The organism is Microbacterium sp. A20 (assembly GCF_004794515.1).
Lineage (GTDB): Bacteria > Actinomycetota > Actinomycetes > Actinomycetales > Microbacteriaceae > Microbacterium.
The window spans coordinates 55,402-109,649 of the sequence record NZ_SSDF01000071.1; the positions used below are offsets into that span (position 1 = coordinate 55,402).

The 54,248-nt window shown below is 68.2% G+C and carries 65 protein-coding genes (2 of these 65 only partly in view); 39 read left to right on the forward strand and 26 right to left on the reverse strand.

Annotation, left to right across the window (positions count from 1 at the left end; all coding sequences use genetic code 11):
- The 14 genes from DW298_RS07980 to DW298_RS19625 form a co-directional block, all read left to right on the forward strand.
- Nucleotides 1–184, forward strand: partial view of a carbohydrate ABC transporter permease gene (locus DW298_RS07980; protein WP_136041918.1) — the final stretch only. The gene continues 695 nt to the left of window position 1, outside the view; 184 of the gene's 879 nt are visible here — the last part of the coding sequence; its start codon lies beyond the left edge, outside the window; the stop codon is at nt 182–184.
- A gap of 53 nt (nt 185–237) precedes the next feature.
- Nucleotides 238–1,929 (forward strand): glycoside hydrolase family 13 protein, encoded by a 1,692-nt coding sequence (locus DW298_RS07985; RefSeq protein ID WP_136041919.1) that lies wholly within the window; start codon nt 238–240, stop codon nt 1,927–1,929.
- Nucleotides 1,930–1,980: 51 nt separating this feature from the next.
- A complete protein-coding gene (locus DW298_RS07990; protein ID WP_136041920.1) occupies nt 1,981–2,982 on the forward strand; it encodes a zinc ABC transporter substrate-binding protein in 1,002 nt (333 codons plus the stop codon).
- The gene (locus DW298_RS07995) at nt 2,979–3,803 is read left to right on the forward strand and encodes an ABC transporter ATP-binding protein (RefSeq protein ID WP_136041921.1); all 825 of its coding nucleotides are present in this window, start codon (nt 2,979–2,981) and stop codon (nt 3,801–3,803) included. The genes DW298_RS07990 and DW298_RS07995 overlap by 4 nt, the downstream gene beginning before the upstream one ends.
- A gap of 23 nt (nt 3,804–3,826) precedes the next feature.
- Nucleotides 3,827–4,678 (forward strand): metal ABC transporter permease, encoded by an 852-nt coding sequence (locus tag DW298_RS08000; RefSeq protein ID WP_136041981.1) that lies wholly within the window; start codon nt 3,827–3,829, stop codon nt 4,676–4,678.
- A 46-nt stretch (nt 4,679–4,724) separates the two neighbouring features.
- On the forward strand, nt 4,725–5,141 hold the full coding sequence (locus DW298_RS08005; protein ID WP_136041922.1) for a transcriptional repressor: 417 nt from the start codon (nt 4,725–4,727) through the stop codon (nt 5,139–5,141).
- A complete protein-coding gene (locus DW298_RS08010; protein ID WP_205820305.1) occupies nt 5,138–6,178 on the forward strand; it encodes a permease in 1,041 nt (346 codons plus the stop codon). Before DW298_RS08005 ends, DW298_RS08010 begins: the two co-directional genes overlap by 4 nt.
- Nucleotides 6,171–6,983 carry a TIGR03943 family protein gene (locus DW298_RS08015; protein ID WP_136041923.1) on the forward strand — a complete coding sequence of 271 codons (813 nt, stop codon included), beginning with the start codon at nt 6,171–6,173 and terminating at the stop codon, nt 6,981–6,983. Before DW298_RS08010 ends, DW298_RS08015 begins: the two co-directional genes overlap by 8 nt.
- Entirely contained in the window at nt 6,973–8,871 is a 1,899-nt protein-coding gene (locus DW298_RS08020) for an Ig-like domain-containing protein (protein ID WP_240745058.1), read from the forward strand. The genes DW298_RS08015 and DW298_RS08020 overlap by 11 nt, the downstream gene beginning before the upstream one ends.
- 1 nt (nt 8,872) lies before the next feature.
- Complete coding sequence (locus DW298_RS08025; protein WP_136041924.1) at nt 8,873–9,604, forward strand: DNA-3-methyladenine glycosylase; 732 nt, start codon at nt 8,873–8,875, stop codon at nt 9,602–9,604.
- A 153-nt stretch (nt 9,605–9,757) separates the two neighbouring features.
- Nucleotides 9,758–9,994, forward strand: coding sequence for a 50S ribosomal protein L28 (rpmB, locus tag DW298_RS08030; protein ID WP_017203559.1), 237 nt, complete (start codon nt 9,758–9,760; stop codon nt 9,992–9,994).
- Nucleotides 9,994–10,164, forward strand: a complete 171-nt coding sequence (gene rpmG, locus DW298_RS08035; RefSeq protein WP_017203558.1) for a 50S ribosomal protein L33 — start codon at nt 9,994–9,996, stop codon at nt 10,162–10,164. Before rpmB ends, rpmG begins: the two co-directional genes overlap by 1 nt.
- A 3-nt stretch (nt 10,165–10,167) precedes the next feature.
- Nucleotides 10,168–10,473 (forward strand): 30S ribosomal protein S14, encoded by a 306-nt coding sequence (gene rpsN / locus DW298_RS08040; protein WP_017829734.1) that lies wholly within the window; start codon nt 10,168–10,170, stop codon nt 10,471–10,473.
- A gap of 387 nt (nt 10,474–10,860) precedes the next feature.
- Nucleotides 10,861–11,685 carry a DUF559 domain-containing protein gene (locus DW298_RS19625; RefSeq protein WP_240745059.1) on the forward strand — a complete coding sequence of 275 codons (825 nt, stop codon included), beginning with the start codon at nt 10,861–10,863 and terminating at the stop codon, nt 11,683–11,685.
- A gap of 266 nt (nt 11,686–11,951) precedes the next feature.
- On the opposite strand, the gene msrA is transcribed toward DW298_RS19625, so the two are convergent.
- Together msrA and msrB are read right to left on the reverse strand one after the other, a co-directional pair.
- Nucleotides 11,952–12,497 carry a peptide-methionine (S)-S-oxide reductase MsrA gene (gene msrA / locus DW298_RS08050; protein ID WP_136041925.1) on the reverse strand — a complete coding sequence of 182 codons (546 nt, stop codon included), beginning with the start codon at nt 12,495–12,497 and terminating at the stop codon, nt 11,952–11,954.
- A complete protein-coding gene (gene msrB, locus DW298_RS08055) occupies nt 12,494–12,982 on the reverse strand; it encodes a peptide-methionine (R)-S-oxide reductase MsrB (RefSeq protein WP_136041926.1) in 489 nt (162 codons plus the stop codon). Before msrB ends, msrA begins: the two co-directional genes overlap by 4 nt.
- A gap of 154 nt (nt 12,983–13,136) precedes the next feature.
- Between msrB and DW298_RS08060 the strand changes: the two genes are divergently transcribed.
- The 7 genes from DW298_RS08060 (at nt 13,137) to DW298_RS08090 (ending at nt 18,189) form a co-directional block, all read left to right on the forward strand.
- Nucleotides 13,137–14,054: a DUF808 domain-containing protein gene (locus tag DW298_RS08060; RefSeq protein WP_136041927.1), complete on the forward strand. Its 918-nt coding sequence runs from the start codon at nt 13,137–13,139 to the stop codon at nt 14,052–14,054.
- 26 nt (nt 14,055–14,080) lie between these two features.
- Complete coding sequence (locus DW298_RS08065) at nt 14,081–14,608, forward strand: GNAT family N-acetyltransferase (RefSeq protein ID WP_136041928.1); 528 nt, start codon at nt 14,081–14,083, stop codon at nt 14,606–14,608.
- 2 nt (nt 14,609–14,610) lie between these two features.
- Nucleotides 14,611–15,324, forward strand: a complete 714-nt coding sequence (gene pnuC, locus DW298_RS08070) for a nicotinamide riboside transporter PnuC (protein ID WP_136041929.1) — start codon at nt 14,611–14,613, stop codon at nt 15,322–15,324.
- A gap of 245 nt (nt 15,325–15,569) precedes the next feature.
- Nucleotides 15,570–15,818: a type II toxin-antitoxin system Phd/YefM family antitoxin gene (locus DW298_RS08075; protein ID WP_029264316.1), complete on the forward strand. Its 249-nt coding sequence runs from the start codon at nt 15,570–15,572 to the stop codon at nt 15,816–15,818.
- On the forward strand, nt 15,815–16,075 hold the full coding sequence (locus DW298_RS08080; protein WP_136041930.1) for a type II toxin-antitoxin system RelE/ParE family toxin: 261 nt from the start codon (nt 15,815–15,817) through the stop codon (nt 16,073–16,075). The genes DW298_RS08075 and DW298_RS08080 overlap by 4 nt, the downstream gene beginning before the upstream one ends.
- 87 nt (nt 16,076–16,162) lie before the next feature.
- Nucleotides 16,163–17,548: an LLM class flavin-dependent oxidoreductase gene (locus tag DW298_RS08085; RefSeq protein ID WP_136041931.1), complete on the forward strand. Its 1,386-nt coding sequence runs from the start codon at nt 16,163–16,165 to the stop codon at nt 17,546–17,548.
- Nucleotides 17,549–17,646: 98 nt separating this feature from the next.
- Nucleotides 17,647–18,189, forward strand: a complete 543-nt coding sequence (locus tag DW298_RS08090; RefSeq protein WP_136041932.1) for a dihydrofolate reductase family protein — start codon at nt 17,647–17,649, stop codon at nt 18,187–18,189.
- Between the two features lie 39 nt (nt 18,190–18,228).
- Here the strand turns inward: DW298_RS08090 and DW298_RS19305 are convergent, their stop codons facing one another.
- Nucleotides 18,229–18,405: a hypothetical protein gene (locus tag DW298_RS19305; RefSeq protein ID WP_166804669.1), complete on the reverse strand. Its 177-nt coding sequence runs from the start codon at nt 18,403–18,405 to the stop codon at nt 18,229–18,231.
- Nucleotides 18,406–18,422: 17 nt separating this feature from the next.
- The gene (locus DW298_RS08095; protein ID WP_136041933.1) at nt 18,423–18,779 is read right to left on the reverse strand and encodes a DUF4406 domain-containing protein; all 357 of its coding nucleotides are present in this window, start codon (nt 18,777–18,779) and stop codon (nt 18,423–18,425) included.
- A 54-nt stretch (nt 18,780–18,833) separates the two neighbouring features.
- On the opposite strand from DW298_RS08095, the gene DW298_RS08100 reads away from it, so the two are divergent.
- The 3 genes from DW298_RS08100 (at nt 18,834) to DW298_RS08110 (ending at nt 21,298) form a co-directional block, all read left to right on the forward strand.
- Nucleotides 18,834–19,580, forward strand: coding sequence for a DeoR/GlpR family DNA-binding transcription regulator (locus DW298_RS08100; protein ID WP_136041934.1), 747 nt, complete (start codon nt 18,834–18,836; stop codon nt 19,578–19,580).
- Between the two features lie 144 nt (nt 19,581–19,724).
- Nucleotides 19,725–20,009: a helix-turn-helix transcriptional regulator gene (locus DW298_RS08105; RefSeq protein ID WP_136041985.1), complete on the forward strand. Its 285-nt coding sequence runs from the start codon at nt 19,725–19,727 to the stop codon at nt 20,007–20,009.
- On the forward strand, nt 20,006–21,298 hold the full coding sequence (locus DW298_RS08110; protein WP_136041935.1) for a type II toxin-antitoxin system HipA family toxin: 1,293 nt from the start codon (nt 20,006–20,008) through the stop codon (nt 21,296–21,298). The genes DW298_RS08105 and DW298_RS08110 overlap by 4 nt, the downstream gene beginning before the upstream one ends.
- Before the next feature lie 27 nt (nt 21,299–21,325).
- Here DW298_RS08110 and DW298_RS08115 read toward each other — a convergent pair whose 3' ends face one another.
- Both DW298_RS08115 and DW298_RS08120 read right to left on the reverse strand, forming a co-directional pair.
- Nucleotides 21,326–22,498, reverse strand: a complete 1,173-nt coding sequence (locus DW298_RS08115) for a DUF1343 domain-containing protein (RefSeq protein ID WP_136041936.1) — start codon at nt 22,496–22,498, stop codon at nt 21,326–21,328.
- Between the two features lie 4 nt (nt 22,499–22,502).
- The gene (locus DW298_RS08120) at nt 22,503–23,369 is read right to left on the reverse strand and encodes a MurR/RpiR family transcriptional regulator (protein ID WP_240745060.1); all 867 of its coding nucleotides are present in this window, start codon (nt 23,367–23,369) and stop codon (nt 22,503–22,505) included.
- Between the two features lie 149 nt (nt 23,370–23,518).
- On the opposite strand from DW298_RS08120, the gene DW298_RS08125 reads away from it, so the two are divergent.
- Genes DW298_RS08125 through DW298_RS08140 form a run of 4 tightly spaced genes read left to right on the forward strand, consistent with a single transcriptional unit; the run spans nt 23,519 to nt 27,721 of the window.
- Complete coding sequence (locus tag DW298_RS08125; protein WP_136041937.1) at nt 23,519–24,805, forward strand: extracellular solute-binding protein; 1,287 nt, start codon at nt 23,519–23,521, stop codon at nt 24,803–24,805.
- Nucleotides 24,806–24,859: 54 nt separating this feature from the next.
- Nucleotides 24,860–25,816: a sugar ABC transporter permease gene (locus tag DW298_RS08130; RefSeq protein WP_091030601.1), complete on the forward strand. Its 957-nt coding sequence runs from the start codon at nt 24,860–24,862 to the stop codon at nt 25,814–25,816.
- Nucleotides 25,816–26,733: a carbohydrate ABC transporter permease gene (locus DW298_RS08135; protein ID WP_136041938.1), complete on the forward strand. Its 918-nt coding sequence runs from the start codon at nt 25,816–25,818 to the stop codon at nt 26,731–26,733. The genes DW298_RS08130 and DW298_RS08135 overlap by 1 nt, the downstream gene beginning before the upstream one ends.
- Nucleotides 26,734–26,743: 10 nt before the next feature.
- Nucleotides 26,744–27,721, forward strand: coding sequence for a beta-lactamase family protein (locus DW298_RS08140; protein ID WP_240745061.1), 978 nt, complete (start codon nt 26,744–26,746; stop codon nt 27,719–27,721).
- 59 nt (nt 27,722–27,780) lie between these two features.
- Here the strand turns inward: DW298_RS08140 and DW298_RS08145 are convergent, their stop codons facing one another.
- Nucleotides 27,781–28,503 carry a MerR family transcriptional regulator gene (locus tag DW298_RS08145; protein ID WP_240745062.1) on the reverse strand — a complete coding sequence of 241 codons (723 nt, stop codon included), beginning with the start codon at nt 28,501–28,503 and terminating at the stop codon, nt 27,781–27,783.
- A 61-nt stretch (nt 28,504–28,564) separates the two neighbouring features.
- Here DW298_RS08145 and DW298_RS08150 point away from each other — a divergent pair, with 61 nt between their 5' ends.
- The 6 genes from DW298_RS08150 (at nt 28,565) to DW298_RS08175 (ending at nt 33,009) form a co-directional block, all read left to right on the forward strand.
- The gene (locus DW298_RS08150) at nt 28,565–29,005 is read left to right on the forward strand and encodes a DUF6194 family protein (RefSeq protein WP_136041940.1); all 441 of its coding nucleotides are present in this window, start codon (nt 28,565–28,567) and stop codon (nt 29,003–29,005) included.
- 2 nt (nt 29,006–29,007) lie between these two features.
- Nucleotides 29,008–29,547, forward strand: coding sequence for a putative immunity protein (locus DW298_RS08155; protein ID WP_136041941.1), 540 nt, complete (start codon nt 29,008–29,010; stop codon nt 29,545–29,547).
- Between the two features lie 55 nt (nt 29,548–29,602).
- Nucleotides 29,603–30,280 (forward strand): response regulator transcription factor, encoded by a 678-nt coding sequence (locus DW298_RS08160; protein WP_091030577.1) that lies wholly within the window; start codon nt 29,603–29,605, stop codon nt 30,278–30,280.
- Nucleotides 30,273–31,586 carry a HAMP domain-containing sensor histidine kinase gene (locus DW298_RS08165; RefSeq protein WP_240745063.1) on the forward strand — a complete coding sequence of 438 codons (1,314 nt, stop codon included), beginning with the start codon at nt 30,273–30,275 and terminating at the stop codon, nt 31,584–31,586. The genes DW298_RS08160 and DW298_RS08165 overlap by 8 nt, the downstream gene beginning before the upstream one ends.
- Before the next feature lie 256 nt (nt 31,587–31,842).
- The gene (locus DW298_RS08170; protein WP_136041942.1) at nt 31,843–32,661 is read left to right on the forward strand and encodes a PepSY domain-containing protein; all 819 of its coding nucleotides are present in this window, start codon (nt 31,843–31,845) and stop codon (nt 32,659–32,661) included.
- Nucleotides 32,662–32,781: 120 nt separating this feature from the next.
- Nucleotides 32,782–33,009 carry an RNA-binding S4 domain-containing protein gene (locus tag DW298_RS08175; protein WP_136041943.1) on the forward strand — a complete coding sequence of 76 codons (228 nt, stop codon included), beginning with the start codon at nt 32,782–32,784 and terminating at the stop codon, nt 33,007–33,009.
- 9 nt (nt 33,010–33,018) lie between these two features.
- Here DW298_RS08175 and DW298_RS08180 read toward each other — a convergent pair whose 3' ends face one another.
- Together DW298_RS08180 and DW298_RS08185 are read right to left on the reverse strand one after the other, a co-directional pair.
- Entirely contained in the window at nt 33,019–33,471 is a 453-nt protein-coding gene (locus DW298_RS08180) for a hypothetical protein (RefSeq protein WP_205820307.1), read from the reverse strand.
- A gap of 99 nt (nt 33,472–33,570) precedes the next feature.
- The gene (locus DW298_RS08185; RefSeq protein WP_136041945.1) at nt 33,571–34,194 is read right to left on the reverse strand and encodes a LysE family translocator; all 624 of its coding nucleotides are present in this window, start codon (nt 34,192–34,194) and stop codon (nt 33,571–33,573) included.
- Nucleotides 34,195–34,292: 98 nt separating this feature from the next.
- On the opposite strand from DW298_RS08185, the gene DW298_RS08190 reads away from it, so the two are divergent.
- Nucleotides 34,293–34,748: an Lrp/AsnC family transcriptional regulator gene (locus DW298_RS08190; RefSeq protein WP_136041946.1), complete on the forward strand. Its 456-nt coding sequence runs from the start codon at nt 34,293–34,295 to the stop codon at nt 34,746–34,748.
- Nucleotides 34,749–34,762: 14 nt separating this feature from the next.
- Here the strand turns inward: DW298_RS08190 and DW298_RS08195 are convergent, their stop codons facing one another.
- From DW298_RS08195 to DW298_RS08210, 4 genes are all read right to left on the reverse strand, one after another.
- Complete coding sequence (locus DW298_RS08195) at nt 34,763–35,161, reverse strand: hypothetical protein (RefSeq protein WP_136041947.1); 399 nt, start codon at nt 35,159–35,161, stop codon at nt 34,763–34,765.
- Nucleotides 35,158–36,120, reverse strand: coding sequence for an RNA polymerase sigma-70 factor (locus DW298_RS08200; RefSeq protein ID WP_240745064.1), 963 nt, complete (start codon nt 36,118–36,120; stop codon nt 35,158–35,160). The genes DW298_RS08195 and DW298_RS08200 overlap by 4 nt, the downstream gene beginning before the upstream one ends.
- On the reverse strand, nt 36,083–36,853 hold the full coding sequence (locus tag DW298_RS08205; protein WP_136041948.1) for an SDR family oxidoreductase: 771 nt from the start codon (nt 36,851–36,853) through the stop codon (nt 36,083–36,085). Before DW298_RS08205 ends, DW298_RS08200 begins: the two co-directional genes overlap by 38 nt.
- Before the next feature lie 100 nt (nt 36,854–36,953).
- On the reverse strand, nt 36,954–37,544 hold the full coding sequence (locus tag DW298_RS08210) for a hypothetical protein (RefSeq protein WP_136041949.1): 591 nt from the start codon (nt 37,542–37,544) through the stop codon (nt 36,954–36,956).
- 248 nt (nt 37,545–37,792) lie between these two features.
- Here DW298_RS08210 and DW298_RS08215 point away from each other — a divergent pair, with 248 nt between their 5' ends.
- The gene (locus DW298_RS08215; protein WP_240745065.1) at nt 37,793–38,503 is read left to right on the forward strand and encodes an SDR family NAD(P)-dependent oxidoreductase; all 711 of its coding nucleotides are present in this window, start codon (nt 37,793–37,795) and stop codon (nt 38,501–38,503) included.
- Between the two features lie 65 nt (nt 38,504–38,568).
- On the opposite strand, the gene DW298_RS08220 is transcribed toward DW298_RS08215, so the two are convergent.
- The 3 genes from DW298_RS08220 to DW298_RS08230 all read right to left on the reverse strand — a co-directional run bounded on the left by DW298_RS08220 (nt 38,569) and on the right by DW298_RS08230 (nt 41,308).
- Nucleotides 38,569–39,507: an alpha/beta hydrolase gene (locus DW298_RS08220; RefSeq protein ID WP_240745066.1), complete on the reverse strand. Its 939-nt coding sequence runs from the start codon at nt 39,505–39,507 to the stop codon at nt 38,569–38,571.
- A gap of 70 nt (nt 39,508–39,577) precedes the next feature.
- The gene (locus DW298_RS08225) at nt 39,578–40,321 is read right to left on the reverse strand and encodes an alpha/beta hydrolase (RefSeq protein WP_136041952.1); all 744 of its coding nucleotides are present in this window, start codon (nt 40,319–40,321) and stop codon (nt 39,578–39,580) included.
- 36 nt (nt 40,322–40,357) lie between these two features.
- Complete coding sequence (locus DW298_RS08230; RefSeq protein WP_136041953.1) at nt 40,358–41,308, reverse strand: alpha/beta hydrolase; 951 nt, start codon at nt 41,306–41,308, stop codon at nt 40,358–40,360.
- Between the two features lie 209 nt (nt 41,309–41,517).
- Between DW298_RS08230 and DW298_RS08235 the strand changes: the two genes are divergently transcribed.
- Together DW298_RS08235 and DW298_RS08240 are read left to right on the forward strand one after the other, a co-directional pair.
- Nucleotides 41,518–42,273: an NAD(P)H-binding protein gene (locus DW298_RS08235; RefSeq protein ID WP_136041954.1), complete on the forward strand. Its 756-nt coding sequence runs from the start codon at nt 41,518–41,520 to the stop codon at nt 42,271–42,273.
- Between the two features lie 97 nt (nt 42,274–42,370).
- On the forward strand, nt 42,371–43,126 hold the full coding sequence (locus tag DW298_RS08240; RefSeq protein WP_136041955.1) for an SDR family oxidoreductase: 756 nt from the start codon (nt 42,371–42,373) through the stop codon (nt 43,124–43,126).
- Nucleotides 43,127–43,213: 87 nt separating this feature from the next.
- On the opposite strand, the gene DW298_RS08245 is transcribed toward DW298_RS08240, so the two are convergent.
- The 10 genes from DW298_RS08245 to DW298_RS08290 form a co-directional block, all read right to left on the reverse strand.
- Entirely contained in the window at nt 43,214–44,008 is a 795-nt protein-coding gene (locus DW298_RS08245) for an SDR family oxidoreductase (protein ID WP_136041956.1), read from the reverse strand.
- A gap of 175 nt (nt 44,009–44,183) precedes the next feature.
- Nucleotides 44,184–45,215 (reverse strand): hypothetical protein, encoded by a 1,032-nt coding sequence (locus DW298_RS08250; RefSeq protein WP_136041957.1) that lies wholly within the window; start codon nt 45,213–45,215, stop codon nt 44,184–44,186.
- Nucleotides 45,199–45,786 carry a sigma-70 family RNA polymerase sigma factor gene (locus DW298_RS08255; protein ID WP_136041958.1) on the reverse strand — a complete coding sequence of 196 codons (588 nt, stop codon included), beginning with the start codon at nt 45,784–45,786 and terminating at the stop codon, nt 45,199–45,201. Before DW298_RS08255 ends, DW298_RS08250 begins: the two co-directional genes overlap by 17 nt.
- A 48-nt stretch (nt 45,787–45,834) precedes the next feature.
- Entirely contained in the window at nt 45,835–46,449 is a 615-nt protein-coding gene (locus DW298_RS08260) for a class I SAM-dependent methyltransferase (protein WP_240745067.1), read from the reverse strand.
- A gap of 42 nt (nt 46,450–46,491) precedes the next feature.
- A complete protein-coding gene (locus tag DW298_RS08265) occupies nt 46,492–47,529 on the reverse strand; it encodes a LacI family DNA-binding transcriptional regulator (protein ID WP_136041959.1) in 1,038 nt (345 codons plus the stop codon).
- A gap of 63 nt (nt 47,530–47,592) precedes the next feature.
- Nucleotides 47,593–48,111 carry a hypothetical protein gene (locus DW298_RS08270; RefSeq protein ID WP_136041960.1) on the reverse strand — a complete coding sequence of 173 codons (519 nt, stop codon included), beginning with the start codon at nt 48,109–48,111 and terminating at the stop codon, nt 47,593–47,595.
- A 316-nt stretch (nt 48,112–48,427) separates the two neighbouring features.
- Nucleotides 48,428–50,008, reverse strand: coding sequence for a right-handed parallel beta-helix repeat-containing protein (locus DW298_RS08275; protein ID WP_136057602.1), 1,581 nt, complete (start codon nt 50,006–50,008; stop codon nt 48,428–48,430).
- Between the two features lie 47 nt (nt 50,009–50,055).
- Nucleotides 50,056–50,925, reverse strand: a complete 870-nt coding sequence (locus tag DW298_RS08280; RefSeq protein ID WP_136041962.1) for a carbohydrate ABC transporter permease — start codon at nt 50,923–50,925, stop codon at nt 50,056–50,058.
- 4 nt (nt 50,926–50,929) lie between these two features.
- Nucleotides 50,930–51,805: a sugar ABC transporter permease gene (locus DW298_RS08285; protein WP_136041963.1), complete on the reverse strand. Its 876-nt coding sequence runs from the start codon at nt 51,803–51,805 to the stop codon at nt 50,930–50,932.
- A gap of 62 nt (nt 51,806–51,867) precedes the next feature.
- A complete protein-coding gene (locus tag DW298_RS08290; RefSeq protein WP_136041964.1) occupies nt 51,868–53,139 on the reverse strand; it encodes an ABC transporter substrate-binding protein in 1,272 nt (423 codons plus the stop codon).
- Between the two features lie 181 nt (nt 53,140–53,320).
- Here DW298_RS08290 and DW298_RS08295 point away from each other — a divergent pair, with 181 nt between their 5' ends.
- Nucleotides 53,321–54,248, forward strand: the 5' portion of a protein-coding gene (locus tag DW298_RS08295) for an alpha-L-fucosidase (RefSeq protein WP_136041965.1). The gene runs 407 nt beyond the window's last position; only the first 928 of its 1,335 coding nucleotides appear in the window; the start codon lies at nt 53,321–53,323; its stop codon lies beyond the right edge, outside the window.

Below are 54,248 nucleotides of genomic sequence, written 5' to 3' on the forward strand. Positions count from 1 at the left end.
CATCTCCGACCCGGCGATGCAGACCCTGCCCGTGCGGCAGAACCTCTTCCAGAACCAGTTCAGCAACAACTACAACGTGGCGTTCGCCTCGTACCTGATGGCGATGGCACCCGCCATCCTGGCGTATCTGTTCACGCAGCGCTTCGTGATGGAGGGCGTCACGCAGGGCGCCGTCAAGGGCTGAGCAGCGACGCCTCAGAACCACCCGCAAGAAAGAAGAAGGAGTACCCACCCCTCATGACCGATTCGCTTCTCACCGAGACCCGCGAAGACGAGAGGACGGCTGCATGGTGGCGCCAGGCCGCCGTCTATCAGATCTACCCCCGCAGCTTCGCCGACGCGAACGGCGACGGGATCGGCGACATCCCGGGCATCGTCTCCCGTGTCGACTACCTCGCCGAGCTGGGCGTCGACGCGGTCTGGCTGAGCCCGTTCTACCCCTCGGAGCTCGCCGACGGGGGCTACGACGTCGCCGACTACCGCGACGTCGACCCGCGCCTGGGGACCCTCGCCGACTTCGATGCGATGGTCGAGGCGCTGCACGCGCGCGGCATCCACGTCGTCGTCGACATCGTCCCGAATCACACCTCGGATCAGCACGCCTGGTTCCAGGAGGCGCTGGCCGCCGGTCGCGGCTCGGCTGCGCGCGGACGGTACATCTTCCGCGAGGGCACCGGCCCCGACGGGTCCGAGCCGCCCACCGACTGGGTGTCGGTGTTCGGCGGCAGCGCATGGGAGCGGGTCGAGGACGGCCAGTGGTACCTGCACAACTTCGCGAAGGAGCAGCCCGACCTCGATTGGGACAACCCGGAGGTGCGCGAGGACTTCCTGAAGACCCTGCGCTTCTGGTCCGATCGCGGAGTCGACGGGTTCCGCATCGACGTCGCCCACATGCTCACGAAGGATCTGAGCGATCCGCTGCCGAGCCGGGTCGAGCTCGACGCGATGGACCGCACCTCGGGGACCCATCCGATGATCGACCGCGACGACGTGCACGAGATCTACGCCGAGTGGCGCCGGGTCTTCAACGAGTACGACCCGCCGCGCACGGCCGTCGCCGAGGCATGGGTCGACACCCCGGAGCGCCGCGCGCGCTACGCCTCCGCCGAGGGGCTGGGGCAGGCGTTCAACTTCGATCTGCTGGTCGCCGACTTCGATGCGACCCAGTTCCGCGAGATCATCGTCGACAACCTCGAGCAGGCGCAGGCCACCGGGTCGTCGACGACCTGGGTGCTCTCGAACCACGATGTCACCCGTCACGCCACGCGCTACGGGCTCGCTCCGCTGCACGGGCGCGCGGTGAAGCAGGGCACCGAGTGGGTCAAGGCGGGCGGTCCGGCAGAAGGCCTCGATCGCGAGGGCGGACTCCGCAGGGCGCACGCCGCGACCCTGCTGCTGCTCGGCCTGCCCGGCAGCACATACCTGTACCAGGGAGAGGAGCTCGGTCTGCACGAGGTGGCCGAGATCACACCGGAGCAGCGTCAGGACCCCGGATTCTTCCGCGGCGCCGACTTCGACGGCCTCGGCCGGGACGGATGCCGCGTGCCGCTGCCCTGGACCGCCGGCGGTTCCTCGTACGGCTTCGGCGCGGAGGACGCGCACCTCCCGCAGCCGGCCTGGTTCGCCGAGTACGCCGTCGACGTCGAGGCCGCCGACCCGTCGTCGACACTGTCGCTGTACCGCGAGGCGCTGCGCCTGAGGCACCTGCTGCAGACCGGCGAGACGCTGGAGTGGATCGACACCGGACGCGCCGACGTGCTGCGCTTCGCCCGCCCGAACGGATGGCAGATCGTGACGAACTTCGGCACCGAGCCGTTCGACCTCGGTGCGGATGCCGCGGGCGTCGTGCTTTCGAGCGCTCCGCTCACCGGCTCCGCTCTTCCCGGCGAGGCCACCGCGTGGGTCGCCCCGGCAGGGCTGCTCGGCTGAGGCCCTGCAGGCGATTTGATAATGGTTCTCATTAGCGTTTAGAGTGAGACCATGAAGAAGCCCGTCGTCGCCCTCGCCCTCGCATCCGTCGCCGCCCTCGCGCTGGCCGGATGCTCCACCACCCCGGCAGCGGGAGAGGGCGACGACGGCACCATCACGGTCGTCGCGAGCACCAATGTCTACGGCGACATCGCTGCGACGATCGGCGGAGACCGCGTCGACGTCGAGTCGCTCATCACCTCGGCGTCGCAGGATCCGCACTCCTACGAGGCGACCGCGCGCGACCGCCTCACGGTGCAGAAGGCCGATCTGGTGATCGAGAACGGCGGCGGGTACGACGCCTTCGTCGACACGCTGCTGCAGGACGCGAACGACCCGCACGTCGTCACGGCGGTCGAGTTCTCGCACGACTTCCCCGGCAACGAGGGGCACGAGGGCGAGGCCGAGCACGACCACGCCGAGGACGAGTCCCACGACCACGACCATGCCGAGGGCGAAGAGGGTCACGAGGGGCACAACCACATCGAGGGCTTCAACGAGCACGTCTGGTTCGACCCGCACACCATGATCCATGTCGTCGAGGCGATCTCCGACGAGCTGTCCGAGCTCGACCCCGACGGGGCGAAGGAGTTCGCCGCCAACGCCGACGACCTCATCGCCGACCTGGAGGGCTTCGAGGCCGACCTCGAGACCATCAAGGCGGATGCCGCAGGGGCCACGGTCTTCATGACCGAACCGCTGCCCGGTTACCTCGCCGCCGCCGCCGGCCTGACCGACGTCACCCCCGAGGGATTCGCCGAGTCGGTCGAGGAGGGCAGCGATGTCGCGCCCGCCGTGCTGCTCGAGGCGCTCAAAGTGATCGAAGACGGTCAGGCCACTGCGCTGCTGACCAACGCGCAGACCGGAGGAGCGGAGACCGAGCGGGTGGAGGCTGCCGCGAAGGATGCCGGCATCCCCGTCGTCGCCTTCACGGAGCTGCTCGAGGACGGATCGTCGTACTCTGAGTGGATGAGTGACGCGATCCAGAGCCTCGCCGCCGCCGTCCAGCCGTGAGCGGGGGCGCTCCGGTCCTCGAGATCACCGACGCCGCACTCCACCGCGGGGATCGCGAACTCTGGTCAGGGCTCGACCTGACGGTGCAGCCCGGCGAGTTCATCGCGGTGCTCGGCCCGTCCGGGTCGGGGAAGACCACGCTGTTGCGCAGCATCCTCGGCCTGCAGCCGCTGTCTTCCGGGTCGATCCGCGTCGCGGGGGAGCCTGTGCACCGCGGCAACTCCCGCATCGGGTACATCCCGCAGCAGCGCAACCTCGCTCCCGACACCAGTATGCGAGCTCGGGATCTGGTGGGTCTCGGCGTCAGCGGAAGCCGTTTCGGGTTCCCGGTCCCGCGCCGCGGTGACCGCGCCAAGGTCGACCGGCTGCTCGACGCGGTGGGCGCCTCGCACTTTGCCGATCGTCGTGTCGGCCTGCTCTCGGGTGGCGAGCAGCAGCGGTTGCGGGTGGGACAGGCTCTCGCCGACGAGCCGGCGCTGCTGCTGTGCGACGAGCCGCTGTCGAACCTCGACCTCGCCAACCAGCTCGCTGTGACCGACATCATCGACCGCCAGCGCCGCGAGCGCGAGGCCGCGGTGCTGTTCGTCACGCACGACATCAACCCGATCCTCGGCCGCGTCGACCGCATCCTCTACATCGCAGGCGGCCGGTTCCTCCTGGGCACCCCGGATGAGGTGCTGCAGACCCGCGTGCTCAGCGACCTCTACGGCACCCCGGTGTTCGTGCTCCGCGCGGGCGACCGGCTGGTCGTCGTCGGCGTGCCGGATGCCGAGCCGCACCACGACCACGGCGACCACCACGAGCACGGAGGAGCGGCATGAGCGTCTCCGCGGCCCTGGTGCCGATGGTCGACTGGAGCGACGTCTTCTCGTTCCAGGACTACGGCGAACTCGTCGCCCTGCTCTCGAACTCGATCATCGCGGGTGCCGTCCTGGGCATCGTCGGCGGTCTGATCGGCGTCTTCGTGATGCAGCGCGACCTGGCCTTCGCGGTGCACGGCGTGAGCGAGCTGTCGTTCGCGGGTGCCGCAGCTGCCCTGCTGTTCGGTGGCAGCGTGGTGTTCGGCTCGTTGGCCGGTGCCCTCGTCGCGGCGATCCTGATCGGCATCCTCGGCGCCAAGGCCAGGGACCGGAACTCGATCGTCGGAGTGCTGATGCCGTTCGGTCTGGGCCTCGGCATCCTGTTCCTCTCCCTCTACGACGGCCGCAGCGCCAACCGGTTCAGCCTGCTGACCGGGCAGATCGTCTCGGTGTCGAGCCCCGACCTCGGCTGGCTCATCGGCATCAGCATGGTCGTGCTGATCGGGCTGCTCGTGATGTGGAACCCGCTGCGGTTCGACTCGCTCGACCCGGAATCGGCGGCCGCCCGCGGAGTGCCCACCCGCGCCGTGAGCCTGCTGTTCATGGTGCTGCTGGGTCTCATCGTCGCGGTGAGCGTGCACATCATCGGCGCGCTGCTGGTGATGGCACTGCTGGTCACACCCGCCGCCGCCGCGATGCGGGTCACGGCCGGCCCCATCGCCGTGCCGCTGCTGTCCGCTCTGTTCGGATTCGTCTCGGCCGTCGGCGGCATCCTGCTCGCCCTCGCCGGCACCCTGCCCGTCAGCCCGTACATCACGACCCTCTCGTTCACCATCTACGTCGTGTGCTGGATCGTGCAGAAGTCGCGTTCCCGGGTGCGGCGTGTCGCAGCCTGAAATCCACTCCCAGCCGTCGCCAACCCCTGCGGCCTAGACTCTTCGTATGGCTCAGCGGAACACCTGGCAGCGCGAACGCGTGCGCGAAGCACTCGCCGACGCGCGCGGTTTCGTGAGCGCGCAGAACCTGCACGCCTCGCTGCGCGACGACAACACGGGCATCGGCCTCGCCACCGTGTACCGCGCGCTCGCCGGTCTCGCTGCATCCGGTGACGCCGATTCGCTGCAGAGTCCTGAGGGCGAGGCGCTCTACCGTGCCTGCACGACACAGGGTCACCACCACCACCTCATCTGCCGGTCCTGCGGCCTGACGGTCGAGATCGAGGCCAAGGACGTCGAGCAGTGGGCGCACCGCACCGCGGCGCTGCACGGATTCACGGATGCCGCGCACGTGGTCGACATCTTCGGGCTGTGCACGCCGTGCACGAACAAGCGCGACGCCGAGAGGGCCGCGTCCGCGTGAGCCCCTCCGCAGCAACGGCGACCCGTCACGGCCACTCCCATCGCCCGGCACCCTCGCCGCGATCGGCATGGATCGGCGTCGGCCTCGGCGCCGTCATCATCGCGGCGCTGTTCCTGATCGACGCCTTCCTTCCGAAGCTCTTCCCCGCAGCTCTCCCGACCCGCGCGCAGGACGGCCTCACCCTCGCGCTGAGCGTGCTCATCGAGGCGCTGCCGTTCGTGATCCTCGGCGTGCTGCTGTCGATCGTGGTGCAGGTGTGGCTGCCGGCCGACGTCATCCACCGCTGGCTGCCCCGGCGGGCATGGGCTCGCCGCGCCGTGCTGTCGCTGCTCGGCATGCTGATCCCGGTGTGCGAGTGCGGCAACGTGCCCTTCGCCCGCGGCCTGATGATGCGCGGGCTCGCTCCGGCCGAGGCGATGACCTTCCTCATCGCGGCGCCCATCGTGAACCCGATCGTGATCCTCACCACGCATGCGGCGTTCGGCTGGGACGGCGGCATCCTGGTCGCCCGTCTCGTCGGCGGCTACCTGATCGCGAACCTGATCGGATGGATCTACAGCCGCCACCCCGACCCCGACGGCATGCTCACGCAGCGCTTCGTCGACACGTGCGACCGCGTGACGCACGAGCCCGGCACGCCGGTGCGGCGCAGTCTCACGCAGTTCCTCGTCGAGCTGCGTGCCGTGATGCCGGCGCTGGTGATCGGCTCGGCGCTCGCGGGAGCCGTGCAGGTGCTCATCCCGCGCGAGTGGCTGCTGGCGATCGGGTCGAACCCGGTGCTGTCGATCGTCGCGATGATGATCCTGGCGATGACCGTCGCTATCTGCTCGAACGTCGACGCCTTCTTCGCCCTGTCGTTCGCCTCGACGTTCTCGTCCGGTGCGATCGTCGCCTTCCTGCTGGTCGGCCCGCTCGTCGACGTCAAGATGCTCGCGCTCATGCGCACCACGTTCACGACGCGCACCCTCGTCGGCATCGTCGGCATCGTCCTCGCCTCGGCTTTCGCCATCGGAATCGGGGTGAACGTCCTTGTCTGAGCAGACCGTCGCCCGCGTGCGCGCGCTCGGCACCCGCTGGCTGGGTGTGGGCCTCGCGGCCGTGATCTCTGTCGTCACACTCGGACTCGGCCTCACCGGGCGCCTCAACCTCTACATCAGCCCCGAGTCGGTGTGGTTCGCGTGCACCGCCGCGGTCGTCACGCTCGCCGGTGCGATCTGGTCCTGCACTCTCCCATTGGGGGAGGAGGGCGACCACGGACACGACCACGGGCCTGCTCCGGAAACGTCGGATGCCGTCGATGACACGGATCACGGCTCGCCCACCGCGTCCCGTCGACGCTCGCTCGCGGGTGTCGGAGCCGTCGCGGGCGGTGTGATCGCCACGGGTGTCGTGGCAGCCGCCCTCGTGCTGCCGCCCGCCTCGCTGTCGGTCGAGCTCGCGATGTCGCGCGCGGGGGAGCAGAGCGCCCTGTTCGCAGGGGCCGACACGGTCGCGCTCGGGGTCGCCGACACGTCCACCTTCGGCGTGGGCGACTGGGCGAGCGTCTTCGCCGCGTCCACGAACACCGCCGCCTATGACGGTGCACCCGTGACGCTCACGGGCTTCGTGACGCCCGACTCATCGGGCGATGACGGCGTGAACCTCACGCGACTGGTCATCACGCACTGCGTGATCGACGCGCAGACCGCTGCGCTGCCCGTCGACGTCGACCCGGAAGACTACGCGACCGGCCAGTGGGTCGAGATCACCGGCACCGTGCGGGCGGACGCCGACGGAAAGCTCCGCATCGAGCCGACCGGTGTCGTCGCGATCGACGAGCCAGGGGATCCGTATGAGTACTGACGACGATCGCCCCGAGGTGCCAGCCGTTCCGCAGACCCGTGCGGAGATGCGCGCGGCCAGAGAAGCAGCCGAGGCGGCCGAGGCCGAACGGATCGACCGCGCGCTCGCGACGCACCATGAGTCCGAGCCGAGCATCGATGAGCCGCGTGCCGATGCAGGCGAGACCTCTGCGCATGAGGCGGCTGCTCGGGAAGCTGCTGCCCGCGAAGCCGCCGCTCGCGAAGCCGCTGCTCGCGAGGCCGCCGTCCGCGAGGCGGGTGATCGCGAGGTCGCCGAGCAGGAGGCCGCTGCCCGCAAGATGGCCGCCTTCGAGGCCGCCGCACGGGAAGATGCCGAGGCGACGGCACTCCCCTCCGTGCCCGTCCCCACGGCGCCCGTCTTCATCGGCGCCACTCCCGCCGGTTCGGTTCCCGTCGCCGGAGAGCCCGAGCTCGAGGCCGAGGCCGAGGCCGCGCGCGAAGAAGCATCCGCTCCGACCGACTCCCGTGGCCCGTCCGCAGAGGAGCCCGCACGCACTCCCGCGACGTCACGCGGTTTCCTCCTCACGATCGGTGCGGTCCTCGGCGTCCTGGTGCTCGTGGGCACCGGCTTCGGCATCGTGAGTCTCCTGCAGGGGCCACGGGTCAGCGAGGTGCAGGTGGATGCCGCGCAGGCGATCGAGTCGTCCGGAAGCAGGGTCATCCTCACCGCGAATCAAGCCCTCGCGCCGATCGATCCCGAGCAGGTCACGGTCGAGCCGGCCGTGCCGTTCACGGTCGACGCATCGGGGCGCGGCGTCGGCGTCCGCTTCACGGTTCCGCTCGACGACTCCACGAAGTACACGGTCCGTGTCGCCGATGTCACCGGCGCCGGCGGAGGTCCGTCGACGACGCTGACGACGAGTTTCGAGACCCCGGCGTCTCACATCTTCATCCTGCGCCGCGACGTCGACGGTAAGGACAAGATCTTCCTCACCGACCTCAAGGGCGACGGGGTGGCGGTCTACGAGCACGACAAGATCAACGACTTCCGCGCGACCTCGAACCAGCTCGTCGTCGCGGTCGAGGAGGACGAGGGGTCCCGGCTGCTCGTGATGGATCGCGACGGGAAGAACCAGCGCGAGCTGAAACTCCCGGGTGACGGCTACGTGGGCGCGATCCAGGTCTCCGAGCGCGGCGGTCTCGTCGGCTACAGCTACTCCGACCGTGAGCTGAGCGACGACGAGGGACGCGCGAGCGTGCTGGTCACGCAGTCGCTGAACGGCAAGGACGATCCTCAGATCATCGAGGTCGCGGGCAAAGAGGCGAGCGTGTTCGTCTGGCAGTTCGTGCCCGACAGCGCCGCCGTGCTGTTCATCGACTTCGACGGAGCGCTCTCGCTCGTCGACCGATCCACCGACGCGGGGGTGCAGTCCCTCGGGCTCGCCGCGACCATCCAGGGCATCTCCCGGGGCACGTACACGGCGATCGTCGAGCGACTCGACGCCACCGTTGTCGAACTCAATCTCGCCGACGGATCCGAGCAGCCGCTCGCGGCATCCGACCCCGATTACGGCACGGCCTCGTCGATCACTCCCTACCCCGGGGGCACGCTGCGGCACGTGGTCTCGCGCGACGATGCGGGGCTTCCGGTCGGGCAGGCGGTGATCCGCGTCGACGACGACGGCAAGGCGACTCCGCTGGTCGAGGTCAGCTCGGCGGATTCGATCCTGCAGGCGTGCGCGTCCCCGAGCGGCCAGTACGCGGCCGTCGCCATCGCGCCCGAACTGGCGAGCAACCCGTACGACGGGATGCTGCTCCCGCTGCCCGAGAAGGTCGAGACGCACCTGATCGACATGGAGTCGGGCAAGGAGATGGTCGCCCTCACCGGCTTCGACGTCTCCTGGTGCCAGACGGCACCGCGGTTCTGACATGTCGACGCACGATGCTCTGCGCCGTGCCGTCCGCGCCGATCTGGGCGGCTCCGCGGTCGACGTGGCCCCGCGACTCCTCGGGGCGGAACTGCGTACGTTCGTGACCGGGCCCGACGACACGGACCCGGTCGAGGTGCGGCTGCGCATCACCGAGGTCGAGGCCTATCACGGTCGGGGGACCGGGGAGATCGCGGATCCAGGGTCGCATGCGCGGATGGGGCCGACCGTCCGCAATGCCACGATGTGGGGCGAGCCCGGACACCTGTACGTCTACCTGAGTCACGGCATCCACTCGTGCGTCAACGTCGTGTGCGGGCCCGAGGGGCAGGGCGACGGCGTGCTGCTGCGTGCCGGTGAGGTCGTGTCCGGAGCGGATGCCGCGGCTCGGCGGCGGGGTGCGGCGCTGCCTCTCGGGCGCATCGCTCTTCGCGACCTCGCCCGGGGGCCGGGACGTCTCGGTCAGGCCGTCGGGTTGCGGCATCCTCTGCACGACGGGATCGACGCCGTGACGGGGGAGCAGCGGCACGGCGCACGGGCGGAACTGTGGTTGGGCGAACCGCGGGACGACGTGGTGAGCGGGCCGCGGGTCGGTGTCGCGGGAGTCGCCGGTACGCACGCCTTCCCCTGGCGTTTCTGGATCGACGGCGACCCCACGGTGTCGCCGTTCCGCTGGGGCCGCGGTGCCGCCGAGGCTGCGGCCGTTCCTGGTGCCCCGCCCGTGCTAAACTGACTCTTTGTCTGCGCACACTCCTGTGCGCAGTTCGCGTGCCGCTGGGTGTTTCTCGGTTCCTGAGCCTGTCGAAGGAGTCGAAGGGCCCGCGGCGTGCAGACAAGGGATCTTGGGTGAGGCCGTCCGGTCTCACGGTATAGAAGGAGTCACATCATGGCAGCAGTGTGCCAGGTGACCGGAGCTGTTCCCGGCTTCGGACACAATGTCTCGCACTCGCACCGCCGGACGAAGCGCCGCTTCGACCCGAACGTGCAGAAGAAGACGTATTTCGTTCCGTCGCTCGGTCGTAAGATCACGCTCAACGTGTCCGCCAAGGGCATCAAGGTGATCGACGTCCGTGGCATCGAGAACGTGGTCAAGGACCTCCAGGCGAAGGGTGTGAAGCTCTAATGGCCAAGAAGGCTCAGGACGTTCGTCCGATCATCAAGCTGCGTTCGACGGCAGGTACGGGATACACGTACGTGACCAAGAAGAACCGCCGCAACACCCCCGACCGCCTCGTGCTCAAGAAGTACGACCCGGTCATCCGTCAGCACGTCGAATTCCGAGAGGAGCGTTGATCAATGGCTAAGAAGAGCAAGATCGCTCGCAACGAGCAGCGCAAGGTCATCGTCGAGCGTTACGCCGAGCGTCGCGCCGAGCTGAAGAAGACTTTGGTCGACCCGAACGCCACCGACGAGGCCCGCGAGGCCGCACGCGTCGGCCTGCAGAAGCTGCCGCGCAACGCGTCGCCGGCTCGCGTGCGTTCGCGCGACGTCATCGACGGCCGCCCCCGCGGTGTCCTCACGAAGTTCGGCATCTCGCGTGTCCGCTTCCGTGACATGGCACACCGTGGCGAGCTGCCCGGCGTGACCAAGTCCAGCTGGTAAGACTCAGCAGACAGAGGGGGCGAGGATCTTCGGATCCTCGCCCCTTCTGCGTCCCCGGGCTTGGCGTGTCCCGGGGGATTCTGTGTTCCCGGGGCTTCTACATTCCCGGGGCTTCTGTGTTCCCGGGTCCCTCACGCTCTGAAGGAGATCTCACGGAATGAAGGAGCGGATGCCGCATCCACTCCTTCATTCCGTGAGATCTCCTTCGTTCCGAGCGGGGTCGTTTCGAGCGGGGTGGGGGATGCGAGCAGGCGAGGATGCGAGCAGACGAGCAGACCAGCGGGTACCGGGGCTGTTCTCCTGCACCGGGCCCTGCGCTGAGGAAAGTCTGACCGCATGCCGGAACCGCGGCGACATGCGGCTGCTCTTCGGCGGCAGGATCGTTCGATGGATCCCGTGGATGAGCTGAGGCGTCGCGGGGGAGTCGCGCCGGTGCGGACTCTCCGAGCAGCCGGGGTCAGCGCGCACGCGCTTCGGCGGTCGAAGGAGCGGCGCGAGATCTCAACGGTGCGGCAGGGGTGGGTGGCGCTCCCGGAAGCTGATCCGAAGGTCGTCGGCGCCGTCGCGCACGGCGTGGTGCTGAGCTGTGTCACCGCGGCCGCCCGGCAGGGGCTCTGGGTTCCCGAGAAGCCCGCACTGCATGTCGTTGCCAGACCGAATGCCGCGCGGATCCAGGTGCCGGCACACGTCGTCGTGCACTGGTCGAAGCCGGTCGTCGTGCGGCCACCCGACGCGACGGTGGATGAGTTGCTGAACGCCCTCGCCCTGGTCGCTCAATGCCAGCCGTTCGAGACGGCGCTCGTCGTCTGGGAGTCGACCATGAACAAGGGGCTCGTCGATCGCGAGCGGCTTCGTGGGCTCGATCTTCCGCCGCCGGCCCGAGCGGTCCTCGAGCGAGCGCGACCGTTCGCCGACTCTGGGCTGGAGACGATCGTCATCCACCGGCTTCGCTGGCTGGGGCTTCGGATGCTGCCCCAGGCCTGGTGCGTCGACCGGCGGGTGGATCTGCTGATCGGGGATCGGCTGGTCATCCAGATCGACGGGGCGACGCACGCGGGCGAGCAGCGGACCAAGGACATCGCGCATGACGCGCAGCTGATGATTCGCGGCTACCGCGTTCTTCGTTTCAGCTATGAGCAGGTCATGCAGCGTTGGCCCGAGGTGCAGACGGTGATCATGGAGGCCGTCGCACAGGGCGCGCACCTCGCCTGAGCATCCCCCAAGCCTGAGCACCCCAGCCTGAGCATCCTCCTCACCTGAGCATCCACCAGGCCTGACCATCCACTCGCCTGCGCAGCCCCACGCACGACGCGAAGGAGATCTCACGGAATGAAGGAGCGGATGCGGCATCCACTCCTTCTTTCCGTGAGTTCTCCTTCACTCCGTGTGAGCGACGGACACCCGTCGGCAGGCCATACACCTCACGCGAGGTCAGCGCCCAGGCCGGAACGGGTGCCCGCCAGGCTCGGGACCCCGGCCTAGACGGCGGAGCGCTCCGCGCGCTTGGGCAGCACCCATCCCGCACGCGGGAAGTGGCAGGTGTAGCCGTTGGGGTACTTGATCAGGTAGTCCTGGTGCTCTTCCTCGGCCTCCCAGAACGGACCCTCGGGTTCGATCGTGGTGACGGCCTTGCCCGGCCACAGGCCCGAGGCGTCGACGTCGGCGATCGTGTCGCGCGCGACCGTCTCCTGCTCGGGGGAGAGCGGGAAGATCGCCGAGCGGTAGCTCGAGCCGATGTCGTTGCCCTGACGGTCCTTCGTGGACGGATCGTGGATCTGGAAGAAGAACGCGAGGATGTCGCGGTACGTCGTCTTCGTCGGGTCGAACACGATCTCCACGGCCTCGGCGTGGCCGGGGTGGTTGCGGTAGGTCGCGTGGTCGTTCGAACCGCCGGTGTACCCGACGCGGGTGCTGATCACGCCGGGCTGGCGGCGGATCAGGTCTTCCATGCCCCAGAAACAGCCGCCGGCGAGGACGGCCGTCTCGGTCCCGGGCGTGCGGGTGATGGTTCCGGTGTCGGTCATGACTGCTCCTCAGAGGTGGCGGTGGTGGGGGTGTCGAGCGTCTTCGCGAAGAGGGGACTGTAGCGACCGTACCCCTCCTCCTCCAGCCTGTCAGCCGGGACGAAGCGCAGGGCCGCGGAGTTCATGCAGTAGCGGAGCCCGCCTTCGTCGCGGGGTCCGTCGTCGAAGACATGGCCGAGGTGGCTGTCGGCGTTCGCGGAGCGCGCTTCGGTGCGCTTCATGAACAGCGAACGGTCGGTGCGCGTCGTGACGGCATCCGCCTCGATGGGCTTGGTGAAGCTGGGCCAACCGGTTCCGCTGTCGAACTTGTCGGTCGACGAGAACAGCGGCTCGCCCGAGACGACGTCGACGTAGATGCCGTCGTCGTGGTTGTTCCAGTACGCGTTGCGGAACGGCGGTTCGGTCGCGTCCTGCTGGGTCACCTCGTACTGCAGGTTCGTGAGGCCACTGACGGCCTCGGGGGTCTTGCCGTAGTCGTTCGACATGATCTGACTCCTTGTCCGACGTCGCTGGCTGCGGCGTCACAGAGAAGAACCGCGGACGGCGCTGTTTTGGTCCCGCAGGGCTGGGAGCGCGCTGTGAGTTTCTGCGGACTCGATAGAGTTGCCTCCGCACTGCACACCGCCCGAGGGGAATCACATGTCCGTTGGACTGCTCGCCGTCGTCGACGACATCCTGAGCGCCGCGATGAAGGCCTCGGCCAAGGCGGCGGGTGTCGTGATCGACGATGCCGCGGTCACCCCGCAGTACGTGCAGGGCATCACGCCCGCGCGAGAGCTGCCGGTCGTCGGCAAGATCGCGCTCGGCTCGCTCGCGAACAAGTTCCTCATCATCATCCCCGCGGCTCTGCTGCTCACCGCGTTCGCCCCGTGGGTGCTGCCGTATCTGCTGATCCTGGGCGGCGCGTACCTGTGCTTCGAGGGCGCCGAGAAGGTGCTGGAGTGGTTCGGCGTGCAGCACGGCCACGCCGACGAGGGCGCCCGCGACGAGAAGAAGCTCGTCCTGGGCGCGGTGCGCACCGACCTGATCCTCTCGACCGAGATCATGCTCATCTCGCTGGCGAGCCTGGAGAAGGGCCTCGACATCTGGGCGACGCTCGCCATCCTCGCCGTTATCGCACTCCTGATGACGGGTGTCGTCTACGGCGCCGTCGCACTGCTCGTGAAGATCGACGACATCGGGCTGAAGATGGCGAAGAACCCGGTGCGTCGCGTACGGCACACCGGCACCAGGATCGTGCGTTCCATGCCCGCGGTGTTCCGCTTCATCAGCATCCTCGGCACGGTCGCCATGCTCTGGGTCGGTGGACACCTCGTGCTCGTGAACCTGGGCGAGGTCGGCTGGCACTTCCCGGTCGACGTGCTGCACGGCGTGGAGCACGCGCTCCACAACCTCGGTCCGGTCGTCGTCTGGATCGTCGACACGATCATCTCCGCGATCGCCGGTCTCATCCTGGGGCTGCTCATCGTCGGGATCATCCTGGGGATCGCGAAGCTGTTCGGCAAGAAGCCGAACTTCCACGAGGGCGAGGAATCCCCCGCCGACGTGCACGTCTGACGCAGCAGAAGAGAGACCACCCGCCGATGACAGCCGTCCGAATCAGGGACGCGGAGACCGCAGACCTCGAGACGATCACCGCGATCCACAACCATGCGGTGCTGCACACCACCGCGATCTGGAACGAGGACGCCGTCGACCTCGCCGACCGCGTCGCCTGGCTCGCCGACCGCACCTCCCGCGGCTACCCGGTGATCGTCGCCGTCGACGACTCCGGGGTGCTGGGGTACGCGTCGTATGCGCAGTGGCGTCCGCACAGCGGCTACCGGCACACGGTCGAGCACTCCGTGTACGTCCTCGACGGTCAGCACGGCCGGGGTATCGGCACCGCGCTGATGACCGCGCTCGTCGCCCGCGCCCGTGCCGCCGGGCTGCACGTCATGATCGCCGGCGTCGAGAGCGGGAACGCCGCCTCCATCGCGCTGCACCAGCGCCTCGGCTTCGTCGAGGTCGGACGGATGCCGCAGGTCGGGGCCAAGTTCGGACGCTGGCTCGACCTGAGCATGCTCCAGCTCGTGCTCGACGACCGTGCCGAACCCGGCGCAGCATCCTGACCATGGATCTGCTGCAGTGGTTCGTCGACGCCTTCAACTCGAACTGGACTCTTCCCGGCGGGCAGACGCTCCTCGTCCGTGAGGTCGTGGGCAACGTGTTCGGCCTGGCGAGCGCGCTCGGCGGCATGCGCCGGAAGATCTGGGCCTGGCCGGTCGGCATCATCGGCAACCTGCTGCTGCTGACCGTCTTCCTCGGATCCGCCCTCAGCCCCGACCCCTCACTTCCACACCTGCTCGGCCAGGCGGGGCGGCAGATCATGTTCATCGCCGTCGCGATCTACGGATGGGTGCGCTGGCGCAACGCCGAGGGCGGACAGGTCGTGCCGAGGTGGGCACCGACGGGGGCACGCATCGGCCTGGTGCTGGTGATGATCGTGGGAACCGTCGCGCTGACCCCGCTGTTCCGCGCGCTGGGCTCCTGGGAGCCGGTGTGGGCCGACGCCTGGACCTTCGTCGGCTCGCTGCTCGCCACCTACGGAATGGCCAAGGGCTGGACAGAGTTCTGGCTCATCTGGATCGCTGTCGACGTCGTCGGCGTGCCGCTGCTGTTCAGCTCCGGCTACTACGCGACCGGCTTCATGTACGTCTTCTACGGCGTCTTCACCGCGGTCGGGTTCGTCATCTGGTGGCGGGCGCAGCGGAGCGCTGCGCATCCGGTCGTGATCCTGCCGCCCGATCCGAATCCGCGGCGCCCGGAAGACGACGAGCTCGCCTGAGAACGCCGTCGCCCGAACCGCCGCCGGCGCTCAGCGCCGGACGCGCGCGAGGAACTCCGCACGGCATCCGTCCCGACGACCGCGAAGTCCCGACCCGACACGAGCAGGTTGGTGTCGCGGGCGAAGCGGCGCACCAGACGCTGGGCGGTCACGGTCTCGTCGGTCACCAGTCAAGGGTAGAGCCCGCGGGGATGGGTCGTGAGCCCGTCATGTACATCTCACACCTTGAGATGTACAATTGGCCCATGTCCACGATCAGCGTCGCCGACGCGCGCAACAACCTCTCGACGGTCATCGCCCGCTCCCAGGAGGAGGCCGTGTTCATCGAGCGACGCGGTCAGCGTGCCGCAGTCGTGGTCAGCCCGGAGCAGTACGAGCGGATGATCGAGGCACTCGAAGACGCCGAAGACGTGGCCGCGTTCGACGAGGCGATGGCAGAAGAAGGCCCGGACATCCCCTGGGATCAGGTGAAGGCCGACCTGGGCTGGACGTGAGCTATCGGATCGAACTGCGCCCCGCTGCCGTTCGAGCATTGAAGAAGGTCGACCATCAGGATCGCGACCGGATCCGCGGTGCCATCGCCCTGCTCGGCGAGAACCCCCGCCCGCCAGGAGCGAAGGCTCTGCAGGGACGCAACGGACTCCGCGTCCGCGTCGGGAACTACCGCATCATCTACACGATCGACGATGACGTGCTCGTCGTCGCCGCGGTCGTCACGCTGGGCCATCGGCGGGACGTCTACGAGCGCTGACCAGCCTCCCCGACATCCACCCCGGAATGTGTCCGTGCGTGTCGGCGGCCCTGGACCCACCCGGCACCCTTCGCCTTTCATGGGGGCATGACCCGTCAGATCCGCTTCAACGCCTTCGACATGAACTGCGTCGCCCACCAGTCGTCCGGCCTGTGGCGGCACCCCGACGACCGGTCCCGGCAGTACAACACGATCTCGTACTGGACCGACCTTGCGAAGCTGCTGGAGAGCGCGACCTTCGACGGGATCTTCATCGCCGACGTCCTCGGCACCTACGACGTCTACGGCGGCACGAACGAAGCCGCGATCCGCAACGGCGCCCAGGTGCCGGTGAACGACCCGATCCTGCTGGTGAGCGCGATGGCCGCGGTCACCGAGAACCTGGGCTTCGGCATCACGGCGGGCACCGCGTTCGAGCACCCCTATCCGTTCGCCCGTCGGCTGAGCACGCTCGACCACCTGACCCAGGGGCGGATCGGCTGGAACGTCGTGACCGGATACCTGCCCAGTGCCGCCCGCAACATGGGCCAGGAGGATCAGCTCGCGCACGACGACCGCTACGACCACGCGGACGAGTACGTCGAGGTGCTCTACAAGCTCTGGGAGGGCTCGTGGGAAGACGACGCCGTGGTCGAGGACCGCGAGCGGGGCATCTTCACCGACCCGTCGAAGGTGCACCCGGTCGGGCATGAGGGGAAGCACTTCAGCGTTCCCGGCATCCACATCTCCGAGCCGTCGCCGCAGCGTACGCCGGTGATCTACCAGGCCGGCGCGAGCCCGCGCGGAGTGAAGTTCGCGGCCGAGAACGCCGAAGCAATCTTCGTCGCGGCGCCGTCGAAGGAGGTGCTCGCCGGCACCGTCAAGCGCATCCGCGACGCCCTGGAAGCGGCCGGACGCGACCGCTACGACGCTCGCATCTACACACTGCTCACGGTGATCACTGCTGCGACGAGCGAGGAGGCGACCGCGAAGCACGCCGAGTACCTCTCGTACGCGAGCCCCGAGGGCGCGCTCACCTTCATGTCGGGCTGGATGGGCGTCGACCTCTCGCAGTACGCCGAGGACGAGCCGGTCGGGAACGTCGAGTCGAACGCGATCCAGTCGGTGCTTCAGCACCTGAAGGAAGAGGCCGACCTCGGCCGCGAATGGACCGTCGGCGACTTCGGGCGCCACAACGCCATCGGCGGCCTCGGTCCCACGATCGTCGGTTCCGGCGTCGAGATCGCCGACGAGTTGCAGTCGTGGGTGGAGGAGACCGACATCGACGGCTTCAACCTCGCCTACGCGGTCACCCCCGGCACCTGGCAGGACGTCATCGAGCACGTGATCCCGGTGCTGCGCGAGCGCGGCGTCTACCCGGACGAGTACGCACCGGGCACCTTGCGCAACAAGCTGCAAGGCAAGGGCGACCGCGTGCAGGACACGCACCGCGCCGCGAAGTACCGCGTCGGAGCGTTCGCACCGAGCGCCTGATCGCAGTGCTCCGATTGAGGGTTCGCTGACACCGGACTCCCGACTCGATACCCTCCGTAGATAAGTCACCTGACGCACCTCCACGGAAGGAGCAGGCCATGGCTCGAGTGATCGTCCATGCGACGGTGACCCTCGACGGGTTCTTGGCGGATGCGGACGGCGGAGTCGACTGGATGTTCGGCCGCCCCTCTGCTCCCGAAGACGATGTCGTCGTCGAGAACGTCATGAAGAACATCGGCGCCATCGTCGGCGGGGCGAACAAGACGCAGACCATCGACGACGGAGAGATCCCCTACGGCGGCATGCTCAAGGTGCCGGTGTACCTCATGACCCACACCGATCACCCGCCGATCGAACGCGACGGGATCACGTACACCTTCGTGGTCGACGACATCGCCCAGGCGGTCGAGTCAGCCACACAGGCGGCCGGCGACAAGTGGGTCAGCCTGCTCGGAGGGAGCATCTCGCGACAGTGTCTCCAGCTCGGACTCGTCGACGAACTCCACCTCGACGTCGCGCCGGTCCTGCTGGGCGACGGCATCTCGCTGTTCGCCGGGCTCGGGCAGCGCATCGAACTGGAACGCCTCGAGACGTCGGCCTTCGCGAGCGAGACCCACCTTCGCTACCGCGTCCTTCGCTAGAGACTCTCGCCGAGAACGCGTCCGACGGGGGCCGCGCCGTCAGTCGTCGCTGCGGCTGAAGATCCCGCGCAGAACGAGGAACACCACCACGGCGACGACCGCGACGATCGCGAGCTTGAAGATGAACGCGAGCACCGAGAACAGCGCGCTCACGATCCACCAGGCGATCACGACGGCGAGGACGACGCCGAGGATGGTCCAGATGTTCTTGGTCATACCTCCAGCCTACGGAGTCACGCTGCCGGGATCTCGTCGAGCGACCGATAGACGGGCAGCCCGCGCTGCTGCGCGATCTCGACGTCCTTGTCTGCGCCCGCCGACTCGCCGGGCAGGCGCAGCACGGCGTCGCAGTGCTGCAGCAGTCGGTGCGCCGTCTCGTACATGACGTCGCCGTCGCCGGCATCCGCCTCGTCCAGGGTGCGCAGGATCGGCAGCGCCACCCACTCCCCGATCATCGGCACGTGGCCGAGGCGGAAGATCGGGCCGGAGGCGTCTTCGAGGCGGGCGAGGTTCTGGGCGATGAGGTCGGGGTCGCCGTTCGTCCCCGAACGGTAGGGGCCGGCGATCAGGATCAGGAGTGGTTTTGTCATGGAGATGACTGTAGTCTGAATCATGCAAGAACGTGCAACTTCGGGAGGAAACATATGCTGGCCGCGCAACGCAAGGACCACCTGCTCGCCCTCCTCGACCGTGACGGACGAGTGGTGGCCAAGACCGTCGCCGATGAGCTCGGGGTGTCGGAGGACGCGATCCGACGCGATCTGCGGGAACTCGCCGACGAGGGAAGGCTCCTGCGCGTCTACGGCGGCGCCCTCCCGATCCCCGCCCCGGAGCCCCCGGTTCGCGAACGCGCCGACTTGGCGACCGAGAGCAAGGAGCGCGTCGCACGTGCGGCCGTGGCGACCATCCGGCCCGGCTCGACGATCGTCCTCGATGCCGGCACGACCACTCTCGCCATGGCCCGGATGCTGCCGTCCGGCACGGGGCTCACGGTGATCACAGCAAGCCCGGCCGTCGCCCTCACAGCGGCGGAGCACTCGGATGCGCGAGTGATCATGATCGGCGGCGAGCTCTCCCGACACTCACTGGTGACCGGCGGCGGCCTGGCGATGGAGGCCATCCAGCACCTCGCAGCCGACACCTTCTTCCTCGGCGCCACCGGCATCGATCCCGAACGCGGCCTCACCACCGGCGAACTCGACGATGCCGTCACCAAGCGGGCGCTGGCCTCGCGCTGCGCCGAGACCGTCGTGCTCGCGAGCGAGGAGAAGATCGGCGCCGTCGCGCGCTATCCCGTCCTGGCGCTCGATGCCGTCGCCGCGATCATCACCGACCCGACCGACACCAACCCGCTCATCGAGGAGGTCACTGCACTGGCCGGCCAAGGCTGACCCCGGCTCCAGGGTCCAGGCGATGTGACACAGCGCGCGCCGGATCGACGCCGCGACCACTTCAGGCTCTTTCCCCAGGCATAATCAGTACATTTCTGTGGTTTATGAGTAGAATCGTCATTAATCAACGGAAATGCGGTGATTATGAACGAAGCGGAGTTTGGCGCACAGATCAGGCGCGCACGGCTGCTCGAAGACATCGACCAGCGCGCGCTGGCCGATGCCGCGAACATCAGCCCGACGACGCTGATGAAGCTCGAGAAAGGCCAGGGGTCGACCCTGACCACGCTGTTCAAGGTGCTCCGCGCCCTCGGACGCGACGACTGGCTCGAAACCCTGGAGCCCGCGCCCGCGGTGAGTCCGCTGGCTCTCGCCCGAGAAGCTGAAGGACGCCAGGAGCCCCAGCGGGCCTCGAGGAAGACCTCGTGACCTACACGCGCGTCGAAGTTCTCCGCGTCTACATCTGGAATGAACTCGTCGGCGCCGTGGCCCCCTCCGGTCGCGCCTACGCCTTCGAGTACGCCCCGTCCTGGCGCCGCCGCGGCATCGAACTCGCTCCCATCCTCATGCCGACCTCCTTACCGCGGAGGGCGCAGCGCGTCTTCAGCTTCCCTGGCCTCAACGAGCAGACGTATCAGGGACTGCCACCGATGCTGGCCGACTCCGTGCCTGACCGTTTCGGCAACGGCATCATCGACAGCGTCCTCGCCCGCGAAGGTGTGCTTCCCAGCGAGATCAGCGCTCTCGACCGCCTCGCCTATGTCGGCAAGCGAGGGATGGGCGCACTCACCTTCGCCCCTGACTCCTCCCCACGCGCGCAGCACACCGCCGTGGAGATGAATCACCTCGTCGAGGCCGCCCGCGCAGCCCTCCGAGGAGAACTCGACAGCCCGGCCGTGACGACCGAGTCGCTGAACGAGCTGATCCAGGTCGGCACGTCCGCTGGTGGCGCCCGAGCCAAAGCAGTAATTGCCTGGAACACCGCCACCGGCGAGATGCGCGCCGGTGGCATCACCGCGCCTCCCGGGTTCGAGCAGTGGCTGTTGAAGTTCGACGGTGTCGGAGTGGACAACCAGCTCGGCCAGGCCAGGAGCTACGGCCGCACTGAGTTCGCGTATTACCTGATGGCCACCGCCGCAGGCGTGGAGATGAGCGAATGCCGCCTCCTCGAGGAAGGCGGACGAGCGCACTTCATCACACGTCGGTTCGACCGACCGGGGACGGGCGGCGATCGCCTGCACATGCAGTCGCTCTGCGCGATCGCGGCGATCGACTTCAACGCGATCGAGACCAACGACTATGCCTCGCTGTTCACGGTCGCCGCCGAACTCGGCGTCGATAACACCGCACAACTGTTCCGCCGTATGGTGTTCAACGTCCTCGCGAGCAATAACGACGACCACTCCAAGAACCACTCCTTCCTCATGGATCAGAGCGGCGCCTGGACGGCGTCGCCGGCGTACGACATCACCTTTGCCTATGACCCGACCTCGCCCTGGACGGCGAAGCACCTGATGAGCGTGAACGGCAAGTTCGATGCGATCACCCGCGATGATCTCCATGCCGTGGGCGAGACCTTCGAGGTCCCCGGCCACCGCAGGATCGTCCGCGAAATCGAGGCTGCGGTGAAGCGTTGGCCCGAGTTCGCGGCCGAGGCGGGTCTGCCCGACGAGCGCACCGTTGAGGTCGGCACACGACTGGACACCATCGCGCTCTGACCGACGGGGGCGAAGCGTCCGAGAACGTCAGACGTAGAGCAGATCCTCGGCGACGGCATCCCTCCACCCGGGAACGGCGAGTCGTGCGGGATCATCCCATTCGCCGCCGATGATCTGCGCGAATGCCCCCTTCACTCCGAAGAGCTTCTCGAGCGGGGTCCAGTCGGACTCCCCGGGCATGGGCACGAGAGAGCGCTCCTCGAGTGCCCCGGGGTGGACCTCCTCGATCAGCGACAGCAGACGCACACCCGTGCGCACGGGACGCAGCGCCTCGGCATCCGTGACGTGCAGGATCACTCCCTCGCAGGCGTCTCCGGCGTGATCACGCACCAGCGGCGTGAAGCCGTAAGGAACCGCGGCGATACCGGGAAGCTCGGCTGCCACGATGGCTGCGGCGTAGCGCTCCGCGTCGATGAAGGGCGCCGCGATCACCCGGAACGGCACGGCGGTGCTTCGTCCCTCCGAGACGTTCACGCCCTCCGCCAGGCAGGTGCCGGGGTAGAGCAGGGCCGTCGTGGGGCTGGGGAGGTTCGGGGACGGCGGCATCCAGGTGCCCTCATCCACGCGGCGAGCCGCATCTCGGTACCACCCCTCCACCGTGACGACTTCCAGCTCGACATCGATCCCGCGCGTCCGCACCCAGTGGCGGGCCAGCTCGCCGATCGTGAGCCCGTGACGGATCGGCATGCTCCAGCGCCCCACCAGGGACTGCGCCCGCTCGTCGAGCATCGGACCCTCCGCTCGGTCGAGCCGGCCACCGATCGGGTTCGGACGGTCGAGCACCACGACCGCCACACCGGCATCGGCGCAGGCCTCGAGCACATGACTCATCGTCCAGATGTACGTGTAGAACCGGGCACCGACGTCGGGCAGATCGACCAGCAGCACGTCGAGATCGGCGAGGTCGGACGCGGCAGGGCGCACCGCGTCGCCGTAGAGGCTGCGCACCTCGACGCCGGTGACCGGATCGACGAGGTCCTCGACCAGTTCGCCCTCTCGCGCGCGTCCGCTGAGCCCGTGCTCGGGCCCGAAGAGCCGAGTGAACCGCCAGCCGGCCTCGGCCAACCGCTGCCGACCCCGGCGGAGGTCGGAGGTCAGCGCGAGGTCGTTCGTGACCATCCCGATGCGACCCCCTTCCAGGCGCGCGAGCAGATCGGGACGGATGTCGCGTCGGATCAGGCGGTCGATGCCGAGAAGCATGGGATCAGTCGATTCTGTGGTCGGTGACGGCGTTGTAGGTGCGCTGCAGGTTGTCGGCGATGGTGTCGTAATCGGCCTGCGCGATGCGGGTGAAGAGGAAGTCGAGCACCGCGAGCTGCGCGATCCGACTCGCCATCGCGCCGGATCGGAAGGTCGACTCGGAGACGGCGGTGACGAGGACCAGCGAGCAGACCCGCGCGAGCGGGGACCGGGGGTTGTTGGTGATGGCGATGGTCGTCGCCCCGGCGCGGGCGGCGACTTCGGCCGATTGGACGATCTCGAGGGTGCGACCGGAGTGCGAGATCGCGATCGCGACATCCCGCTCGTCGAGGAGTGCGGCACCGGTGAGTGCGAGGTGGAGATCGGTCCGCGCCTGGGCCACGAGACCCGCACGGTGCAGCTTCTGCTCCAGGTCCTGTGCGGCGAGGCCGCTGGACGCCGCACCGTAGATGTCGATGCGCCGGGCGGCGCGCACCGCCTCGACGCAGCGCTCGAGTTCGTCGATGTCGATCTGCCGCGCGGTGCGCTCGATGGCCGACGCCTCGGCGAACGCGATCTTGCGCACGGTGGTGAGTGCGTCGTCGTGTCGGCTGACGTCGCTCTCCGACACCTGGAACCGCTCACGATCCGAGGCGCTGCGGTCGAGTTCGGTGGCGAGAGCGAGGCGCAGATCCGGGTATCCGGAGAACCCGAGACTCTGGGTGAAGCGGGCGATGCTGGCGACCGATGTGCCGCAGGCCGCGGCGAGGTGGGTGATCGAGTTGTCGACCACACTCTGCGGATCGGCGAGCACGTGCGTGGCGATGCGGCGCTCTGTGGGCGTGAGCGCGGAGAGGCGCTGATGGATGGCGGTCATCGCACTGGTGGACACGGCACCAGGATGGCATGGCCATGTTACGAATGGAAGTAATTTTCGGAAAGGGCTTGAGTTTCTGTAACAAATTCTCCAAAGTGGGCGAAGGCTTTCACAGCAGAGATGCCCCGGTCCCGCCGACGGCTCTCACAATCGAGAGGAACACCATGCGATACCGCACCACCCCACTCGCGTTCACCGCAGGTCTCCTGGTCACGGGGCTGGCCGTGGCCGGATGTGCACCCGCGGCTTCCAGCGGAGAGGCCGGCGGCGAGGACATCACTCTGAAGGTCTGGTCGTGGCAGGCTTCCTCCTCCCCCAAGTGGGAGGCCGTCTTCGACAAGTACGAGGAATCGCACCCCGGCGTGACCATCGAGTTCGAGGGCTACCAGCCGACCGAGTACAACCAGATCCTCGCCACCGGACTCGAGGGCAGCGACGGCCCCGACATCGCCATGCTCCGTGCTTACGGCGGCATCCAAGCGGCGATCCAGTCCGAGCAGATCGTCCCGATCGACGACATCGTCGACGGGCTCGACCAGTTCGATCCCACCGTGCTGCGCGCGGCTCAGGGCAAGGAAGACGGCAAGACCTACGGCGTGCCCTTCGCGTACCAGACGATGCAGATGTTCTACAACAAGACGATGTTCGACGAGATGAAACTGGAGGAGCCGAAGGACTGGGACGAGTTCATCGCACTCCAGGAGAAGCTCCTCGACGAGGGCGTCACCCCGATGGCCCTCGGCGCCCGTGAGGACTGGGTGCTGCCGATGTTCCACGACATCGTCGGATCGGCGAACTACGGCGGTGCCGACTTCGAGGAGAAGGTGCTCGCCGGCGACGTCGACTTCACCGACCCGGCCTACGTCTCGTCGCTCGGGATCGTCAAGGACATGCAGAAGTACCTCGACAAGAACGTCAACGCGATCGCCGTGGCGGATGCCGTGCTGCAGTTCACGTCGGGCCAGGCCGCGCAGTGGCCCGGTGGCTCGTTCGACCTGCCGACCTTCCAGAACTCGGCGCCCGACACCGAGTGGGGCGTCTACGAGGTGCCGCCGGCTCCGGGCAGCGCGCTCGACCACGCCGTCACCCCCGGCTACGCCGACGGCAGCTTCGGCATCAACGCGTCGAGCGACCAGCAGGAGGCCGCGACGGAGCTGCTGAACTGGATGACCACGAAGGAGTTCGGCCAGCTCGTCGCCGACGAGGTCGACCAGTTCTCCGCTCTGCCCGGTGTGAAGTACTCCGACCCGCTGATGCAGGAGATGAACGAGCAGTACACCGCCAACCCGGCGCCCTACCTGCTGCTCGTCGACTTCCGCTACGGCGACCCGACCGGCACCGCCGTGCTCGGCCCGGACATCCAGGCGATGTTCCTCGGCGACAAGACCCCGGAGCAGCTCGGCACCGACCTGCAGACCGGGATCTCCACCTGGTTCACCCCCGCATCCTGACCCGACCGTGAGGGGCGCCGGTCTCGGCGCCCCTCACGCAGCGAAAGAGGCATCATGGCCCTGACCCTCCCTCTCCGCCGGGAGAAGACACGGCGCTCGCGCGCGGGAATCGCCCTGTCGACCCCGACCGCGACGCTGTTCGTCCTCCCCGCCGCGGTGCTGTTCGCCGTGCTCATCCTCTATCCGATGCTCGCCGCGCTCAGCTACTCGTTCTTCGACTGGCAGGGAACGAAGCAGGGCGGATTCGCCGGCGTCGCGAACTACATCACCCTCCTCACGAAGGAGCCCTACGCCTCCGAGCTCTGGAACGCGTTCGGACACAACCTCCTGCTCTTCGCGGGTGCACTCGTCTTCCAGAACTCGCTCGGCCTCGGCATCGCGACGCTGCTGCACCGCCGCAAGCGCACCAAGCGGTTCTTCCAGACGATCTTCGCGCTCCCCTACCTCGTGAGCCCGATGGTCATCGGCTACCTGTGGTCGCTCATGCTCTCCCCGCTGTTCGGTCCGGTCAATGCGATCCTCCGCGGTGTCGGGCTCGAGAGCCTCGCGCTCCCGTGGCTCGGTGATCCGCAGCTCGCGATCTGGGTGATCGTGCTCGTGAGTGCCTGGCAGTGGATCGGCTTCCCGATCCTGCTCTACGGCGCAGCGCTCGGCGGCATCCCCGAGGAGATCGAAGAAGCCGCCGCCCTCGACGGCGCCACCGCGGGCAAGCGCTTCCGATACATCACCCTCCCGATGCTCACGCCCACGATCGGCATCATCACCGTGCTCACGTTCATCGGCAGCATGGAGGCCATGGCGATCCCGTTCGCGCTCGCGGGCTCGAACGGCGCCCCGGCCGGATCGACCGACGTGATGATGCTGCTCTTCTACCGCACCGCGTTCGAGTCGGGGAACCCGAACTCGATCGGCGTCTCCTCCGCGCTCGCGACCGTCCTGTTCATCTTCATCATGGTGATCTCGGTCGTGATCACCTCCACGATGCGTCGCGCCGAACGAAAGCTGTTCTGATGAGCACCGCCACCGAACCCCGCACCGAGCCGACGACCGAGGCGATCGTCTCGGGCCGCCCCTCCGCACCGCGTCGCCGCACGAGCCGCACCTCGGACACTCCGTTCATCGGGCGACTGTTCGCGAACATCTTCCTCTGGGGCTACGCTCTCATCGCGATCGGCCCTCTGCTGCTCATGCTCAACAACTCGCTGCGCACCCAGCAGCAGATCGCGACCGAGCCGCTGGGCCTCCCGGTGCCGCCGACGTTCACGAGCTTCCAGAGCGCGTGGATCACGGCATCCTTCGACACGTACTTCCTCAACTCGATCACGGTCACGGTCGGGTCGGTCATCGTCACGACGGTCGTGTCCGTGCTCGCGGCGTACGCGTTCGCCCGGGCCAGGGCGAAGTTCTTCCGGGGCATCGAGGCGGTGTTCCTCTCCGGTCTCATGCTGCCCGTGCACCTGGCGATTCTGCCGCTGTTCTACCTGCTCGATTCGTTGAAGATGACCAGCAACGTGTTCAGCCTGATCCTCGTCTACGGCGCGCTGGGCATCCCGTTCACGACCTTTGTGCTGACGGTGTTCTTCCGTGCGCTGCCGATCGAGCTCGAGGAAGCGGCCCGCATCGACGGCGCCGGTCCGTTCCGCACCTTCATCCAGATCCTGTTGCCGCTCGTGCGACCCGCCCTCGCGACCGTGATCGTCTTCCGCTTCGTGCCGGTGTGGAACGACTTCTTCTACCCGCTGATCCTCCTGCGCGACCGCGACTCCTACACGCTGCCCGTCGGCCTGACCCGCTTCTTCGGCGAATACTCCACCGACTGGCCGCAGCTGTTCGCCGGGCTCACGATCGCGACGATCCCTCTGATCGTGCTGTTCCTGCTCGCGACCAAGCAGATCATCAACGGGCTCACCTCCGGGATGAGTAAGTGAGGCGCCCGTGGTGAACGGGGCGCCGGGCTCGGCGTGGGCCTCGCTTCGGAGCACGCATCGAGGGGAGGCCGAGGAGCTGAGGCTGCTGGGCACAACCGCGGAAGACGATCCCGAGCCGCTCGGCGCAGAGCACCTGTTCGACCTGGCCTCGCTCACGAAGATCTTCACGACCGTAGCCGCGCTGCGCCTGGCGGATGCCGGGATACTCGATCTGGATGAGCCGGTCGCGTCCGTGCTCCCGGTCGGCAGGGGCGCAAGTGCCGCGCTCATCACGCCACGGCACCTGCTCACGCACACGTCCGGTCTTCCGGCCGAAGGCGGCGCGTGGCGCTCGGGACTCGTGGGAGACGAGCTGCGTTCGACGGTGCTGCGCAGCGAGCTGCGCGCGGATCCCGGTGCGGTCCACCTCTACTCGGACGTCGGATTCATCGCAGTCGGCGAGCTGGTCGAGCGGGTCTCGGGTGACTCTCTCCCAGCCCTCGTGGCGGACGCGACCGCGGCCATGGGTGCCGTGAACCTCACCTGGAACCCTTCGGCGATCCGCGCGGTGGCGACCGAGGTGCAGCCGCATCGAGGCCTCGTGCGCGGCGAGGTCCACGACGAATTGGCACACGCGCTTGGTCGCCCCGCTGGCCATGCCGGACTCTTCGGGACAGTGCACGATGTCGCTGCCCTCGCCCGCACGATTCGCGATGGGGGCCAGGGGGCTCATAAGCGTGTCCTCTCTGCGGACAGCGTGCGGCTCATGGTGACACCGGTCGTCGACGCGGCGGCGGGCTACGGCCAAGCGTTCGGTCTGCGAGTGCGGGATAGAACGTGGATGGGCGATGTTCTTGCCGTCGGCCACACCGGGTTCACCGGCACCGCCTTCGCCGTCGAGCTCGATTCCAAGGGCTGGGGCGTACTGCTGACCAATCGGGTGCATCCCTCGCGGGAGGGCGCCGACGTGAACGCCGCGCGCCGAGACTTCTTCCGATCGATCGGCTGAGGCGACCGCCTGCCCGAGCCGCCAAAAGCTAGCCATCCGACCTCGCGGTGCACGGCGGATCAGACGACCTCGACCCGGGCTGCCAACAGGTCGTGAAGGTGTCCCGCGGCCCCGAGGAGCGCGACGCTTCGACCCGCGAGGTCGGCCAACCGCGCCGTGAGGATGCGTTGCACCTCCTCGGTGCGGCCGTGCGCGCGCACCTGGTCGAGGATCCGTGAGATGGCGGGGATCCCGTAGCCTCCTGAGCGAAGGGCGGCAGCGACCCGCGCCTCCGTGATCGCCGCCGAACCATACGACCGCGACGACGCCGTACCCCGCCTCGGATGCACCAGACCTTCGCTCTCCCAGTGCCGCAGCGCAGACGGGCGGATGCCGAGAGCCTGTGCGAGTTCGCCGATGCTCATCGCATCCGCGTCGTCGAAGTCATCGTCAGCCTCGGCCACCGCGACGTCGAGCCCACGCAACGCCTCACGCACCCGCGAGCGCTCGCGGGCAAGATCCGCGTGGAGATCGTCGATCCACTCGGCTGCCTGCTCCACCGAACCGTCGATCAGGGTGGGCATCATCCGCCGGGCGGGCACCGGCCCGATGGCGGCAGCCATCGCCCGATACGCACGCACGGCGACCTCGTGCCGCGCCCCGTAGCGCCGATACCCGTTCGATCCGCGAGCGGCGGGCGGGATGACCCCGAGCCGCTCGAGGTCGCGCACCTGCTGCGTCGAGTACCCCACGCGTCGGCCGAGCGCGACCGTGGTCATGACCTGCTCTGGAGGGTTTGCCATGGTGTTCCCGCTTTCTTCGGCATCCGAGTCCACATAAGCACGTGAAGCTCATCATTGAGGGATGGAGATGCAGGAGATCATCGAAACAGTCCGAGGCTTCGGCGGCGTCCTCGTCGTCACCCCCGAAGAAGGCAGCGAGTTCCCGGCGCTGTCCTGGGGAGACGCCTACTTCTACTACGCACCCGATGGGCGGATGCCCGAGCGCACCCAGCCGTACGGAACGATCATCACGAAGAATTATCCCGACGACATCGCGTCCGCGCTGGACACTCCGGGGCGCTTCCGGGTGAACATCCATGTCCGGCGGGAGCAGGTGCAGACGCTCATCCCCTCGGATGGCGAGCCGACGGAGACGGACGTGTTCCATCGGCATCCGCTGTACGGCGCGTCCGGGTGGGTGTGCGTGGTCGACCCGGCGGAGCGGACGTCGGATGCCGTTCTCGCCCTGCTCCGTGAAGCGCACGAGGCCGCCCGGCAGCGTGCCGAACGGCGGGCGGGGTGAACATGACCACCGTGCAGGGCATGACCGAGGCCGACCGGCGGATCGTCGCGGTGTGGGCGGCCGACTGCGCCGAGCGGGTGCTGCCCCTGTTCGAAGCGGAGGCGCGGGACGATGGCCGTGCACGCGATGCCATCGCGCGAGCGCGAGCCTTCGCTCGGTGTGAGCTCACCGCTGCCGGAGAGATCCGTCGGCGATTCGTCGCGGGTAGGGCCGCTCACAGCGCGACCTCACCGGCGGGGGTGGCTGCCGCCCGGTCCGCCGCTCAGGCCGCGGGCGTCGCGCACATGGGCGCCCATGCGCTCGGGGCTGCGGCTTACGCGGCGAAGGCCGTGGAGCTGGCGCATCCCTCGGTGCGCGAGGCGCGCGCCGCCGAGGTGCGCTGGCAACTCGCGGCCCTCTCCCCCGAAGCATCCGCCGCCCTGCGCACACTTCCGCCTCTCGGTGAAGACTCCGCCGGCCCGCTCGGCCCCGGCCTGCTCGCCGCCGGGACGCTGGGCGAGGTGATCCGCGAGATCCAGCAGCACCTGCGGCTTCTCCCCTGAACACTTTCGAATCGGCTTCAGCCCCGATTCAGCGGCGGACCGGCACACTGGAGGAATGCGGATCCTGGTGGTGGACGACGAGGTGCGCCTCGCCGAGGGCGTGCGCCGGGGCCTCGAGGCCGAAGGCTTCGCGGTCGACGTCGCGCACAACGGCGTCGATGGACTCTGGCGGGCGCGCGAGACGCGGTACGACGCGATCGTGCTCGACCTGATGATGCCGGGTATGAGCGGCTGGAAGGTGTGCGAGGCGCTGCGCGCCGAGGAGAACTGGACTCCCGTGCTGATGCTGACCGCCAAAGACGGCGAGTGGGACCAGGTCGAGGCGCTCGAGACCGGGGCCGACGACTACGTGACGAAGCCGTTCTCGTTCGCGATCCTGGTCGCGCGCCTCCGGGCCCTCGTGCGCCGCGGGGCCGTGGCTCGGCCGGCGATCCTGGAGGCCGGCGATCTGCGGCTCGACCCCGCCGCCCACCGGGTCTGGCGCGGCGACACCCCCGTGACCCTCACCGCGCGGGAGTTCTCGGTGCTCGAGTACCTGATGCGCCATCGCGGCCAGGTGCTGTCGAAGCGCGCACTCATCGAGGGCGTCTGGGATGACGACTTCGACGGCGACCCCAACATCGTCGAGGTCTACGTCGGGCATCTGCGCCGCAAGCTCGACAAGCCGTTCGGCCGCGAGGCGATCGAGACCATCCGCGGCGCGGGCTACCGACTGGCGGCCGACGGTGGTTAGTCGCAGCTGGCGCTCGGTGCGCGGCAGGACCACGCTCGGGGCGACCGTCGTCGTCGCGGTGGCCCTGCTCATCGGCGCCCTCTCGTTCTACGGCGTGCTCAGCGCGAGCATCCACGGCAGCACGGAGCGCGCGGCCGAACAGCGCCTCGACGAGCTCGCCGAGCGCAGCGACGGACCGGGCCGCGGGGGGATCGACACCCTCGAGGACGAGTTCGTGCAGCTCATCGGCGCCGACGGATCGGTGCGGGCGGCCAGCGAGGACGCCCGCGAGGCGCTCGGCTCGACGGCCCTGCCGGTGTCCGACGATCCGCAGACCACGACCGTCGACGGCGAGCAGATGCTCGTCGTCTCGGACGACCTCGATGATGACCAGACGCTCGTGCTGGCCGTGTCGATGGACGACGACGCCGAGACCCTGACGACGGTCGCGACTCTGCTCGCCATCGCGGTCCCCCTGCTCCTGCTGCTCGTCGCGGTGACCACCTGGCTCGTGGTCGGGCGCGCGCTCCGCCCGGTCGAACGCATCCGCGAGAAGGTCGACGGCATCACCGCCGAGCGCCTGCACCAGCGAGTGCCGGTGCCCGAGACGGCCGATGAGATCGCGGCGCTCGCGACGACCATGAACGGCATGCTCGACCGGCTCGATGCCGCCGCCACCGCGCAGCGGCGTTTCGTGTCGGACGCCTCGCACGAGCTGCGTTCGCCGCTCGCGACCATCCGTCAGCACGCCGAGCTCGCACAGGCCCACCCCGACGTGACGAGCATCGGCGAACTCGCGGAGGTCGTCTCGGAGGAGGGACTCCGCCTGCAGGGCATCGTCGAGTCTCTACTCCTTCTCGCCCGCCTCGACGAAGGCGCGAGCACGCACGACGAGCCGATCGACCTCGACGACATCGCGCTCGGCGAGGTGCGCCGGCTGCGCGCGGCCGGGCACGAGGTCGACGGCTCCGGCATCCAGGCGGCGAGGGTGCACGGCGATCCCCGCCTGCTCGGCCAGCTGGTGCGCAACCTCGCCGACAACGCCGCGCGCCACAGCCGCAACCGGGTCGCGATCGGCGTGATCCCCTCCGGTGGGCATGTGTTCGTGACGGTCGAGGACGACGGCGCCGGCGTGCCCGCCGAGGAGCGTGAGCGCATCTTCGAGCGCTTCGTCCGCCTCGATGAAGCGCGCAGCCGCGATGCGGGCGGCAGCGGGCTCGGTCTCGCGATCGCCCGGGGCATCGCCTCCTCCGCCCGAGGGACTCTCGCGGTCGACGACTCCCGCTGGGGCGGCGCGCGCTTCGTCCTCACACTTCCGCTCGGCTGACGGCATCCTCCCACCCCTTCCCGCCCCTTTCCCGCAGCCTCTGCCCCCGTCCCTTCGCCCCCGCCCTGCCCCCGCCCGCGCCCGCGCAGCACAACTTCGGAGATCCGTAGCGACACGCCGACGGCTCGGCCCTCCGCGCGGCGTGGCGCGGCTCATCTCCGAAGTTGTGCCAAGAATCGCGCCGATACACCGGTTGCTGAATGATCCTTCAGGAGGCTTCAGGGAGGATTCAGCGCCCGCGCGAGACCATCGGGACATGGACGACAAGACACCCACACCGGACCAGACTCCCGACCAGACCCCCGCGAGCACCCCGGATGCACAGACCGTCCCGGTCGCCCCCGCGGCAGCCCCGACAGCCGACGCCGGACAGCACCCGACATTCCCCGCAGCCGGCCCGGTCATCACCCCCGCGGCATCCGAAGCGAAGCCCGGACGCAAGCGCGCTCTCCTCATCGGCGGCGGCATCGCTGCGGCCGTGATCCTCGCGGGCGGCGGCATCGCGGTCGGCGCGGCGATGGGCGACGAGTTCGGCGATGACGACGACCGGTCCTCGATGTCGGACGGCCCCCGTCACGACGAGGGAGCACCCCAGGGCGATCACGACGATCGACACGACGACGACAGCGGCTCGTCGAACGACCGCGGTCCGGTCACCGGCATCGGCACGGCATCGGCAGATGAGCTGATCGAGATCGCGGATGCTGCACGCGGCGCCGCCGAGGGCGAGGTCACATCGATCGACGGGAAGCGCGACGGCACCTGGGAGGTGCAGCTCACGACGGCCGACGGCACCGAGACCGAGGTTCGCGTGGACAAGAGTCTCGCGGCGTCCGTCATCGAGACCGATCCCGCCGACGGCGACGACACCGGCCCCGCGCTCACCCTCGACGACGCGACGATCCGCTCGCTGGTCGAGGCCGCGCTCGCGGAGGCCGACGGCATGATCACCGACCTCGACGTGGACGGTGACGACGTGAGCCCGTACGACGCGTCGGTCCTCACGTCGGACAACCGCTCGATCGACATCGACTTCGGCGCCGACTTCGCCGTCGTCGGAACCGACATCGACTGAGCCGGGGCCTCACCCCGGCCGTCCTTCGACGTCCGACACTCCCGATGCCGCCGCCCCACCCCCGGGGGCGGCGGCATCGTCATGCGTGGCGGCGGACGCAGCGACGGATAGCATTCAGGGATGACGAACTCCGGACCGATCGACGACATCTCCATCGGCGGCGAAGTGATCCGCCTCGGACAGTTCCTCAAGTTCGCCGGCCTCCTCGACTCGGGTGGAGACGCCAAAGAGGTCATCATCGACGGATACGTGACCGTCAACGGCGAGGTGGACCGACGCCGTGGACGCCAGCTCCGCGACGGTGACCTGGTGTCGTTCGAAGGCCGAACGGTGCGCGTCCGCCCCTGACGCAGGAGTTCAGCCCGCGTCGGCCGGCAGAACCTTCCGCACGGTCACGACGATCAGGGCGGTCAGCAGGCCGACCAGAGCCACGTCGGCCGCGATGTACGCGTAGTGCGCCCAGTTGGTCCCCGGTACCGCGGCTCCCGCGATCACCAGATCGCTGCGCTGGTTCAGCACGGGGCGGATGACCGCGATCTCGACAAGGTAGACGAGCCAGATCGACCCGAGGATCCCCAGCGTCGCGCGGCCCGCCCGCGCGCGCACGCTCACCACCGTGAGCACGATCAGCACCACACCGGCGAGCACGTTCAACGCGGTGAACACGAGCCGCCCGATGCCCAGTCCGATCGGGATGGTGACACCGGGCGCCAGGAACTTCAGCGGCGCCTCCAGGAACGAGATGGCGATGATCGCGCCGAGCAGGAACGCCGGCAGCAGCAGACGGAGCGCCGTGGTCGTGCGTGCCATGCGTGTCACCGGTTCCCTTCGCACGTAGATGGTTCCGCGTTCGACGCTATCTCCGCGTGACCGGCGCGGGCGGGGCTGACGGCCGGGGATATGCGACCGTCACAGCCACTCGAGAACCTGCTCGACGAGGATCCCGATGCCGATCACGGTCATCGCGATCCCGGCGAGGCGGGTGACCAGCGAACTGGCGCGCGGGCGGGTACGCAGCAGGCGGCGGGCGAGGAGTCCGACCGTCGTGTAGACGACGGCGATGTTGAGCAGGTGCAGTCCGCCGAGCGCGAGCATCTGCGTCGTCGACGACCAGCCGTCAGGGCTCGTGAACTGCGGCAGCAGCGCGAGCAGGAGCAGCAGTCCCTTGGGGTTGATGCCGCTCACCCCCGACCCGCGCAGGAACTGGGACCATCCTCCGGTCGCGATCGGCTCACCGCTCTCGGCGATGGGTGCAGGACGGCTGGCGAGCGTCGTGGCGCCGAGGAAGATCAGATAGAGCGCACCGACCACGGTCAGGGTCGTGAGCGTGACCGGATACGCGGTGACGAGCGCGCCGAGCCCCAGCGCGACGGCGACGATGACGACCGTGTAGCCGGCGAGCATCCCGAGGATGGACGGAGCGATCGAGCGGGCCCGCAGGCCGGCCGAGATCGCGTACGCCCAGTCGGCGCCGGGGGTCAACGCGAGCATGACCGCGACCAGCCAGAACTGCATGACCAGTGCGATATCCATCGGTCCTCCTCAATCCGAGGAAGAGACTACGAAGGATCTCGCGAAAGGTGCTTCGATTCTTCGCGTCAGGCGGGCTGGTTCCTGCAAGACTTGTCGCCATGGATGCACTTGACCGGGAGATTCTCTCGCTGCTGCAGGACGACGGCCGGATGAGCGCCACCCACCTGGCCTCGCACGTCGGCCTGAGCCTCTCCGCCTGTCATCGACGGCTCAAGGAGCTGGAGCAGTCCGGGGCGATCGAGCGCTACCGCGCGGTGGTGGCTCCGAAGGCGGTCGGCCTCACGTTCGAGGCGATCGTGTTCGTGACGATCGGGCGCACCGACAAGGACACCATCGTCGCGTTCGAGGAGGCCGTGGTGGCGATCCCGGCGGTGGTCGAGGCGCAGCGCCTGTTCGGCGACCCCGACTACATGCTGCGCATCCTCACCCGCGACATGGGCGCGTATCAGGAGCTCTATGACAACACCCTCGGCGCGCTTCCCGGGGTGCAGCGGCTCACCTCGACGATGGTGATGAAGCGCCTCGGCGCGGACCGCGCGGTGCCGATCCTCTGACGTGCCGAGCTCGGCTATCGGTTCCAGTGGCGCAGCTTGTCGGGGTTGCAGACGATCCAGAAGTTGGACAGCACGCGCGATCTCATCGCGGCAGTGAGTGCGGCGACGACCCGACCCTCGCGAACCAGCGTGAGCCCCGGCACACCGTTGATCGACGCGGTGGCGACGAAAGTCCCCGGCGTCATCAGGGCACGCAGCTCCGCGGCAGCCGCTTCCGACCCTGTCACCGGCATCGGAGCGGTGTGCACATGACCGCCGCTGTCGATGACCACCGTGACCTCGGGGTGGAGCAGCACGCGGATCGCGTCCTCGTCCCGCGCGCAGAGCGCGCCCGCGAGCGACTCGATGGTGTCGAGATCGGCAGAACCATGACGGCGCCGGCGCAGCCACGCCGGGTAATGCTTGCGAGTCATGCGGTGACCGCGTTGACGTGCCCGAGCTTCTGCGGACTCATCACCCAGAGAAGTTGCAGGATGCCCTCGCTCGAAGTGGTCACCGTGACCATGGTCGTGACCGTCCCCTCCTCGACGAGGGTGGCCGCCGGCTGACCGTTCACCTGCACCCAATCGATCGTCTTCCCGGTCCAGAAGTGATGCGCGAACGCCGCGACGAACTTGGCGACGCGCCCGCGACCCAGCACGGGGATGCGCGCCGCGAGCTTGGCGCCGTTGCCGTCGGTGTAGCTGACGACGTCGGCCGCGAAGAGAGTCTCGAGCTCGCGGGCATCGCCCTTCTGGGCGGCCGCGAGGAAGGCCTCAAGCAGGCGCCGCTGCGCGACCGGATCGACGTCGGCGTTGCGCGCCGACGACAGGTGCGCCCGCGCCCGGCTCACGAGCTGCCTCGCGCTCACGACGCTGCTGGAGATCACCTCGGCGATGCGCGGATAGGGATAGTCGAAGGCCTCGCGCAAGATATAGGCCGCCCGCTCGGTGGGCGTCAGCTTCTCCAGCGTCAGGAGGATCGCGAATTGCAGCGCCTCGGCCCGTTCCGCACCGAGCGCCGGATCGTCATCGGTGTTGACCGGCTCGGGAAGCCACGGCCCGATGTACGTCTCGCGCCGCGAATGCGACGACTGCAGCACGTTGATCGAGAGCCGGGTGGTGATCGTCGTCAGGAACGCCACGGGCTCCTGGATCTTGCTGCGATCGGTGTTCTGCCACCGGATCCACGTCTCCTGCACGATGTCCTCGGCATCGGCGACCGTACTCAGCATCCGGTATGCGATGCCGAAGAGTCGCCGGCGGTGCATGTCGAATACCCGCACCGCCTCGTCGAGGTCTGTGATCTCTCCGAATCCGCTCTCGGCCATCGTCACGCCCTTCGCCTCCCCGTCGTCATCGGATTCCTGCGACCAAGCGCCGGCCCTCGTCATGGACCCATGCATCGAGGGCGGTGGGAGCGAGACGCAGCGGAGACCGCGGGAGCAGAAGGTCTCCGGAGATGTTGAAGCCCAGGGTAGTGGTCTCCGCGTCGTCGACGACATAGCGCGGGTCATGGTCGACGCGGAGCACGCGGCGCACGAAGTCGGGAAGGGGCATCTGCTCGGGGCCGCCGAAATCGATCGCGCCGGCGAGGGGATCGCCCATCGCCAGGTCGACGAGCATTTCCGCCACATCGGACGCCGCCACCGGCTGCACGATCTTCGGAGGCAGATGCACGGTGTCCTGCGTGGTGTTCCACTCTGCGATCTTGCGCGCGAAGTCGTAGAACTGGGTGGAACGCAGGATGGAGTGGGCGATCGGGCCCGAGCGCACGAGATTCTCCTGCACACCCTTGGCGGCGAAGTACCCGTCGTCCCCGGTGTGATCCGCTCCGACGATCGACAGTACGACGTGGTGCTTCACTCCCGCGCGCTCCTCCGCCTCCAACAGACGCTGCGTCGTCGTCTCGAAGAACGCGCGCGCGTTGGCACCCGACACGTCCGGGGTATTCGTGACGTCGATCACGGCATCGGCCAACTCGAGTGCGGCATCGAGGCCCTGCCCCGTGCGCGCATCCACACCGCTCGACGGCGAAGCCACCACGACCGCTTGCGCGCGACGTTCGAGCTTCTCGACGACCATCCGGCCCACCTGGCCGGTCCCACCCAACACGACGATCCGCATCTCGCTCGCTCCGTTCCTGGGTCCCGCGCCGTGCGCGCAGGGGGTTCTCCTCAACAGTGACCGGACAGCACCTCGAAGTGTGACAACGGTCGAAGATGTTTCACGTGGCAGCCCGGATCCGTCGGCGTTCGTAGATCAGGGTCGCGGTCAGCAGAAGCACCCCGACAACGATGCCGACGGCCTGCGCGGGAAGCTCGACGACCCCGAAAACCCCGACGAGCACCAGGGTCACGAGGGCTCCGCCGAGGACTGCGTTCACCGCGCCGACCATGCTCGCCATCGTGAACAGGAACGAGGAGCGCGCGTAGCGGACCCCCAGCTCGCCGGACTGCGGGGTGTCGAGGGCGATCAACTCGGGACCCCGGGGATGCAGGCTGACGAAGTACTCGCGGATCCGCTCCATTCGTCGACGCGCGGTGATGTTCTCGACGCTCGTGTCGACGAGTCTCACGACCGTGAACCACCCCAGCGCGAAGATCGCCGGGAGGACGGTGAATGCGAGCACTCCGATCAGGGCCGGAGAGTTCGCGGCGAAGCCGATCGCGACCAGCCCACTCGACAGCGTCGACAGGTAGATCGAGCTGCGCGTTCCCGCTTCGCTGATCGTCGAGCTCGCCGCCGATTGCAGCACGAACAACTCCGTCCCGACCGCACTGTTCAGGGCCGAGACATCGGGCGTCTCCTCGGTCATGATTCGCGCCGCCGCCCGGCCTCGGTGAGGGAGGACGCCTGCGTGCTGATGGTCGACATGTTCGCCTTTCGGATCATGGGGCGCGGGACCGCGCCATCGACAGCAGAGACCGGACGGGCGCTCCGGCTGTGACAGTCCTCGCGCCGGATGCGCGTCCGCAATGTCACAGCAGCGGCGGGCTCGCGGTCACATTGGCGTCCGAGACAGATCAGGAGAAGCAGATGGAAAGCAGTCTCAGAAGCAAAGTCGTGCTCGTTACCGGAGCGTCGTCGGGGATCGGTCGGGCCACTGCCCTCGCCCTCTCCCGCGAAGGGGCGATCGTGGTCGCGGCCGGGCGACGGGCCGAGCGCCTGCGGACGCTGGTGGAAGAAGCGCCGGGAGAGATGGTGGCGATGGAGCTGGACGTGACCGGCCCGGAGTCCGTGGACCCGGTCGTCTCCGCCGTCGTCTCCCGTTTCGGCCGGCTCGATGCCCTCGTGAACAACGCCGGTCTGATGCTCGCGGGCATGATCCTGAACGCGGACACGGATGAGTGGGTCCGGATGGTGGAGACCAACCTGCTGGGTTCGATGCGCGTCGCCCGCGCGGCACTCCCCCACCTCATCGAGTCGCACGGCACTTACGTGCAGGTGTCCTCGACATCGGGGCGCATCGCGACGGCCGGGAACGCCGCCTACTCGGCGACGAAGTTCGGCATAACCGCGTTCGCCGAATCCTTCCGGCAGGAGGCGACGCCCTACGGAGTGCGGACGATCGTGGTGGAACCGGGCTTCGTCACCACGGAGCTCACGCACCACATCACGGACTCGGTGATGCGCGAGGCAGCGGATCGTATCGGCGAGTCGATGCGCACGCTCCAGCCCGAGGACATCGCCGCCGCCGTCGTGTATGCGCTCGGACAGCCCGATCATGTGGCGGTGAACGAGATCCTGGTGCGCCCCACCGATCAACTGCACTGAGCGTCCTGCGGGATCCGTACGCAGAATGGTTCGCCGCCGTCGTCCGATGGCGGCGCACCGTCAGCTCAGGGAGTTCCGGCGCCGTCCCCCGGCGGCTCGGCGACATCGGCCACCGCCTGGGCGAAGGCGTGCGGCGCCTCGGCCGGGAGATGATGCCCCGCGTGCGGGATCCGGCGATGCTCGCGCGGCCCGGTGAACAGGTGCGCCTGCGGGGTGCCGTCGGTCGCCGGGAAATTGCCGTCTGCCATGCCGTCCAGCGTGATCGTCGGAACGCTGATGGGCGGCGCCGATGCCAGTGCGCGCTCGAGCTCTTCGTACTTCAGCACCCCCGGCGCGAGTCCGAGCCGATGACGGTAGGAGTGGATGACGACATCGACGTAGTCGGGGTTGTCGAATGCGGCGGCGGCTCGATCCATCTCGTCGTCGCTGAACGCCCACTCCGGCGAGTTGCGCCGCCAGATCACGTCGGCGATCTCGCGCCGGTTGGCGTCGAGCCCCCGGCGTCCGCGATCGGTGGCGAAGTACCAGAAGTACCAGAACCCTGCTTCGAGATCGGGACGGATCGGCGTCTGCGAAGCGGCGATGTTCTGGATGAGGTACCCGTTCACGGAGACCAGGCCGGAGATCCGCTCGGGCCACAGCGCGGCGACGACGCAAGCGGCACGCCCTCCCCAGTCGTAGCCGGCGAGCACGGGATCATCCAGATCGAGGGCGTCGATGAACGCCAGCAGGTCGGCTCCGAGCGCCGCCTGCTGCCCGGTCCGAGGCATGTCCTGGTCCCGGACGCGGGTGCCGCCGTGGCCGCGCAGATACGGGACGATGGCACGGAATCCGGCTTCGACGAGCATCGGCGCGACCTCGACATAGCTGTGCACGTCGTACGGGTAGCCGTGAAGGAGCACGACGGGATCCGCATGCGGGTCACCGAGGTCGAAGTACGAGACCGAGAGGTCTCCCGCATCGACACGGCGGGCGGCGGGAAACGGGGAGGGAGCAGAGGTCATGGTCATTCCTTCTCTCGACGATGGTGCGGCGCCCCGCACCGCGGTGGCAGTGCAGGGCGCCGCGGTCATGTCAGGCCGCGCTCGATGCGAGGCTCGCGACGTAGGCCTTGCCGGCGGAGGCGATCACTTCGGCGACGATGTCCGGGTTCGACACGAGAGCGGCGTGCGATGCCCCCGAGATCTCACGCGTACCCTGCGAGGACGCGCGTTCGGCGCCGGCGCGGAAAACCGCGAGGGGGATGTTCAGGTCCTGATCGCCGAACACGTGCCAGGACGGGATGCTCTTCCAGGCCGGGTTCGCCGCGGTGACCGCGTCCGAGAGCGCCGCCTCCGTCACGGGACGCTGCGTCGCGGCCATGAGAGCGGCGACATCCTCCGCCACGTCTGCCGCGAACTGGTGGTGGAAGGCTTCTTTGCGGATCGCGAACTCGTTGCCGCCGGTCGCCACGGGGTACGCGACGAGGGTCTCGCCGAGGGTGCTCCCCGGCGCGCTCGTCGACAGGTCGAACGCGCTCTGCCCGGTCTCCGGCACGAACGCGGAGACATAGACGAGACCGACGACGGCGGGGTTCTCGGCCGCCGCCTCGGTGATCACGATGCCGCCGTAGGAGTGCCCGACGAGGATGACGGGACCGCCGACGGCGGCGATGACGTCGCGCACGTAGGCGGCGTCGACGGCGAGGCTGCGCAGCGGGTTCGCGGCGGCGACGACCGTCACGCCGTGGCTCTGCAGCCGGCTGATGACGCCGTTCCAGGATGCGGACTCGGCGAAGGCGCCGTGGACGAGGACGATGGTGGGCTTTTCGGTGGACATGGTGTCTTCTCTCTTTCGTGGGTGGGTGGTGCGGGGTCAGGCGACGGTCAGGGCTTTGCGGAGCACGTGGATGGCCTGCTCGATGGCGGCCGTGGTGGCGGCGGAGCTGCGCAGCGGGTTGAGCATCATGAAGTCGTGGATCGTGCCGTCGTAGCGCACGAGCGTCGTCCGCACGCCAGCCTCGATGAGCTTTCGTCCGTACGCCTCTCCCTCGTCGCGGAGCACATCGTTCTCGTCGACGATGAGGAGGGTCTCGGGAAGCCCTTCGAGCTCGCTGATCGCGGCGCGCAGCGGGGATGCAGTCACGTCCTTGCGGGCTTCGAGGTCGGGGAGGTAGCAGTCCCAGAACCACGCCATCGCATCGGCGCGGAGGTGGTATCCCTCGGCGTACTCGCGGTAACTCTCGGTGTTCTGCCCGGCGTCGGTCACGGGGTAATACAGCGACTGGTGGAGGAAGACGACATCACCGCGCCGCTTTGCGAGGATCGCGACGACCGCGGCCATGTTCCCGCCCACGGAGTCTCCCGCGATGGCGAGACGGGAGGCGTCGAGGCCCTTGCTCGCGCCCTCGTTCATGATCCACCGCGCGGTCGCATAGACCTGCTCGATGGCGACCGGATGGTGCGCCTCCGGCGAGCGCTCGTACTCGACGAAGACGATCGCCGCCTCCACGCCGTTCGCGAGTTCCCGCACCAGGCGGTCGTGCGTGCCGGAGTTGCCCAGCACCCAGCCGCCGCCGTGGACGTAGAGGACAACGGGGAGCTCTCCGGTCGCCCCGGCGGGCTTGACGATGCGCACCTGGACGTCGCCGACCTCCGCGCGGACGGTGATCCACTCGTCGGTGACGTCGGCTTTCGCGATGGGGCCCGCTTGGACATCGTCCAGCAATCTCCGCGCGCCATCGACGCCGAGGTCGGCGAGGAACGGCGGCTTTCCTGCCGCATCGGCGAATGCCCGGGCTTCGGGCTCGAGTACATGGTCGGTCATGACGGATCCTTTCGTGTGGGGTCGAGCCGGTGCGGATCGTCGCCGATCCTGTGGCTCATGCAAGACAAGACCAGGTGAGACCGAAGAATGTGACGAAGTTTCCGGAAGCCGGCCCTGCGCGCGCCGGGCCGTGTCACAACCCGGTCTGCTGCGCGGTCATGTTGGTGCGGAGACGATCCGGAACCGACAGTCGGCAATGAGGGAGAGACATGAGAATCACGGTCATCGGCGGAACAGGGTTGATCGGCACGAGGCTCGTCCGCAGCCTGCGAGCGAGCGGACACGACGTCGTTGCCGCCGCTCGCGCCACGGGCGTCAACTCGTACACGGGCGAAGGGCTGGAAGAGGCTCTGACCGGCGCGGACGTGGTCGTCGACGTATCGAACTCCTCCTACACCGACGAGGAGGCCGCTCGCGACTTCTTCTACACCTCGACCATGAACCTGCTCACGTACGGCGAGGCTGCCGGAGTGCATCATCACCTCGCGTTGTCGGTCGTCGGCACCGACCGTCTCGCCCGTGCCGAGGGCGGCTACTTCGTGGCGAAAGAGCAGCAGGAGCGGCTGATCGTGGAGTCTGGGCGCCCGTACTCGCTCGTGCATGCCACCCAGTTCTTCGAGTTCATCCGCAACATCACGGATCAGGCGGCGCGCAGCGGCATGGTCCGCGTCGCGGATGTGCTCGTGCAGCCGATGGCCGCCGACGACGTCGCCGAAGCCGTGGCTCGGACGGCCGTGGGCGAGCCCCTGTTCGGCATGGTGGAGTTCGGCGGTCCGGAGGTCTTCAGTCTCGCGCAGATCGCCGCCCAGGATCTCCGGGCGCGGCAGGACGAGCGCGAGGTGGTCGCAGATCCGCTCGGCACCTACTTCGGGGCGCGCCTGCAGAACCGCGACCTCCTCCCCGAGGCGACGGCGACGCTCGCTCCGACGCGGTACCACGACTGGCGCATCGCAGCGACGGTCTGACGCGCAGGCGCGCAGCACCGAATCCGTCACATCACGAGCTCCCGCTCGGTCATAACTGGTGGGCACCCGTTCGGCGCCCCGGAAAGGAAGGCATGAAATGGCAAAGATCGTCGTCATCGGAGGCACCGGCCTCATCGGCTCGAAAGTCGTCGCGAAGCTGACCGAGCACGGCCACGAGGCGATCGCCGCCTCTCCCAACACCGGAGTCAACTCGCTCACCGGCGAGGGGCTCGCCGAGGTCTTGGTCGGCGCGAACACGGTCGTCGACGTCTCCAACTCGCCGTCGTTCGAGGCCGAGGACGTCCTGAAGTTCTTCACCACCTCGACACGCAACCTGCTGGCGGCCGAGGCCGAGGCCGGCGTGACCCACCACGTCGCGCTCACCATCGTGGGTACGAACCGCCCGCAGCACATCGACTACTTCGCGGCGAAGGTTGCACAGGAGCAGCTCATCCGCGAGTCGGGCCTCCCGTATTCGCTGGTGCACGCCACGCAGTTCTTCGAGTTCGTCGGCAGCATCGCCGACATCTCGACGGAGGGCGACACCGTGACCCTGCCCGGCGCGCTGATCCAGCCCATCGCAGCCGAAGACGTGGCGACGGCTGTGGCGCGCGCCGCGGCGGGCGAACCGACCGGCGACATCGAGATCGCCGGCCCCGAGGCCATGGGCATGGACGAGTTCGCCCGCCGTGCGCTGACGTTCCGCGGTGACTCGCGCACGGTCGTCCGCGACGACACGGCGCCGTACTACGGCGCGGTGATCGAGGAGCGCACCCTCATCCCCGTCGAAGGCGCCCACATCTTCGAGACGACTCTCGAGGAATGGCTGCCGTTGAACCCGCCCCGCAAGTAGCGGAAGCGCACCAAGAAGCGGGCCCCCTCCTCGTCTGAGAAGGGGGCTCGCTTCGTCGCTCCCGGTAGGTGGCTGTCGCGCAGTCCCTCACTCCCGTGCGAACCGCGCGGCCAGTGCCGGGTCGACGGCGACATCGCCGAAGGATGCCGTCCACGCACCGTCCACCGCGATCGACTCGCCGCTGAGGTACGGAGCCTCGTCCGAGAGCAGGAACGCGGTCACCGCGGCCACCTCTTCGGCCCGAGCGATGCGTCCCATCGGCGGACCCTCGGCGAGCCCGCGCTCTTCAGCGTCCGGGTCGGGCGCTGCGGCGATCATCGCTTCGAGGTGGGGTGTGCGCACCCCGCCGGGGGCCACCGTATTGGCACGGATGCCGAGACGGCCGTAGCTCACCGCCACGCTGCGGGTCAGCGCATCGATGCCGCCCTTGGTGAACTCGTAGGCGGCGTGGTGGGGGTGGCTGGCGCGACCGTGGATGGAGCCGACGTTGACGATCGCCCCCGGGATGCCCTGATCGATGAACGCCGACACCGCGGTCGAGCAGCCCCAGATGTAGCCGAAGCCGTTGATGTCGAGGATCTCGCGCACCACGCTCTCATCGAGCTCGTGCAGCGGGGTGTGCTTCGTGATGCCGGCGTTGTTCACCCACCCGGCAAGCGGCGCCCGCGCGAGCGCCGCCGCTGCGGCCCGCTGGTGGACGGCGCGGTCGGAGGCGTCGCCGAGCACGACCTCGGCCACGATCCCCTCCTCGAGGGTTCCCGACCCGGGCGACCGTTCCAGCCCCACGACGATCCATCCGTCGGCGGTGAGTCGCTCGGCGATGGCGCGGCCGATGCCCTTTCCGCTGCCGGTGACCACGACGCTGCGTGCGGATTCGGTCATGACGTGTCCTCTCGGCGCTGCGGCGGTCGGCTCGCGTGTGCATCGACCGTGCTCGGGCGCATCCTCGGTGTGAGAATTTGCTATAGCAGTCATGAGCATAGCGGGCGAAGAGTCGTCGGCACACGGAAAGCCGCTCCGTTCCGGTGATGCCCCCGATCACCGGAACGGAGCGGATTCAACGCGTCGGCGCCGGAGCCGAGTCCACGATCGATGTCGTGAACGTCTGCACGCCGTCCGGCAGGCCGTCCGGAACGATAGCGTTCGGATGCCGCTGCGGGTCGATGACGGACACGAGCATCCCCGTGCGCGTGTCGACCACGAACTGCTGCTTCCAACCGGCGTTGTTCCGCTCGATCGTGGCCAGGTCTCCGTCTTCGGCCACCAGGCTGATCTCCGGCAGCCGCGACAGCGCCCCGAGAAGTGCCGCGCGTAGATCCGCCGGCGGCAGGTTCTGATAGAGCGCGTTCAGGATGGCGAGCCCGGCGTAACCGCCCGGCGTCTGCGACTCGAACCACGCCAGCAGAGCGTCGGGATCGCGCGGCATCTCGTCGTACTGGTCCCGATACTGGTCGATCGTCTGCGTCTCTTCGCCGTACGTCCGGACTCCCGCGGGATAGGCCGTCACCGACGCCTCGTCGAACTGCGGTTCGGCCAGCACGCTCTCCAGGAACTTCTCGCCCTCGGGGCCGTACACGCCCGTGATCTCATCGGACCGGGTCTCCACGATCCAGTCCTGCGTCCGATCTGCCGGCACGTAGAGCACGTCCACCCTGTGCGTCCGAAAGGCTCCGCTCTCCGCCGGGCGGTCTTGCGACGTGCCGTCGGTGTGGACCTGATCCAGCACGGTCTCCACGCGCAGGTACTGCCCCGGCGCCAGTTGCGCATCGACGGCGCCGACCTGCGCGAGGGCGGCCTCCGACGCCCGCTCCAGCACCTCGGCCGCCGCGGCGGTCGAGGTAGCCGGAGGGGCGACGACACTGCCGGCGACGATCGAGAGCACGGCGAACGTGCCCAGAGCCGCAGCCCCGATGCCGCCGACCCCGAGCCCGACACCCCACCCGATCCTGCGGCGTCGCCTGGCCTTCGCGGGCCGCGGCTTCGACCGCTCGATCTCGATCTCCAGCACCCGCTGAGCCACGCTCAGGTGCTCTGCCTCCACGTGCGCCTCGTCCGAGCGGAGCTCGCGCACCTCATCCAGCAACTGCATTGGTCTCCTCCTTCGCCATCCAGGTCACACGTGCTGCTGCCTTCGAGCCCGGGGGTGCGAGTTTGCGACGCACCCGGCTCAGCTTCGACCGGACCGTTCCGATCGGCATCCGCAACGCGTCGGCGATCTGCTCGTAGCTGAGGTCGCCCCATGCGTACAGGAGCAGCACGTCGCGCTCCTTCTGCGAGAGCGCTGCTATCCGCGGCCCGAGTTCGCGCACGGCGGATGATGCATCGATGCGCGCATCCGAGCGCTCCTCATGCGAGTCCGACGAATGCGGCTGCTCCGATGCGCTGGCGAGCCACTGGCGTTCTTCCGTGCGGCGATGGCGGTGCATCACGCGCGTCGCGATCCCCAGCAGCCACGGCCGCGCGGATTCCGCTGTCGGATCGAACGCCGCGCGCCTGCGGAACGCGACGAGGAACGTCTCGCTCAGCACGTCGTCGACGGCATCGAGCCCCACGCGGCGTCGCGTGTAGCCGCCGATCGCCGAGGCATGACGTTGGAAGATCTGCGCGAACAGCTCGGGCTCGACTATCGACCGGGAGATGATTTCGCTGTCGTTGTCCACACTATGTATTCATCGTTCGGGCCCACCGAGTTCCACTTCGGACGAGATTCAGACCGCGACCGCGCTGATCGACGCGTGCGGACGGCGGCCGTCCTGCACGCGAGTCTCGCTCTCCATCACCGCGAAACCCGCCCGTTCCAGGTGCCCGGACATCCCGTCGATCGACCAGAAGTGCGCGGTCGTGACGGCGTGCGCGAACGGCTCCCCGTCGGGGCCGTCGAAGAATCCGACGAGCAGACCACCGCCATCGCGGAGCGCGAGCCGAGCCGCAGCGAGCAGGGCGGGAAGCTCCTCCGGAGCGGCATGGATCAGGGAGTACCACGCGAGGATGCCACCCAGAGAGCCAGGTTCGATGCCGGTCTCGGCAAGCGATGCGACGCGATACGCGACGTGGGGAAACCGGGCGCGTGCCGTGTCGACGAAGTCCGGGACGAGGTCGATCCCCTCCACCTCGTTGCCTCGTTCGGCGAGGAACGCCGTCCAGTGCCCGGGGCCGCAACCGGCATCGAGGATGCGCCCATCGACGCCGTCCGCCCACCGCCCGATCCGCTCCCGGTCGACCGCATCCATCTGGGCAATGTCGCCGAAGAGCTCGGTGTACTCCGCCGACCGTGCGGCATAGCCTTCGCGGATACGCGCGTCGCTCGTCGGGTTCGCCGTCACGGCAGGTCTCCTCGGGAATGGCGGATGGTGGGGGCGCCGGACTCATCGGAGCGCGATCGCACCCAGTCCGTCGGAGGCGATCGCTCCGGACGACATGCCGGGAACGAGGACGCACGGCTGATAGCTGACGCCGGGCTGTCGCGCGGCGGTGTCGTCCGCCAGCAATGCCTCGGCCGCCATCCTGCCCAGGCTGTTCAGCCGAGGGTCCACCGAGGTGAGGAATCGATCGGGGCTCCCGCTGTATTTCGACCAGTTGTCGTAGCCGACCAACGCGACGTCGTCCGGGACCCGGACCCCCGCCTGTTCGAAGGCGCGGGCAACGCCGAGCGCGATGTAGTCGTTGCCGCAGAACACGGCATCGAACTCGCCCCGGCGTTCGAGCAGCTCGAGACCCGCTCGGTAGCCCCACGGGATGGTCCAGTCTCCGAACAGCGGTTCCGACAACGCGATCTCCGCGCCCGCGTCACCGAGCTCGGCGCGAAAACCGCTCAGACGATCCTGGACCGCCCGCGAGTACGCCATCGCGGTCACGTGTGCGATCCTCCTCCTCCCCTGGTGGAGGAGGTGCGCGGCGGCGAGCCGCCCGGCCTGCACATCATCGGGAAGGAAGCAGGTGTCTTCCGGGTTGTCCGAGAGTCCGAAGACGTGGATCACCGGTGTCTGGAACGACTCCGAGATCGAGGGGAACGGAACGTCTGTGCCGTCACCGACCACGATGATCCCGTCGACACGGCGTGCCTGCAGCGTGCGGAGATTCTGCGGCCGCGCGGCGACATTGTCCTCGTCGTCGTAGACCAGCACGGCGACGTCGTGCTTGCTGAGCTCCCCGATGATTCCGGTGATGACCGGAGTCGAGAAGTTGCCGGATGCCTTCTGGGCGAGCACCCCGACCGTGAAGCTGCGGCCGAGCGCGAACGACTGGGCCAGCGCGTTGGGCCGGAAGTCCAGTCGGCGAGCGGCCTCGTGGATCCGCTGCCTCGTCTCGGCGGAGACATGTCCGCCGCCGTTGAGCACGCGCGACGCGGTGGGGACGGAGACACCCGACTCCGCCGCGACATCCTTCAAGGTGACTGGCCTCATCGCGCTCCCTCCCCGCTCCTCATCCTCTCAGGATCCCATGGGCCTCCGAGCAGCGCGCATCTTCTATGACCCGGCGAGGTCCGAGATCGACTGCCCGGACAGCCAGGATTCGTTCATCGTGACCTCGGCGTCGGAGACCGCCTGCGCGAGTTCGGAATCGAACATCTCCCGCGCGACGACCTGCGCGGCGATCGTGCGATCTGCGGTATCGGCCATGTCCAGGCCTTCGGCCGCGTCCGGTCGAGCACGGATCGCGGCGTCCAGGGCTTCCGGATCATCCGTCAACGCGGCGGCATCCGCCTTCTCCTGCTCGGATGCCGCATCAGCCATCTCCTGGAACTCATACTGCTCGAGGGTCTTCTCCACCGGCCCGTAGAGCACTTCCCCTGCCTGAGCGGCCGCCTCCCGGGCAGCGTTATCGGCGCTCCACCGCTCGACCAGGCTCTCGAAGGACGCATCGTCGATGAGCGTGAGGGCGACCGCGCCCTGTCGACGGACGACTCCGTCGGTGCATCGCGCCGCTGCCCGGTCGACCAGAAGCTCGCCCGCGCGGCTGGCGCGCACCGGGTCCGCGTCGTCCACGGCCCATCCCTTCTTGGACGCGGTATCCCACACGGTGGCGCGAACCTGTCCTACGCAGTACCGGAACTCATCCGCATGAACCGGTGTCCCGTTCACCGTCATCGCGGTGTCGTTCGTAGGGGACCCCGGCGATGCGGGGGCGGGAGCACATGCAGAGAATCCCAGCGCCATGAGAAGGGCGATGCACGCCGCGACATACGGTCGTCTCACTGTCGTCTCCTATCCATCTCGGCCGTAGTCACGGCGTCGGTTCTGATACCCCCGGGTGCTCGAACGATCGATGCTCCGACCGCTCGAACACCCGGCGGTGAGGCGACTACTCGCCCTTGGGCACGACCGCGCCGTTGTAGGCGCCGATGTTCGGGCCTGTCGTCTCCGGCACCGCGTTACCCCAGTAGTCGCGGCCTCCATTGCCGGGGATGACACGACCGGCGGCGATCGCGGGCGATCCGGCCGTCAGCTTGTAGCCGTCGACGGTGCCGAGACCGTCGCCGCCCTTGCCCGGGTCGGCGAACAGCGGATCGGCGTTGATGGCGTTGACGTCTGCCGTGGGGCCGTTGAACCCGTGGTAGACGTTGCGGTCGACCGTGATCCCCCGGTCGGTGTCGAACCGGGTCAGGCTCGAGCCGACGAAGATGTTGTTGGCGACCAGCGAGTTCGCGGCAAGCCGGATGTCGAACGCGCCGCCGGGGTTGTAGAGCGTGTTGTTGTACATCTCGAGCTTGACATCGGCGTTGGCGCCGCTGCCGGCGTTGACGATCCCCTCGCCCTGGGAGACGTTGTACCGCACGACCAGCTTGGGGGTGTCGGTCTGTGCCGGACCGAAGCAGGTGAGGCACTCGAGGTAGAACCCTCCGGCGTTCTCATGGCTGTAGTTGTACTGGTACGTGCAGGAACCGGTGATGCCCCAATCGCAGTCCCACCCCATCGAGTCGGGTCCCGGCTGGGTGCGGGCCGACTCGTTGAACTGAAGAACCGGATTCGCACTCGTATAGGCCCAGATGCCGGCGATGGCTTTACGGTTCACCGCGCCCTGTCCGGCGTCATAGCTCACGTTGCGCTCGACCAGAGGGTCGATGGAGACGCCGACCAGGATCGAGTCCGCGGCCGCGCGAACCACGGAGTTGCCGCGGATGACGACGTTGCGGTTGTGGTTGATCGTGTCGTTCCCGTTCGGGGCTCCGACGACCGCGATGCCCATCGATTTCACGTCCCGGATCGCGTTGTCCTCGATCGTGACCCCATCGAAGGATCCCGTGAGTCCGCTGGCTTTGGCCGGCAGACGAACCTGGATTCCTGCCGAGACGTAGCGGTCGGCGGCGTCTCGGTCCGAGCGGCCGGTGACGTCGTGGACATCCAGGTTCTTGATGGTGATGCCGGACTCCACCTCGTTGCCGGTGTTCTCCACCAGCACGCCGCTGCGCTTCCCTTCCTCCGCAGCGATGTTCGTCACTTCCAGGCCTTCGACCGTCCAGTAGCTGACGTCTCGCAGGGTGACGGGCGCTTCCACAGCGCCTCCGCCGTTGATGATCGGCTTCGCTCCGGTGCCGTAACTGCCCAGGACGATCCGTTTCGCAGAAGTGCCGCTTCCCGACGCGGTGAAAGAACCCGTGCAGGTCGTGCCGGCTTTGAGTCTGATCGAGTCCCCGGCGGCGAAAGACCCACCGGGAGCCTGGATCGCGGCGAGCGAGTTCCACGGGCTGTCCTGCGTGCCGGTCCCGTTGGCCGTCGCTGCGCAGTCGACGAAGTACGACGCATCATCGGCCTGAGCGGGAGGCGCTCCGGGCCCGATCAGGGCCAGGAACGTCACGGCGGCAGCGATCGCCGCTGCGGCTGCGGTCCTCACGTGACGCGGCTTCTGTCGTGTTGCCGCGATGGCGGCTGGAGCAGAATGCATTTTTTCTTCCTTTCTTCAGAGGTCCGAGCGGGCGCCCGGACCGGAGGTCAGGTCTTCACGGCACCCGCCGACATGCCGGCGACGACGTAGCGCTGCAGGAAGCTGAACACCAGAACGAGAGGCAGGACACCGAGCAGCGCTGCCGGGAACAGGGTCGTGGGCTCCACCGTGTTCGGGTCGATCAGGGCGTAGGCGTTGGCCATGATCGTGCGGTTCTGCTCGCCCTGGAGGAACACGAGCGGCACGATCAGGTCGTTCCATACGACGAGGCTGATGTACGTCACCAGGGTCGCCGTCACGGGAGCGAGCAGCGGGAAGATCACGACGAAGAAGATGCGCAGCGGACCCGCGCCGTCGATCGCCGCGGCTTCCTCCAGTTCCGTCGGCACCTGGCGCATGAAGCTGGTGTAGAAGAACACGGCGATCGGCAGGTTCATGGCCGTGTAGACGAGGATGACGCTGAGATGCGTGCCCAGGATGTGCAGATCACGCACCAGCAGATACAGCGGCGCGATGAGCACGTAGATCGGGATCGTGGTCCCGATGATGAACACGCGGTATGTGGTGTTCGTCCAGGAGCGTCCGATCCGGCTCAGCGGGTAGCTGGCCATGGCCCCGAAGGCGACGGTCAGCACGCAGGAGGTCACCAGGATGATCAGGGTGTTCGCGACGCTCTGCGCGTAGTTGATGCGCTGGAAGGCATCCACGACGTTGTCGAGGGTGAGGTGCTCGGGCCAGCCGAGTGGATTCGCCGACACGTCAGCGGCCGGTCGGATCGCTGTCAGCACCGCGAAGGCGAACGGCGTCACGAGCAGGGCGACTCCGATGATGAGCCCGATGTCGCCGAGCCGCCGTTTACCGGCGTTCCACAGTCGGTGGTCGCGTGACCCGGTCGGTGCGGGGAGAGATGCGGACATGGGCTCAGATCCTTTTCTCGCGCATGCGCAGCACCGACGTGGCGACACTGCTGAGCACGACGACGATGACGAGAAGGAGGACCGCGATCGTCACTCCGTAGGCGAACTCGCCCGCCCCGCCGAAGACCTTGCGGTAGACGAGGAGGGTGAGCGTGGTGGTCGACCCCGCGGGACCGCCGTTGGTGAGCACGAACGGGAACTCGAACACCTTCAGCGAGCCGATGAGGGAGAGCGTGATGTTCACCGTGAGCGACGGTGCGAGAAGGGGCCACTCGATCGTGCGGAAGCGGCGGAATCCCGTCGCACCGTCGAGGTCGGCGGCTTCCAGCACGTCGGCGGGCAACGCGAGGTATCCGGCCAGGAAGATGGCCGCGGAGTATCCGGCGAACATCCAGATGTTGACCAGGGCCACGGCACCCAGTGCCGTGCCCGGCTCCCCCAGCCAGATTCGGGTGAGGGAGTCGAGCCCGAGGGCGCGGAGCACCTCGTTGATCGTTCCATCGGGTGCATAGAGGTACGAGAAGATGAACGATGCCATCACCGGAGCGACGAGCGTCGGCATGAGGATGAGGACGCTGACCGGCTTGCGGATGCGCGGCCGGTTGTAGAGCGCTCTGGCCAGAAGCAGCCCGAACAGGTTCTGGAAGACGACGACGAAGACGGCGTAGATCACGGTGGTGCCCACCGCTCGGAGCACCTCCCCGTCGGTGAGCAGTCGCGAGTACTGCTCGAATGCGACGAACTCCGCCCGAGGACCGCCGCTGCTGTCGGTGAAGCTGAGCCAGAGGCCGTTGGCCAGCGGGTAGAGGATGAGGAGCCCGTAGACGACGAGCGCGGGAAGAAGGAACCCGAGAGCGACGAGGGGACGTTTGGAGATCATGACACACCTTCAGCGAGTGCGGTGCGGCCGCCGCACACAGGGCGGCCGCACCAGGAACGGGACTAATCCGCCTTCTTCGCGATCCCGTCCATCTCGTCGAGGAACTCGTCGACGGTGATCTCGTCGAGGAACAGCGCCTGCAGGCGAGAGCCCATCTGCGTCTGCACGTCTCCCGCCATCCAGGTGTTCGTCTGCATGAAGCGGTAGTTCCCGGCCTGGTAGGACGCGAGGAACTCGGCCGTCGCGTCGGTCTGAGGGCTCGTGCCCGATGTGAACGGAGAGATCGCATTCTCCGCCTCGAGGAACAGATCGAGGTTCTCGGGCTGTGACCAGAAGTCCACGTACTTCTCGGCGGCCTCCTTCACCGGGGACGCCTCGTTGACACCCCACATCGTGCCGACGAACAGCAGCTCGTTGGGGTCGACCCCCGACGTTCCACCGGGCCACGCAGTGAACCGGCTGTCGACGCCGGCTTCGGCGACACCGCCGAGGTTCCATGCGCCCTGGAGCCAGAAGCCCGTGTCACCCGCCGTGAAGTCGTCGACGCCCTGCGACCACTCGTCTTCACCGAGCTCGGTCTTCCAATCGATCAGACCCTGCTCCTGCAGGTCGAGCAGCTGCTCGACAGCCGGCTTCCAGTCCGAGAAGCTCGCATCACCCCGGTAGAACTCTTCGTCCCAGTCCTCGTCGACGGTCGTCGCCGCGGCATTGAGCAACGCCATCGCGCCCGTCCACCCCGCCTTGTCGGGAAGGGTGATGGGGACGTGGCCGGCAGCCCTCAACTTGGCGAGCGCATCGACGAAACCGTCCCAGTCCTTCGGCACCTCGGTCACGCCGACCTCGCTGAGCAGTTCCGTGTTCGAGTACAGGCCGACGCCGATGGCCTCCATGGGCATGGCGAGCACATCGCCGTCGTAGGTCGCGAAGCTCTCGACCTCGGGCGTGATGTCGTCGGCCCATGACGCCGAGGACAGGTCTGCGAGGTATCCCGACTTCCCCCAGGTCGCGAGAAGGTTGCTGTCCAGCATGATCACGTCGGCAGCGTTGCCGGCCAGCAGCTCGGGCTGCACGCGTTGCGAATAGGCCTCATTCGCGGGGATCGCCTCGAACTCGAGTTCGATGTCGGGGTTGGCCTTCTCGAAGGCCGTGTTGATCTCGGCGACATTCGCGGGCTCACCTTCGCCGCCCTTCCAGCCGTACACCTTGAGGACGGTCCGACCGTCTGCGGTCGTCGTCGACGGACTGCCGGATGTGCATCCGGCCAGAACCAGCACCGTCACGACGGCGGTGACGGCACTGGCGGAACGCATCATTCGTTGCTGCGGCTTCTTCATCGAAGGATCTCCTTATCGGGAAGCGAGGACGTCGTCGAGGGTCGTCTGATGACCCAACCGATATTTAGGTAACCGGTTGCCTAAACGTTGCTGGCGAGCGTAAATTGATGCGCGTCGCCTTGTCAAGTGCTCGCATCTGCGGGCGGCGAAACCCCGACCACGCCCTGGACGAAGAGAGCAGATGCCCACCGCCACGCATGCCACTCCGGCACCTCACGCCGCGAGTTCCGCCCACCGTTCCCGCCTGGAGTGGTTCCGCTCCGCCTCGTTCGGACTGTTCATCCACTTCGATCAGGCGAGCCAGCTCGGAGTCGACCTGTCCTGGCCGATGGTCGGGCTCACCAGCGACGACGGCTCGGGTGTGCACGCACGACGGGCCGTCGACTACTTCGCCGAGGCCGACCGATTCGATCCTCGGGAGTGGGATCCTCGGGCGATCGCCCAGGCGGCGAGGGAGGCGGGGATGCAGTACGCCGTCTTCACGACGAAGCATCACTCGGGCTGGGCGTCCTGGCCGAGCGCGGCGACGCCGCTCAACATCTCCACGTCTCCCTATGGGGCGCGCGGGGGCGATCTCGTCCGCGACTACGTGGATGCCTTCCGGGAGGTGGGACTGCGCATCGGGCTCTACTTCTCGGTTTCCGACTGGTCGGACCCCGACTACCCGGCCTGGCGCGCGGATTTCGCACCGTATGGGTTCGAGGAGTACCCGCGCGCGACGCCCGCGCAGTGGGCCGGATATCGCGAACGGATGAAGGCGGAACTCACCGAGCTGCTCACGAACTACGGGCGCATCGATCTGCTGTGGTTCGACGGCGGGTGGGAGCGCACGGCAGAGGAATGGGACAGCGCGGATCTGGAGAGGCACATCCGGTCCCTTCAGCCGGATGTCGTCCTCAACGACCGCATCCCCGGAATCGGCGACTACGTCACGCCGGAGCAGTCGATCCCTGCCGAGCTTCTCCACGACGCGTGGGAAGCGTGCATCACCATGAACGACACGTGGGGATGGGATCCGGACGACCAGGACTACAAGACCACCGCGCATCTCATCCGCACACTCGTCGACTGCGTCGCGAACGGCGGCTCGCTCCTGCTGAATGTGGGAC

Coding starts and splice junctions, on each gene's coding strand:
- pnuC (WP_136041929.1), top strand. CDS start 14,611: ATGGATCTGCTGCAGTGGTTCGTCGACGCCTTCAACTCGAACTGGACT.
- DW298_RS19305 (WP_166804669.1), bottom strand. CDS start 18,405: ATGACCAAGAACATCTGGACCATCCTCGGCGTCGTCCTCGCCGTCGTG.
- DW298_RS08005 (WP_136041922.1), top strand. CDS start 4,725: ATGGCTCAGCGGAACACCTGGCAGCGCGAACGCGTGCGCGAAGCACTC.
- DW298_RS08145 (WP_240745062.1), bottom strand. CDS start 28,503: ATGGCAAACCCTCCAGAGCAGGTCATGACCACGGTCGCGCTCGGCCGA.
- DW298_RS08210 (WP_136041949.1), bottom strand. CDS start 37,544: ATGACCGAGGAGACGCCCGATGTCTCGGCCCTGAACAGTGCGGTCGGG.
- DW298_RS08245 (WP_136041956.1), bottom strand. CDS start 44,008: ATGACCGAATCCGCACGCAGCGTCGTGGTCACCGGCAGCGGAAAGGGC.
- DW298_RS08205 (WP_136041948.1), bottom strand. CDS start 36,853: ATGCGGATCGTCGTGTTGGGTGGGACCGGCCAGGTGGGCCGGATGGTC.
- DW298_RS08155 (WP_136041941.1), top strand. CDS start 29,008: ATGACCACCGTGCAGGGCATGACCGAGGCCGACCGGCGGATCGTCGCG.
- DW298_RS08100 (WP_136041934.1), top strand. CDS start 18,834: ATGCTGGCCGCGCAACGCAAGGACCACCTGCTCGCCCTCCTCGACCGT.
- DW298_RS08185 (WP_136041945.1), bottom strand. CDS start 34,194: ATGGATATCGCACTGGTCATGCAGTTCTGGCTGGTCGCGGTCATGCTC.
- DW298_RS08275 (WP_136057602.1), bottom strand. CDS start 50,008: ATGCATTCTGCTCCAGCCGCCATCGCGGCAACACGACAGAAGCCGCGT.
- msrB (WP_136041926.1), bottom strand. CDS start 12,982: ATGTCGAACGACTACGGCAAGACCCCCGAGGCCGTCAGTGGCCTCACG.
- DW298_RS19625 (WP_240745059.1), top strand. CDS start 10,861: ATGGATCCCGTGGATGAGCTGAGGCGTCGCGGGGGAGTCGCGCCGGTG.
- DW298_RS08225 (WP_136041952.1), bottom strand. CDS start 40,321: ATGTCCACCGAAAAGCCCACCATCGTCCTCGTCCACGGCGCCTTCGCC.
- rpmG (WP_017203558.1), top strand. CDS start 9,994: ATGGCCAAGAAGGCTCAGGACGTTCGTCCGATCATCAAGCTGCGTTCG.
- DW298_RS08095 (WP_136041933.1), bottom strand. CDS start 18,779: ATGACAAAACCACTCCTGATCCTGATCGCCGGCCCCTACCGTTCGGGG.
- DW298_RS08265 (WP_136041959.1), bottom strand. CDS start 47,529: ATGAGGCCAGTCACCTTGAAGGATGTCGCGGCGGAGTCGGGTGTCTCC.
- DW298_RS08230 (WP_136041953.1), bottom strand. CDS start 41,308: ATGACCGACCATGTACTCGAGCCCGAAGCCCGGGCATTCGCCGATGCG.
- DW298_RS08025 (WP_136041924.1), top strand. CDS start 8,873: ATGTCGACGCACGATGCTCTGCGCCGTGCCGTCCGCGCCGATCTGGGC.
- DW298_RS08000 (WP_136041981.1), top strand. CDS start 3,827: ATGGTCGACTGGAGCGACGTCTTCTCGTTCCAGGACTACGGCGAACTC.
- rpmB (WP_017203559.1), top strand. CDS start 9,758: ATGGCAGCAGTGTGCCAGGTGACCGGAGCTGTTCCCGGCTTCGGACAC.
- DW298_RS08240 (WP_136041955.1), top strand. CDS start 42,371: ATGGCAAAGATCGTCGTCATCGGAGGCACCGGCCTCATCGGCTCGAAA.
- DW298_RS08200 (WP_240745064.1), bottom strand. CDS start 36,120: ATGACGAGGGCCGGCGCTTGGTCGCAGGAATCCGATGACGACGGGGAG.
- DW298_RS07990 (WP_136041920.1), top strand. CDS start 1,981: ATGAAGAAGCCCGTCGTCGCCCTCGCCCTCGCATCCGTCGCCGCCCTC.
- DW298_RS08020 (WP_240745058.1), top strand. CDS start 6,973: ATGAGTACTGACGACGATCGCCCCGAGGTGCCAGCCGTTCCGCAGACC.
- DW298_RS08180 (WP_205820307.1), bottom strand. CDS start 33,471: ATGGCACGCACGACCACGGCGCTCCGTCTGCTGCTGCCGGCGTTCCTG.
- DW298_RS08150 (WP_136041940.1), top strand. CDS start 28,565: ATGGAGATGCAGGAGATCATCGAAACAGTCCGAGGCTTCGGCGGCGTC.
- DW298_RS08280 (WP_136041962.1), bottom strand. CDS start 50,925: ATGTCCGCATCTCTCCCCGCACCGACCGGGTCACGCGACCACCGACTG.
- DW298_RS08175 (WP_136041943.1), top strand. CDS start 32,782: ATGACGAACTCCGGACCGATCGACGACATCTCCATCGGCGGCGAAGTG.
- rpsN (WP_017829734.1), top strand. CDS start 10,168: ATGGCTAAGAAGAGCAAGATCGCTCGCAACGAGCAGCGCAAGGTCATC.
- DW298_RS08135 (WP_136041938.1), top strand. CDS start 25,816: ATGAGCACCGCCACCGAACCCCGCACCGAGCCGACGACCGAGGCGATC.
- DW298_RS08285 (WP_136041963.1), bottom strand. CDS start 51,805: ATGATCTCCAAACGTCCCCTCGTCGCTCTCGGGTTCCTTCTTCCCGCG.
- DW298_RS08250 (WP_136041957.1), bottom strand. CDS start 45,215: ATGCAGTTGCTGGATGAGGTGCGCGAGCTCCGCTCGGACGAGGCGCAC.
- DW298_RS07985 (WP_136041919.1), top strand. CDS start 238: ATGACCGATTCGCTTCTCACCGAGACCCGCGAAGACGAGAGGACGGCT.
- DW298_RS08090 (WP_136041932.1), top strand. CDS start 17,647: ATGGCTCGAGTGATCGTCCATGCGACGGTGACCCTCGACGGGTTCTTG.
- DW298_RS08075 (WP_029264316.1), top strand. CDS start 15,570: ATGTCCACGATCAGCGTCGCCGACGCGCGCAACAACCTCTCGACGGTC.
- DW298_RS08130 (WP_091030601.1), top strand. CDS start 24,860: ATGGCCCTGACCCTCCCTCTCCGCCGGGAGAAGACACGGCGCTCGCGC.
- DW298_RS08060 (WP_136041927.1), top strand. CDS start 13,137: ATGTCCGTTGGACTGCTCGCCGTCGTCGACGACATCCTGAGCGCCGCG.
- DW298_RS08195 (WP_136041947.1), bottom strand. CDS start 35,161: ATGACTCGCAAGCATTACCCGGCGTGGCTGCGCCGGCGCCGTCATGGT.
- msrA (WP_136041925.1), bottom strand. CDS start 12,497: ATGACCGACACCGGAACCATCACCCGCACGCCCGGGACCGAGACGGCC.
- DW298_RS08105 (WP_136041985.1), top strand. CDS start 19,725: ATGAACGAAGCGGAGTTTGGCGCACAGATCAGGCGCGCACGGCTGCTC.
- DW298_RS08190 (WP_136041946.1), top strand. CDS start 34,293: ATGGATGCACTTGACCGGGAGATTCTCTCGCTGCTGCAGGACGACGGC.
- DW298_RS08125 (WP_136041937.1), top strand. CDS start 23,519: ATGCGATACCGCACCACCCCACTCGCGTTCACCGCAGGTCTCCTGGTC.
- DW298_RS08220 (WP_240745066.1), bottom strand. CDS start 39,507: ATGACCTCTGCTCCCTCCCCGTTTCCCGCCGCCCGCCGTGTCGATGCG.
- DW298_RS08235 (WP_136041954.1), top strand. CDS start 41,518: ATGAGAATCACGGTCATCGGCGGAACAGGGTTGATCGGCACGAGGCTC.
- DW298_RS08065 (WP_136041928.1), top strand. CDS start 14,081: ATGACAGCCGTCCGAATCAGGGACGCGGAGACCGCAGACCTCGAGACG.
- DW298_RS08290 (WP_136041964.1), bottom strand. CDS start 53,139: ATGAAGAAGCCGCAGCAACGAATGATGCGTTCCGCCAGTGCCGTCACC.
- DW298_RS08170 (WP_136041942.1), top strand. CDS start 31,843: ATGGACGACAAGACACCCACACCGGACCAGACTCCCGACCAGACCCCC.
- DW298_RS08115 (WP_136041936.1), bottom strand. CDS start 22,498: ATGCTTCTCGGCATCGACCGCCTGATCCGACGCGACATCCGTCCCGAT.
- DW298_RS08085 (WP_136041931.1), top strand. CDS start 16,163: ATGACCCGTCAGATCCGCTTCAACGCCTTCGACATGAACTGCGTCGCC.
- DW298_RS08160 (WP_091030577.1), top strand. CDS start 29,603: ATGCGGATCCTGGTGGTGGACGACGAGGTGCGCCTCGCCGAGGGCGTG.